Origin of the sequence: Arthrobacter sp. B6 (genome assembly GCF_001663775.1) — a bacterium.
Classification (GTDB): domain Bacteria; phylum Actinomycetota; class Actinomycetes; order Actinomycetales; family Micrococcaceae; genus Arthrobacter.
The window spans coordinates 1152095-1209765 of record NZ_KV467168.1 but is presented as its reverse complement, the minus strand read 5'-3'; the positions used below and the strand labels follow the sequence as shown (position 1 = coordinate 1209765).

The window sequence follows — 57671 nt, the reverse complement described above, 5'->3', positions numbered from 1 at the left end:
GATCTGGCACGGTACCGAGCTTGGCCGCGTCTTCACCTACGGCTACCAGGAACCGCCGCTCCTCACTGTCGTGCATGTTGTGGTGCTCGTGGCGCTCGCCGTTCTGGGTTGGTTCCTCACCAAGCGGCAGTTCGTCAAAAGGATGGGCCAATGAGCGTCCTCACCGATGGCCACAGCGTTACGGAGGAAGCCCGCAACAGGACTTTCGGGCCCCTCTACTCCCGCAATGCCAAGGCAGTGATCGCCCGGGGGCTAATGGCCACGAAGAGCAGCAACTGGCTCGTGATGCTCTCCGGATTCTTCGAGCCCGTCCTGTTCCTGGTCTCCATGGGAGTAGGCCTCGGTGCCATCGTGGGGGCGGTGCAAGGGCCGGACGGGGCGGAGATCAGCTACGCAGCCTACATCGCCCCGGCGCTGCTTGCGGTCTCCGCCATGAACGGCGCGGTCTACGACTCCACCTGGAACGTCTTCTTCAAGATGAACTTCGCCAAGCTCTACCAAGGCATGCTCTACACCTCCCTGGGGCCGCTTGATGTTGCCCTGGGCGAAATCTTCCTGGCCCTCCTGCGCGGGCTTCTGTATGCCACCGGGTTCACTGCGGTCATGGGCCTGATGGGACTGATCACCACTCCATGGGCCCTCCTGATGGTCCCGGCGTCGGTGCTGATCGCCTTCGGATTCGCCAGCCTGGGGATGGGCATCACCAGCTTCCTGAAGACCTTCCAGCAGATGGACTGGATTAACTTCATCATGCTGCCGATGTTCCTGTTCAGCGCCACGTTCTACCCGCTCAGCGTCTATCCCCAGTACATCCAGTGGCTCATCCAGGCCATGCCGCTCTGGCACGGCGTCGAGCTGCTGCGCCAGATCAGCGTCGGTGCGTTCACCCCCGCCACGGCCATCCACGTCGGGTACTACGTGCTGATGACGGCGCTGGGGATGCTGCTCACCACCGTCCGCCTGCGGAAACTCTTCCTCAAGTAGCCCCTGACCCAACTAAGTAGCAGCAGATGTCGTTATGAGGGCCCATAACGACATCTGCTGCTACTTAGTTGGGCGGTGTTCGCCGGGGGTGGAAGGTACGTAGCGTGCCGCGGCGTTTGAGACAATAGAGGAATGCAATCTCTGGGTAACCCTCACTCTGCGTCCAAGCCGGCCAAGGGCGGCTTCTCCATGCTCCGGATCAGTGGCCCGGGCATGATGATTTTTGTCATCGCCTTCGTTGTCGCGGTCATCTTTGCCGCCAACCAGAACGACGTCGTGGGCTGGGTTGTGGCCATCATCGCCGCCTTCTGGCTCGCACTGGCCGCCTTTGTGGTCTTCAGCATCCAGAAGGCCGCGAAGAAAGCCGGCGCCAAGCTGACCGAGGCCCAGAATGCGTTCAACAGCGCAGCCGGCCGAGCACCGTCGTCGTCCTCTGCAGACCATGGCGGCACCCGAGTGGTCCGCGAGCGATCCGAAGCAGACGAAGTCCGCGACCTCAAGCTGGACCACTCCTTCAAGATCGTGCAGGTGCAGGTCCGGGTGGTGGAGCAGGAGCGCGCCAAGGGTGACGCCGGCGACCAGGAAACCATCCGCCGCGCCCTCGAGACCATCGAAATCACCGCCACCAACGCCCGGGACATGATCCGCTCCTCGGGCGGAACGGAGGAGCCGGTGACCGGAACGGTCATCGACTAGAGTAGAGCGGGTGAGCTCGGCATTGAAGAAGGACCACCTTCGCATCGCATCAGTAAACGTCAACGGCCTGCGCGCTGCCTACAGGAATGGCATGGCGGAGTGGCTGGAGCCCCGCGAGGTGGACATCCTTTGCCTCCAGGAGGTCAGGGCGCCTGACGCGATCGTCCGGCAGCTGCTCGGTGACGGCTGGCACATTCTGCACGCTGAAGCCGAGGCCAAGGGCCGCGCCGGTGTCGCGATTGCCTCCCGCGAAGAACCGTTGGAGACCCGCAACGGAATCGGTGATGACTACTTCGCCACAGCCGGCCGCTGGGTGGAAGCGGATTTCAGGCTGACCGACGCGGCAGGGATCCCCGTGCAGCTGACCGTTGCCAGCGCCTATGTGCACTCCGGTGAAGCCGGCACCCCGAAGCAGCTGGACAAGTACCGTTTCCTGGACGCCATGAGCACCCGCCTGCCGGAACTGACCAAGCACAGCGACCACGCCCTTGTGGTGGGTGACCTGAACGTGGGTCACACGGAGCTGGACATCCGGAACTGGAAGGGCAACGTCAAAAAAGCCGGCTTCCTTCCCGAGGAACGCGCATACTTTGACCGTTTCTTCGGTGAAGAGATTGGCTGGAAGGACGTCCACCGCGGACTGGCGGGCCACGTGGACGGCCCCTACACCTGGTGGTCGCAGCGGGGCCAGGCCTTTGACAACGACACCGGCTGGCGGATCGACTACCACCTGGCCACCCCGGAACTGGCTGCATCCGCGTTCTCCGCAGTCGTTGACCGGGCACCGTCGTGGGACACCCGCTTCTCTGACCATGCACCGCTGGTAGTGGACTACCGGCTCTAGACTTAAGGCCCCAACGAATGACCACCTCCTCAACAGTCACCGGTCCCGCTGCGTCCCCGGCAGCTGACACCGTGACCGCCCAGGCAAAAGCGGACCAGCCCGCCACCGGTGTCCGGCACCGCATCCTGTCCGGCATGCAGCCGTCCGCTGATTCGCTGCACCTCGGCAACTACCTCGGCGCCCTGGTGAACTGGGTCCGAATGCAGGACGAGTACGACGCCGTCTTCTTCATCCCCGACCTGCACGCGATCACCGTCCCCCAGGATCCTGCCGAGCTGGCCCGGCGAACCCGGACTACCGCGGCCCAGTACATCGCCGGCGGGGTGGACGTCCACAAGTGCACCCTGTTCGTCCAGTCCCAGGTGCCGGAGCACGCCCAGCTTGCGTGGGTCCTGAATTGCATCACAGGCTTCGGTGAAGCGTCCCGGATGACCCAGTTCAAGGACAAGTCCCAGAAGCAGGGCTCTGACTTCGCCAGCGTGGGCCTCTTCACCTACCCCGTCCTGCAGGCAGCCGACATCCTCCTGTACCAGCCGCAGGGCGTCCCGGTAGGGGAGGACCAGCGCCAGCACGTCGAGTTGAGCCGCGACCTCGCTACCCGCTTCAATTCCCGCTTCGGCGAGACATTCACGGTGCCGCAGCCCTTCATCCAGAAGGAATCCGCGAAAATCTACGACCTGCAGAACCCCACGGCGAAAATGTCCAAGTCGGCGGAATCGCCGGCAGGACTGATCAACCTCCTGGACGAACCCAAAGTCACCGCCAAGCGGATCAAGTCCGCCGTTACCGATACCGAAACGGAAATCCGCTTCGACCGGGAAACCAAGCCCGGAGTCTCCAACCTGCTCACGATCTTCTCCGGCGTGACCGGGCAGAGCGTGGAGCAGCTGGTGGAGGCCTACCAGGGCAAGATGTACGGCCACCTCAAGGTGGACCTGGCAGAGGCGGTGGTGGCCCACCTGTCTCCTATCCGCGACCGCGCGAACGAGCTCTTGTCGGACCCCGCCGAGCTGGACCGGCTGCTGGCCCACGGGGCGGACAAGGCCCGGGAGATCGCGGCGGCCACGCTCAGCGATGTCTATGCCAAGGTGGGGTTCCTTCCCTACGGCGGCGCCCCGGGAGCCCGCTAACCCGATGTCTGACCCGAGCAATGTCAGTGAAGGAATGAGCGTAGGCGTCATTCTGGGGTTCCCACCTGCCATCGCGGAAGAACTGCAACGGTGGCGTGCGTCGTTTGGGGATCCCATGGCCGGTGTGATCCCAGCCCACATCACCCTGGTCACCACCACTCCCACGCTGGACTGGGAAACAACGCGTCAGCACGTCCGTGAGGTCGCACGGGCCCAGGCGCCCTTTATGGTGACCATTGCCGGGACCGGCAGCTTCCGGCCTATCTCCCCGGTGGTGTATATCAAGGTGGAGGACGGCTTCGACGCCTGTGTGGACCTGCACGAAAAGCTCCAGACCGGGCCCCTCCAGCGTGACCTGCCGTTCTCATACCACCCACACGTGACGGTCGCCCACGATGTTGCCCCCGAAAGCCTCGACGAAGCCGAAACGGTGCTGAAGGACTACAGGGCGACGTTCCCGGTGGTTAGCATGGGACTTTACGAGCACGATGCTGACGGCATCTGGCAGCTACGGGAAGAGCTGGACTTTGGGACCGAAACCGACAACGACGCCGGGGCCTGGGCCGCGGACGCAGCCGCCAACTCCGGGGGACCCGCCTCTTCCCACTGAACAGGCGCGGCTGAAGCTGGCCGTCATCCGGAAGCGGATGGAGTGGGGCAAAGCCAAAAGGTCCGACGGCGGCCCGGTGGCCAGCAAGATGGCTATGTTCCAGTGGATGCTCGCGCGGCTCAATACGCTGCGGCCGATGAGGACACTCAAGCACTACGCCCTCCAGCGCGGTCCGCTGTTGAGTGCAGGCATCGGGTTCAGGATGTTCTTCTCCATAACTGGCCTCCTGACCACTGGCTTTTCGGTCGCCGGGCTGGTGCTGCCCAGCCAGCCGGCCCTCCTCGACCGGATCGTCAGCACTGTGGACCAGAGCGCGCCGGGGCTGCTGAAGGTCGACGGCGGCGAAGGTCTGGTTGATCCGGCGGACCTCCTGAATCCGGAGGGACTTGGGTGGACGGCGCTGATCGCCGCAGTGGTAACTTTCGTCATCTCGCTCGGCTGGATCGGCGGCGTGCGCGCAGGCCTCCGGGTGATAATGCAGCTCCCGCCCCTGAGGTTTAACCCTTTACTGCTCAAGCTGCGCGATGCCGCCATCCTGCTTTTGCTCGGCGTGGCCTTAGTGATCAGCGCAGGAGCGTCACTGGTGTTCGGCACCGCCGCAGGCTGGGTTTCGGACTTCCTCCGGCTGGATCCGGCCTTCTCCGGTCCGCTGACCACCTCTGTGAAAATCGGTGTACCCCTGGTCCTGAGCTGGGTCACCGCCGTTGTTATGTTCCGGCTGGCCGCTGCCCTGAAGTTGTCCCGGCGGGCGCTTCTGGAGGGCACCATCCTCGCTGCCATCGGGACAACCATCCTCCAGGTCTTCAGCACCGAACTGCTCGCCGGGGCCGGGCGGAACCCCATCCTCGCGCCGTTCGCCATCATCATCGGGTTGCTGATCTGGTTCAACCTGGTCAGCCAGGTGTACCTGGTTTCGGCTGCTTGGGCCGCCATCCGGGAGGGAGACCTGAGGAAAGTTCCCGCTGCCCATGAAAAGGCCCGCTGGGGTCCGCGCCAGGTCCAGCCCGGCAAGGTTCCGGTTGAGCTGGCCGAGGCCTCAGCCGCTACTGCCCGGCGTCGAGATATTGGTCGGCCCAAGCAGAGATGATCCTCGCCGCCCGGGCAGCCTGGCCCTTGGCTGTCAGCAGGTGGTCGCTGCCTTCAAGGGACACGAAGTTCCGCGGGTGGCGGGCCGCCTGGAAGATGGAGCTGGCGTTCTCGATGCCCACCGTGTTGTCGGTGGGGGAGTGGAGCACCATCAGCGGCTTGTGCAGCTGCCGGATGCAGTCGGTGAGATCAGCGTTTTCCAGGTCCTCCACAAAGTGCTTGCGGATCTCCAGGCGCTTACCGCCGAGGTTCACTTCGGCGCTTCCTTCACTGAGGATCTTGTCCAGGGCAGTGTCGAAGACGTGTGCCACGTGCTTGGGCGAGAAGGGGGCACCTACCGTTGCGACGGCGTCGAGCTCGGGGATCTGGCGCGCAGCGGACAGTACTGCGGCCCCGCCGAAGGAGTGGCCCACGAGCAGGGAGATGGCCTTGCCCTGGGCGCGCATGAACTCGGCTGCCTTCACGGTGTCGGCCACTTTGTGGCTGAAGGAGCCCTCCGACCAATAGCCCGCGGAGTCGCCGAGCCCAAGGTTGTCGAAGCGGAGCATGCCGATCCCGGTGTCAGCCAGGGCCTTGCACATCCGTGAGGCCGAGGGGCTGTCCTTGCCCAGCGTGAAGCCGTGGGAGAACACTCCCCAGCCCCGCACGGGGCCCTCCGGGATGTCGATGATGCCTGACAGGAGTTCGCCGGTGGAACCTTCGAAGCTGACTTTTTCGGAGCGGGACACGTGATTCCCTTTCGTTATGGCTCTGGTGTGTTAAACAAACGACGGCGCCGCATCCCCGCCAACTGGGGGACGGCGCCGTCGTCCGCTTGATCCTGTATTAGATCTTGCGGGAGAGAATTGCCTGCTTGACCTCGGCAATTGCCTGGGTAACCTGGATGCCGCGGGGGCATGCTTCGGAGCAGTTGAAGGTGGTGCGGCAGCGCCACACGCCTTCCTTGTCGTTCAGGATCTCCAGGCGCATGTCGCCGGCGTCATCGCGGGAATCAAAGATGAAGCGGTGGGCGTTGACGATGGCCGCGGGGCCGAAGTACTGGCCATCGGTCCAGAACACGGGGCAGGAGGACGTGCACGCGGCGCAGAGGATGCACTTGGTGGTGTCGTCGAAGCGCTCACGGTCCTCGGCGGACTGCAGACGTTCCTTGGTGGGCTCGTGGCCCTTGTTGATGAGGAACGGCATGACTTCGCGGAAGGACTGGAAGAACGGTTCCATGTCCACGATCAGGTCCTTCTCAACCGGCAGGCCCTTGATGGGCTCAACGGTGATGGGCTTGGTTGTGTCCAGGTCCTTCAGGAGGGTCTTGCAGGCAAGGCGGTTGCGGCCGTTGATGCGCATGGCATCGGAACCGCAGACACCGTGGGCGCAGGAGCGGCGGAACGAGACACTGCCGTCGATCTCCCACTTGACCTTGTGCAGGGCATCCAGCACGCGGTCAGTGCCGTACATGGTCACTTTGAAGTCGTCCCATGTGGCGTCCTCGGACACCTCGGGGTTGTAGCGGCGCACACGAAGGGTGACATCGAATGTGGGGATCTCGCCGCCGCCTCCAATGTGTGCGGGCAGTTCGATCTTTGAGGCTGGCTCAGCAAGTTCGGCGGACATCTTAGTACTTCCTCACCATCGGCTCGTAGCGGGTAAAGACAACCGGTTTGGTGGCCAGGCGGATGCCGGCTGTTGTTTTGGCGGTCCCCGCCGTTCCGTCAGCCGGGGCGTGGTCGTCCTTGTACGCCATGGAGTGCTTCATGAATTTTTCGTCGTCGCGGTCCGGGAAGTCCTCGCGGAAGTGGCCGCCGCGAGATTCCTCACGGTGCAGGGCCGCCACCGTCATGACCTTGGCAAGCTCCAACAAAAAGCCTAGTTCAACGGCTTCGAGGAGGTCCAGGTTAAAGCGCTTGCCCTTGTCCTGGACGCTGATGCGCCTATACCGCTCCTCGAAGGACTCGATATCCCTGAGGACCTGGTTCAGGGTGTCAGCGGTGCGGAATACCTGCATGTTGGCGTCCATGGTGTCCTGGAGTTCCTTGCGGATCACCGCCACCTTCTCGTCGCCATTGCCGTTGCGGGCAATGTCGAGCAGTTCGATGGTGTACGCCTCAGGGTTCTCCGGAAGCTCCACGAAGTCAGCCGTCTTGGCATATTCAGCCGCAGCGATGCCGGCGCGCTTGCCGAACACGTTGATGTCCAGCAGCGAGTTGGTGCCCAGGCGGTTGGATCCGTGAACTGAAACGCATGCCACTTCACCGGCGGCGTACAGGCCCGGCACCACGGTGTCGTTGTCCTGCAGGACCTCGGTGGTGATGTTCGTGGGGATCCCGCCCATGGCGTAGTGGGCCGTCGGGAACACCGGCACAGGCTCCGTGTAAGGCTCTACACCCAGGTAGGTGCGGGCAAACTCGGTGATGTCCGGCAGCTTCGCATCGATGTGCGCAGGCTCCAGGTGGGTCAGGTCCAGGAGGACGTAGTCCTTGTTCGGGCCGCAGCCGCGGCCTTCGCGGACTTCGTTGGCCATGGAGCGGGCCACGATGTCACGGGGTGCGAGGTCCTTGATGGTGGGGGCGTAGCGCTCCATGAAGCGCTCACCCTCGGAGTTTCGCAGGATGGCGCCCTCACCGCGGGCAGCCTCGGAAAGCAGGATGCCCAGGCCGGCAAGGCCTGTGGGGTGGAACTGGAAAAACTCCATGTCCTCCAGGGGAATGCCGCGGCGGAACGCGATGCCCATGCCGTCGCCTGTCAGGGTGTGGGCGTTGGACGTGGTCTTGAAGACCTTGCCGGCTCCGCCTGAGGCGAACACCACGGACTTGGCCTGGAAGACATGCAGCTCACCGGAAGCGAGGTCGTAGGACACGACGCCGGCAACACGCTTCTGCTTGTAGGGCGTGCCGTCCGGGCGGACAGCGTCCTCTTCCACGGTCAGGAGGTCCAGGACGTAGTACTCGTTGTAGAACTCCACGTTGTGCTTGACGCAGTTTTGGTAGAGCGTCTGCAGGATCATGTGGCCGGTGCGGTCTGCGGCGTAGCAGGCACGGCGAACGGGTGCCTTGCCGTGGTCACGGGTGTGGCCGCCGAAGCGGCGCTGGTCGATGCGGCCTTCGGGCGTGCGGTTGAACGGCAGGCCCATCTTTTCAAGATCCAGCACGGCATCGATGGCTTCCTTGGCCATGACTTCGGCGGCGTCCTGGTCAACCAGGTAGTCGCCACCCTTGATGGTGTCGAAGGTGTGCCACTCCCAGTTGTCTTCCTCGACATTGGCGAGTGCCGCGCACATGCCACCCTGCGCCGCACCGGTGTGCGAGCGGGTGGGGTAGAGCTTGGTCAGTACTGCTGTGCGGGCGCGCTGACCGGATTCGATCGCGGCGCGCATGCCAGCGCCACCGGCACCGACGATGACGACGTCGTACTTATGGACCTGCATACCAGACGCTCTTTCTCTCAAAATTCTCTATAAAACAACGGGCCGGCGAAGCCTGCTCCGCAAAACACAGCCCGCGGCTAACCGCGGGCTCCAGATGTTCTTGTTAAGCAGCGGGGCAGAAGCCACCCGGCAGCGGGATGCCGTTGACGTCCAGCGGGCACGGGTTGAAGGTGAAGATCACCAGGGTGCCGAGGATGATGATGACGGCGGTGGCAGCGTAGAGGACTGCCTTAAGCCAGAAGCGGCTGGAGTCCTTCTCTGCGTAGTCGTTGATGATGGTGCGGACGCCGTTGGTGCCGTGCAGCATTGCGAGCCACAGCATGGCCAGGTCCCAGAACTGCCAGAACGGATCGGCCCATTTGCCGGCCACGAAACCGAAGTCGATGGCGTGGATGCCTTCGCCAACCAGCAGGTTCACAAAGAGGTGCCCGAAGATCAGGACAACCAGGACCACGCCGGAGAGCCGCATGAACAGCCAGGCAGCCATCTCGAAGTTTCCCCTCGATGCGCCGCTGCGGCGGTACTGCGGGGAGATCTTGCCGCTGCGCGGGCTCTGGATCTGAGTTGCAGTCATGGCTTAGTGACCTCCGAGGGCGAGGGAAAGGTGGCGGATGGAGAAGCCGACCATTACGACCACCCAGAGGGCCAGGACCGTCCACAGCATCTGGCGCTGGTACTTCGCGCCCTTCTTCCAGAAATCGACGGCGATGATCCGCAGGCCGTTAAAGGCGTGGAAGACAATCGCGGCGACCAGGCCCGTTTCACCCAGGGCCATCAGGGGATTCTTGTAGGCACCGATTACAGCCGTGTAGGCCTCGGGGGACACGCGCACCAATGAGGTGTCCAGCACATGGACCAACAAGAAGAAAAAGATCACAACACCGGTAATACGGTGTCCTACCCAAGACCACATGCCTTCACGGCCGCGGTACAAGGTGCCAGCTGGTTTTGTCGGCACTGATTAAACCTCCCTGCAACACAGCGGCGCTGGCATGGGATCCACGCGGGGGGAACGCCTGCTGCGAGAGCACTCGTAGCTCAGCCTAAATCTAGGCTTCGCTGACAGCTTATTCAATTTAGGAACTCCTGGCTCGGATTTACGCCGGTTATGAGACGAAGACCACACCACCCCCGCTGTCGATGACGTTAGAGGGGAGCTCTGCGGCAGGTCCGCTAAAGTAGGCGGTGATGAGTACAGACAAAGTGATAAGCCCGGATTCACCCCTTAGCCGCTTTATTGCGGTGATTCCGGCAGGCGGAGTGGGGACCCGCCTCTGGCCCCTGTCACGCGCAGCAGCTCCCAAGTTCCTACACGACCTCACGGGGTCGGGCAGCACTTTGCTGCGTGCCACGTATGACCGGCTTGAGCCCCTGGCGGGCAGGCGCGTGCTTGTGGTCACGGGCACGGCGCACCGTACTGCTGTGTGCCGCCAACTGCCTGAGGTCCAGGACTCCGACCTCGTGCTGGAGAGCGAGCCGAAGGATTCCGGTGCCGCCATCGGCCTGGCTGCCGCCATCCTGCACGAGCGGGATCCGGATACCATCATGGGCTCCTTCGCGGCCGACCATGTGATCAGTCCGGACCATCTTTTCCAGGAAGCCGTCCGCGAGGCCATCCACACGGCAGCGGCCGGAAAGATCGTGACAATCGGCATCAAGCCAACACACCCGTCCACCGGCTTCGGCTACATCCGTGCCGGGCAGGAACTCCACATTGAAGGTGCGCCCAGCGCCCAGGCTGTGGTGGAGTTCGTGGAGAAGCCGGACGAGGAAGTCGCCCAGCAGTACGTGGACAGTGGCGACTACGTCTGGAACGCGGGCATGTTCGTGGCACCGGTGGCCCTGATGCTCAAGCATCTTGAAGCCAACCAGCCGGATCTTTTCAAGGGGCTGCAGGAAATCGCCCAGGCCTGGGACACCCCCGAACGGGATGCCGTCACGGCCCGCGTGTGGCCTACGCTGCCCAAGATCGCCATTGACTACGCAGTGGCCGAACCTGCTGCTGCCGCCGGCGACGTCGCCGTGGTTCCCGGCACCTTCGGCTGGGACGACGTCGGCGACTTCGCTTCCGTGGGCCGCCTTAACAGTGCTCGCGAAGTGGATGACGTCACCGTTATCGGCGAGGGCGCCCGCGTCTTCACCGAAAACGCCAGTGGCGTAGTGGTGTCGGACACGAAGCGCGTGATTGCGCTGATCGGCATCAAGGACGTTGTCATCGTGGACACCGGGGACGCGCTTCTGGTGACCACCAAGCAGCACGCCCAGCGCGTTAAAGGTGCCGTTGATGCACTGAAGGCCAGCGGCGACACCGATGTCCTGTAGTCCGTGGTCCGGGTCGCACCAGTAATCCGTAACGCGCCGCCTGTGATGCCGCTATTCCGTGGACGCTCGCTAGAGTAAATCTGTGCGCAACTACACTACTGAAGCTGAGCCCACCGCGTTGGTGGGGCCATGGCTGGAGCCGCTCCTTCCCGAACTGATCGACTTCCGCCGGGACCTTCACGCGCACCCTGAGCTGTCCTTCAAGGAATTCCGCACTACTGACCGGATCGTCGAGCGGCTCGAAGCTGCGGGGCTGCAGCCGAAGCGGCTGGACGGCACCGGAGTGACAGTTGACGTGGGTGATGGCCCTATCGCCACTGCCTTGCGCGGCGATATTGATGCCCTTCCCATTATTGAAGAGACAGGCCTGCCGTTCGCGTCCAAAAACCACGGCGTGACCCATGCCTGCGGTCACGACGTCCACACCACCACCATGCTGGGCATCGCCCTGGTGCTTCACCGCATGCACCTGGAATCGCCGCTGGGCGGCACCGTCCGGATCATCTTCCAACCCGCAGAAGAGACAATGCCTGGCGGTGCGCATTCCTGCATCGAGCAGGGTGTTCTGGACGGCGTCCCCCGGATCCTGGCGCTGCACTGTGACCCGCGAATCGACGTCGGGAAGATCGGAACGCGCATCGGGGCCATCACGTCGGCGTCGGATACCATCCGGATTGAACTGTCCGGCCGGGGCGGCCACACGTCCCGTCCGCACCTGACAGAAGACCTCGTTTTTGTTCTGTCGCAGATAGCAGTGAATGTTCCCGCCGTGCTGTCCCGCCGCGTGGATGTCCGCAGCGGAGTTTCGGTGGTCTGGGGGCAGATCTCCGCAGGTTCCGCCCCGAATGCCATTCCCGGCAGCGGCTACATGGCCGGAACCATGCGCTGCCTGGACCGGGACGCCTGGCACAGTGCAGGGGAACTGCTGGACGAAGTGGTCCACCAGGTGGCCGCTCCCTACGGAGTGGACGTGCGCCTGGAGCACACCAGGGGAGTTCCGCCCGTGGTTAACTCCGAACATGAAACGGCGCTCATCGAAGCGGCCGCGCGTGCAGAAATCGGCGAGAGTGCCGTGGTGCTGACGCCGCAGTCCATGGGAGGAGAGGACTTCGCCTGGTTCCTGGCAGAATTGCCCGGTGCCATGATGAGGCTCGGCACGAAAACCCCCGGCGGCGAGGAATACGACCTCCACCGCGGCGACTACATCCTGGACGAACGGGCTCTAGGCTTCGGCATCCAGGTCCTGACGGCCGCAGCGCTCCGGACTATCCGCGACCTCCAGACCCCCTGACACCTGGCGCGAACGTACACTTGTGGCCCCTCTTGCCTGCGCGAACGTACAGTTGTGGCCCCACTTTGGGGCCACAACTGTACGTTCGCGCTTCGCTTTGGATAGGTAAGTTGTGCACAATTAAATTGTGGACTATCGTTTAGGTCATGACTGAAGCTCCGCGCCTTGACCGCCAGGTGTGCTTTGCCCTTTACTCCGCTTCCCGTGCGGCAACCGCGGTCTACCGGCCAATGCTTGAAGACCTCGGCCTGACTTACCCGCAGTACCTGGTGATGCTGGTCCTCTGGGAGTCTGAACCGAAGGGAGTCAAGGAACTGGGGGACGAGCTGGGCCTGGACTCCGGCACTCTGTCCCCGCTGCTCAAGCGACTCGAAGCGCTTGGTTTCGTGGAGCGGCGCCGGTCCGGCGAAGACGAACGCCGGGTTGCCATCCATCTGACCCCGGCCGGACGCACGCTCAGCAGCAAGGCCAGCGGGATACCCCAGCATCTTGCCGACGCTGCCGGACTCTCAGCCGAGGAACTCGAACAGCTCCGCACAACCCTGGGCAGGCTGACGGAAGCCCTCCATCGCTCGAACTGACCACCCGGATTTTGCGCCATCCACACCCAACAGGACGGACCACACATGAAGACTCTCTACACAGCCGAGGCCCTGGCTTCCGGCGAAGGCCGCGACGGCAACGCACGCACCAAGGACGGGAAGCTTGACGTCAGCCTGGCCAGCCCCGTGGAACTGGGCGGCAACGGACAGGGTACTAACCCGGAACAGCTTTTCGCTGCCGGCTACGCTGCCTGCTTCCACTCGGCGCTCCGCCTCGTCGGCCGAAAAGAGGGCGCCGATCTCACCGACTCAGCGGTGGCTGCCAAGATCCACTTCGGTCCGCTGGACGACGGCGTGGGCTACGGCCTGGCGGCGGAGCTGGAAATTGCCGTCCCGGCCCTGGACCTGGCCAGTGCAGAAAACGTTGTAGCCAAAGCGCACCAGATCTGCCCCTACTCCAACGCCACCCGCGGAAACATGGCAGTGGACATCAAGATCCTGGAGTTCGCAGCGTGAGCCCGGTTACGGCGCTGCCAACATCCACCCGCGAAATCCGCCTGGCATCGCGCCCCACAGGGCGCCCCGTCCCGGAGAACTTCCGCCTGGCCGAGTCGCCGCTGCCGGAGCTTCAGGATGGCCAGATCCTGGTCCGCAACCTCTATATTTCCGTCGACCCCTACATGCGCGGACGAATGAACGACGTCAAGTCCTACTCCGCGCCTTTCGCGCTGGATGCAGCGCTCGACGGCGGGGCCGTGGGTGAGGTCATCGCGTCCAGGGCCGAGGGGCGGAAGGTGGGGGACGCCGTCGTCCATCAACTGGGCTGGCGGGAATATGCTGTCCTGGATGCTGACGGAACGTCCGCTGCCCGCACGGACCTCGCGCCGGCGCCGGCGTTCCTCGGCGCGCTGGGCATGACCGGCCTGACCGCGTATGCGGGGCTGCTCAAGGTGGCTGAGTTCAAAGCCGGGGACGCCGTATTCGTTTCCGGCGCTGCGGGCGCCGTGGGCTCCCTCGTGGGCCAGATCGCCAAGGCGATGGGCGCTTCCCGGGTCGTTGGCAGCGCCGGAACTCCGGAGAAAGTGGCACGGCTCCTGGAACTGGGCTTTGACGCGGCATTCAACTACCACGACGGGCCGGTGCGGGAGCAGCTTGAAAAGGCCGCAGGACCGGCAGGCGTTGACGTGTACTTCGACAACGTGGGCGGCGAGCATCTGGAAGCCGCCCTGTCGGTGCTCAATGTCGGCGGCCGCGTGGCGATGTGCGGTGCCATCGCACAGTACAACTCGACCGAACCCACGCCTGCCCCGCGCAACCTGATGCTCGCCATCGGCAAGCAGCTCACCCTTCGCGGATTCCTGGTGGGTGGACAGCGTCAGCACAGTGCGGAGTTCTTCGGGAAGATGTCCGCCTGGCTGGCAGACGGTTCAGTCCGGTACGACGAAACGGTGGTGGACGGCCTGGAGCACGCCCCGCAGGCTTTTATGGACCTGCTTGACGGCGCCAACACAGGCAAGATGCTGGTCCGCCTCTAGGCGCGTCCTCCTCCCACGGAATCAACCGGCGCGAACGAACAGTTGGGGCCCTTTTCGCAGGGCCCCAACTGTTCGTTCGCGCCTAAACGAGTGGCTACGGGGGCCGAGGGCAGCCGCTCCCTACTGGTTGGTAACAACTTCTCAACGATCTTCGGCATCCGGCGCAAATGTGTTACCGCACGTGTCGCAGGCCACTAAAGTTGCCACTATCAGAGCGCTTAGGCGCAGTGCTGCGGACCGTCAGTGAAAACAGAATTTCAGGGTTGAAACAGACACTCATTGAATTCCCGTCGTAGCGCATCTCTCTTCATCCTGGAGGAATCTTGAAGACATCACTGCGTGACCACCTCAAACGCGGTTCAGTCGCAGGCCTGGCCACCATGGGTGCTACCGCACTCCTGCTGACCGGTTGCGGTGCGCCTCCCGAGGCCGGCGGCCCGACTGCGACGGCCACCGACTACACCGGCTGCATCGTTTCGGACTCCGGCGGATTCGATGACCAGTCGTTCAACCAGTCCTCGTACGAGGGGCTGAAGAAGGCAGAGGCCGAGCTGGGCATCAAGGTCAACCAGGTCGAGTCCAAGACCAACAACGACTTCGAGCCCAACCTCCGCGCCATGGTGACGGCGGGCTGCGACCTCACCGTGACGGTGGGCTTCCTGCTCGGCGATGCCACCAAGGAGCAGGCTACCGCCAACCCGGACAGCCACTTCGCGATCGTGGACTTCAACTATGAAACGCCCATCAGCAACGTCAAGCCGATCGTCTACGACACCGCGCAGGCAGCATTCCTGGCAGGGTACCTTGCGGCCGGCACCACCAAGACCGGCACTGTTGCCACCTTTGGCGGCGTCAACATCCCCACGGTGACCATCTTTATGGACGGCTATGCGGACGGTGTTAAGTACTACAACGAGCAGAAGGGGACCGACGTCAAGGTCCTCGGCTGGGACAAGGCAGCCCAGGACGGCAGCTTCACCGGCGACTTCGAAAAGCAGGACGTGGGCAAGCAGCTGACCCAGAACTTCCTGGACCAGGGTGCTGACATTGTGATGCCCGTAGCCGGCCCGGTTGGCAAGGGGGCTGGAGCAGCCCTGAATGAAGCGAAGGCGGCCGGCAAGGACGTCAAGCTCATCTGGGTGGACTCCGACGGCTTCCTGACCGCGCCGGAGTACAAGGACATTATGCTTTCCTCCGTCATGAAGCAGATGGGTGACGCTGTTGAGAACGTCGTGAAGGAAGACGTAGCCGGCAATTTCAGCAACACGCCGTATGTCGGCACCTTGGCGAACGACGGCGTGCGACTGGCACCCTTCCACGACTTCGACTCCCAGGTTCCTGCCGAACTGAAATCCGAGCTGGACCAGCTCAAGAAAGACATTGTGGACGGCAAACTGAAAGTCGAGTCAGAGGCAAGCCCCAAGGCTTAATCCTCACGCGAAGCGCCGCCACCCGGATGGTCATCGACCGGCCGGGCGGCGGCGCTTTTCGTTGATCCGCCCGAGGGCGGACGTCCGCTCAAGTCAGGACTGCAGGCACTAGGCTGGTGCTGCAGCCACATATCCCGTCCGGTCAGCCAACGGACGCTTCGAGATTGGTCAGAGTTTTGAAACTTGAACTCAGAGGGATCACCAAACGTTTCGGCTCCCTGCTCGCCAACGATCACATCGATGTGGTGGTTGAACCCGGACAGATCCACTGTCTGCTCGGCGAGAACGGGGCCGGCAAATCCACCCTGATGAATGTGCTGTACGGGCTCTATGAGCCCACCGAGGGCGAGATCCTCATTGACGACAAGCCGGTTTCCTTCCGCGGCCCGGGTGATGCCATGGCAGCCGGGATCGGAATGGTGCACCAGCACTTTATGCTTGTCCCCGTATTTACCGTTGCCGAGAATGTTGCGCTCGGCGCCGAATCAACGAAAGCCGGCGGATTCCTCAACCTGGATGACACCCGGAAGAAAATCAGGGAAATCTCGGACCGGTACGGTTTCGACGTCGATCCTGACGCACTGGTGGAGGATCTGCCTGTCGGAGTCCAGCAACGCGTGGAGATCATCAAGGCCCTGGTCCGCGATGCCAAGGTCCTTATCCTTGACGAGCCCACCGCCGTATTGACCCCACAGGACACCGACGAACTGCTGGACATCATGCGCCAGCTCAAATCTGCCGGCACTTCGATCGTGTTCATATCCCACAAGCTGCGCGAAGTGAAAGCCATTTCGGACACTATCACCGTCATCCGGCGCGGGAAGGTGGTAGGGACCGCAAGCCCAACTGCCTCAACTTCGGAACTCGCGTCCATGATGGTGGGCCGCGCTGTCAGCCTGAAGCTGGAGAAAGCCCCGGCCAAGCCCCAGGAAAAGACCTTCCAAGTCAAAGACCTAACGATAATCGCGCCAAGCGGCCAGCACGTGGTGGATGGCGTCAGCTTTGACATTGCCCGGGGCGAAATCCTGGCCATCGCAGGTGTGCAGGGGAACGGCCAGACTGAACTGTCCGAGGCCATCCTCGGACTCCAGGAGCGCGCCCACGGCTCAATTCTGCTCGACGGCGAAGAGCTCGTAGGCCGCAGTGTCAAGGGTATCCTCAACGCCGGCGTTGGCTTCGTGCCCGAGGACCGGTCAGTTGACGGCTTGATCGGTACCTTCTCGATCGCCGAGAACCTGATCCTGGACCGCTACGACCAGCCGCCGTTCGCCAAGGGCATCAGCATGAGCCCCGCGAAGGTCCTGGAGAACGCGAAAACGCGGATCGACGAATTTGATGTCCGCACGCCGTCGGGGATGTTGGCGGCCGGCACCCTCTCCGGCGGAAACCAGCAGAAGGTGGTGATGGCCCGGGAACTCTCCCGGCCACTGAGGCTGTTCATCGCTTCCCAGCCCACCCGCGGCGTCGACGTCGGTTCCATCGAGTTCCTGCACAAGCGGATTCTGGCCGAGCGTGACCGGGGAACACCGGTCATGATCGTCTCCACCGAACTCGACGAAGTGATCGAACTCGCCGACCGCATCGCCGTCCTCTACAAGGGCAGGCTGGTGGGAATCGTCCCTGCCGGTACCGGCCGCGACGTCCTGGGCCTCATGATGGCCGGGATCTCGCCGGAGGAGCACGCGCAGGCGGACAAGCCACTGACGAACACTTCGCACGCCAACCAGGCGGGGCCGACCTCCAGCTCCAGCGCCGAAGGAGGCGACCATGACTGAAAAGCATCCCCACAAACATGCAGCAGAACAACCGGACGGAAAATCCCACGAGGCCAGTCCCTCTGAGGAAGAGACTTCTGCCGCGGTGACGCTTGATACTGCCGGCGGCGCCATGGGCCCGTCCGCCGTTCCGGTCACGGCGCAAGGCGGACAGCTCCCAGGCGGCCCGGATACCCTGGTCCGGAAAATCTTCACGGGCAGCGGCATGGTCTCGGTCCTGGCCGTACTGCTGGCCCTCATCCTCGGCGGACTGCTTATTGCCAGCACCGACAGGCAGGTGGGAACAACTGCCGGCTACCTGTTTGCCCGGCCCACAGACTTCCTCTCTGCCGTCTGGAACGCGGCCACCCGTTCTTACATCGCCTTGTTCCAGGGGTCCGTCTTCAACCCCCGCGGCAGCAGCCTGGCGGGGCAGTTCGCTCCGCTGATGGAAACCCTGACGATTGCCACACCCCTCATCACGGCGGGCCTGGGTGTGGCGCTTGCCTTCCGGGCCGGGCTGTTCAACATCGGCGCCCAAGGCCAGATCATCATGGCCGGCATCCTCGCAGCCTGGGTGGGCTTCGCCCTGCACCTCCCCATGGGCCTGCACCTGCTGCTGGTCCTCGTGGCAGGCATCATCGGCGGCGCCGTCTGGGGTGGCCTGGTAGGTCTGCTCAAAGCCCGAACCGGCGCTCATGAGGTCATCCTCACGATCATGTTCAACTACATTGCGCTGTACTTCCTGCGATACTTACTGAACACTCCGGCCTTCCAGCGGCCCGGTGAGTCCAACCCCATCTCGCCCATCCTCGACCCCAGCGCTGTCTACCCGCAGATTTTCGGCTCGCAGTACCGCCTGCATCTCGGCTTCGTCCTGGCAATAGCGGCCACGGTCCTTGTCTGGTGGCTCCTCAACCGCTCTACTGTCGGCTTCGAATTCCGGGCCGTGGGTGCCAACCCGAAGGCTGCGCAGACCGCGGGTATCAACGTTTCCCGCTCCACCATCCTGGTGATGGCCATTGCCGGTGCCCTCGCCGGACTCTCGGGCGTAGCCCAGGTAGCGGGCACCGAAAAGGTGCTCACTGACGGCGTGGCCGCCACCTACGGATTTGACGCCATCACTGTTGCGCTGCTGGGCCGTTCGACGCCGTGGGGCACCTTTGCTGCCGGGCTGCTGTTCGGCGCCTTCCGCGCCGGAGCCGTCCAGATGCAGATCCAAACCGGCACTCCCATCGACATCGTCCTGGTGGTCCAGTCCCTGATCGTCCTCTTCATCGCGGCCCCGCCGCTGGTGCGGGCCGTCTTCGGGCTGAATCCGCGCCGCAGGAAGCCGGCGTCCGCCGGTCGCTCCCAGAAGGCAGCAACCACCGGAGGTGCAGCATGAGCACAACAGCGACATCGCCCTTGCCGGGACCCGGCGGACCGGGAAGCAGGCAGTCCGGTTCGGATGATGCCCTGGCAACTTCGGCCAAACCCGTGACCTGGAAAACGCCCGTGTTGCTCAGTGTCCTCGGGCTCATCGCTTTTGTTTTCTTCGGCCTGATGGGCCCGCAGCAGACGGCGAGCTTCGGAATTTCCACGAGTGGAGATTTCTTCCAGCTCCCGGCCCTTCAGGTGCAGGCTTTCCTCGCGGGCCTTGTCCTGTCCGTCATCATGCTGGGGTTGGCCGGATATGCCATTTACCTCAAGACCAAGGACCGGGCCGCCCCGTCATGGCTGCCGATCCTGTTCATCGTGCTGTTCGTTGCGGCCTTCCTCATTTGGGTAGTGGGCGGGGCGCGCACACCCAGCATTTCCTTGGCCGGCCTGATTGCCGGCTCGGTGACACTCGCGGTCCCGCTGGTGTTCGGATCACTGTCCGGGGTTTTGTGCGAGCGCGTCGGCGTGGTCAACATTGCCATCGAAGGGCAGCTCCTGGGCGGCGCCTTTACCGCTGCCATGGTGGCAACCATGACTGGCAATCCGTTCATCGGTTTGGTCGCGGCAGCAGTGGCCGGAGCCGTCGTCTCCATGGTGTTGGCGGTCTTCAGTATCAAGTACCTCGTTAACCAGATCATCGTCGGTGTTGTGCTGAACGTGCTGGTTTCGGGGGTCACCGGCTTCCTGTTCAGCACGGTGATGCAGGCCAACAAGGCCCAGTTCAACACGCCTGACCGGCTGCCCATCATCGACATCCCGGTTCTGTCGAGCATCCCCATCATCGGTCCCATCCTCTTCCGGCAGTCCCTGGTGGGCTACCTGATGTACGTCGCCGTCATCGTGGTCTGGGTGGGCCTGTTCAAGACCAGATGGGGGCTCCGGGTGCGTGCCGTGGGCGAACACCCGCAGGCGGCCGACACCATGGGCATCAAGGTCAACGCCACCCGCTTCTGGAACGTCACGCTGGGCGGAGCCATCGCCGGCATCGGCGGTTCCTTCTTCACCCTTGTGGCCATCGACAGCTTTACGAAGGAGATCTCCGGAGGACGCGGGTTCATTGCACTGGCCGCCCTGATCTTCGGCCGCTGGAACCCGATCGGCGCCTTCTTCGCGGCCCTGCTGTTCGGCTTCGCGGACAACCTGCAGAGCATCGTGACCATCATCGGAACCCCGGTGCCCAGCCAGTTCATGTCCATGCTGCCGTACCTGGTGACCGTCCTCGCCGTCGCCGGACTGGTGGGACGTTCCAGGCCGCCGGCGGCCAGCGGCATTCCCTATGTCAAGGGCTGACGTGGCTCAGGACGAACCGGCCGCCGTAGACTGGGCGGCCCTTGAAGCCGCCGCAGTGGGCGCGATGCAGAATGCCTACGTGCCGTACTCGAAGTTCCCGGTGGGGGCAGCCGCCCTCACCGACGACGGTCGGATCGTCAGCGGCTGCAACGTGGAGAACGCCAGCTATGGCCTGACGCTCTGCGCCGAGTGCGCGCTTGTCGGGAACCTGCACATGACGGGCGGCGGCCTGCTTCGCGCCTTCTACTGTGTTGATGCGGCCGGCCATGTATTGATGCCGTGCGGCCGCTGCCGCCAGTTGCTCTACGAATTCCGCGCTCCCGGCATGGAGCTGATGACCACCCAGGGCATCAAGACAATGGACCAGGTGCTGCCCGATGCATTTGGCCCCCAACATCTGGAGGACTGAACGTGACAGGAGCTGACGCGTTCGACGCCGTCGACATCATCCGCGTCAAGCGGGACAAGGGCGTACTGAGCCCCGAGCAGATCGACTGGACCATCGACGCCTACACCCGCGGTGCGATTGCCGACGAGCAGATGGCGGCGCTGAACATGGCCATCCTGCTGAACGGCATGAATCGTGCGGAGATTTCCCGTTGGACCGCTGCCATGATCGCTTCGGGGGAGCGGATGGACTTCTCCGGCCTGCGGCGTCCCGACGGCGGCGTGAAGGCCACCAGCGACAAGCACTCCACCGGCGGGGTGGGGGACAAGATCACCCTCCCGCTGGCGCCACTGGTGGCCGTGTTCGGTGTTGCGGTGCCGCAGCTGTCCGGCCGCGGCCTGGGCCACACCGGCGGCACGCTGGACAAACTGGAGTCGATCCCGGGCTGGCGGGCGGCGCTCAGCAACGAGGAGATGATGGCCCAACTGCAGGACGTCGGTGCCGTGATCTGCGCAGCGGGTGCCGGCCTCGCGCCGGCGGACAAGAAGCTTTACGCCCTCCGGGACGTCACCGGCACCGTGGAGGCCATTCCCCTGATCGCCTCCTCGATCATGAGCAAGAAGATCGCCGAAGGCACAGGATCGCTGGTGCTGGACGTCAAGGTGGGCAGCGGCGCGTTTATGAAGGACGAGGCGCGGGCCCGGGAACTGGCGGAGACCATGGTTGCCCTCGGGAAGGACGCAGGCGTGAACACCGTGGCCCTGCTGACCAACATGAACACGCCGCTGGGCCTCACCGCCGGCAACGCGATCGAGGTGGAGGAATCCGTGGAGGTGCTGGCCGGCGGCGGCCCGGAAGACGTCGTCGAGCTTACCGTCAGGCTGGCTGAAGAGATGCTGGCGTGCGCCGGCATCCAAGACGCCGACCCCCGGGCTGCTTTGAAAGATGGCCGGGCCATGGACGTCTGGAACCGCATGATCCAGGCGCAGGGCGGGGATCCCCGGGCGAAGCTGCCTGTGGCCAGGGAATCCGAGACAATCTACGCACCGGCGGACGGTGTGCTCGTTGAGCTCGATGCGCTGTCGGTGGGTGTCGCGGCGTGGCGGCTCGGCGCCGGCCGTGCCCGTAAGGAGGACCTTGTCCAGGCCGGCGCGGGTGTTCGGATGCATGCCAAGCCGGGTGCGGTGGTCCGGGCCGGTGAGCCGCTGCTGACACTGCTCACGGACACTCCGGAGAAGTTCACGCGCGCCAAGGAAGCACTGGAGGACGCGGTAGTGATCGCTCCGGAAGGCTGGCGCCCCGCACAGCAGCTCGTCATCGACCGAATAGCATGGTGACAATGCAGGCCATCAACGATTTCATCCTCGCTGCCGCCGGGCAGCCCTGGGTGCTCTTCCTCGTCCTGGCCTGCTGCCTTATTGACGGTTTCTTTCCCCCGATACCCAGTGAATCCGTGGTGGTGGGACTGGCAGCAGTGGCGGCCACCGCGGATGTTCCCAATCCCTGGCTGCTGATGCTGGTTGCGGGCCTGGGTGCCTTCTCCGGCGACAACATTGCCTACGTTATCGGGCGGAGGGTAGGAACCCGCCGCTGGTCCTGGATGCGCGGCCCCCGCATGCAAAGCGCCTTCCGGTGGGCAGGAGGGGAACTGCGGAAACGGCCTGCGTCGCTGATCCTTGTGGCCCGGTTCGTGCCCATCGGCCGGGTGGCGGTGAACCTCACCGCCGGCGTGACGCACTATTCGCGGCTGCGGTTCGTCGGCCTGACAATACTGTCGGCCACCCTGTGGGCAAGCTATTCGGTGGGCATCGGCCTGTTCTTCGGACAGTGGTTCGAGGACAACCACCTGCTGGGCGCCGTCATCGCGATCATCTGTGCCGTGGCGCTCGGCATCATTGTGGACGTCGTCATCAACCGCATCCGCGGGCGGGTTCCGGTGGTTGAACGGATGAAGGACCCCGAAGCCTCAGCCGACGGCGGGACTCCACCCAGGGACTGACGCGCCGGCCCCGCGGAAATCAGCCCGCAGGACGACGACGGAACCGCCCGCCCGCCGCTAGGTTTGGAAGCGTACTTCCACGGCCGGGGCGTAGCGAACGACGCCCTGGCCGTGGGACACTGAAGAGCGATTTGCGTCACTTTGCCCGCGTCATTTTTTCGTCTAGGAGCAGGACCCGCGTGGAGTTTATCAATGAGGCCGTGCTCCATGCAGCGGGCCAGTGGTGGATTTACCCAGTGCTGCTGGTTTTCTTTTTTGTGGACGGCTTCGCGATGGTGGTCCCCAGCGAGACCCTCATCGTCGCGCTGGCTGCGTTTTCCCGCCACGGCGGAGAGCCCAACCTGTGGATCCTTGGCGCCACAGCCCTGATCGGCGCCATCGCGGGGGACAACATGGCCTTCCTGCTGGGCCGCAGGATCGGCCTGGACCGCTGGAAGTGGATGCGCCGCCCCAAGGTGAAAAAGGCGTTCGGCTGGGCGAGGTACGAACTTGAAAAGCGCGGTGCCGTCCTCATCTTCACGGCCCGGTACATCCCCTGGGGCCGCGTGGCCGTGAACTATGTCGCCGGCAGCACCGGGTTTGCGCACCGCCGGTTCTTCCTGCTGGATGCCTTCGCCTGCATCACGTGGGTGGGCTACTCGATCGGCATCGGCCTCCTGGCCAGTTCGTTCCCATGGCTCCATCACAACCCACTGCTGAGCGCAGGCATTGCCGTGGTGTTCGCGATCGTCCTGGGCATTGTGATCGACCACGCCCTGCGCTGGTGGCACAAGCACCTGGCCCGCAACGACGCCGAGGTGGTGGATGAATGGCTCGACGGCGGTCCGGAAGGCTCACAGCCTCCGCGCTCCGGGTCTGCCCCGCTCCTCGCCTCGGCGGCCGGGGACGCTGAGCCCGGCACCCAGTAGCGGCTGGCGCTGAGAGTCCGCCGACCCTAAGGTTGGTACGTGACTGAGCCCATTGTTGACGCTGCCCCTGCCATCGATTTTGACCTGAAGAACCTGCCCAAGGTTTCACTCCACGATCACCTGGACGGTGGTCTCCGTCCGGCCACCATCATCGAGCTTGCGGAGGGGGTTGGCCATACCCTTCCCTCTACCGATCCAGTGGCACTGGGCGAATGGTTCCGCGAGTCCGCTGACTCCGGTTCGCTGGTCCGCTACCTGGAGACTTTCGACCACACGGTGGCCGTGATGCAGACCAAGGAAGGCCTGTTCCGCGTCGCCAAGGAATTCGTGGAAGACCTCGCGGACGACGGCGTGGTGTACGGCGAGGTCCGCTGGGCACCCGAGCAGCACCTGCAGAACGGCCTGACCCTGGACGAGGCGGTGGAGGCCGTGCAGGAGGGCCTCGAAGCCGGTGTCGACGCCGTGGCTGAAACCGGGCGCGAGATCCAGGTCGGCCAGCTCATCACAGCAATGCGGCACGCCGACCGCGGCCAGGAGATAGCCGAACTTGCCGTGCGCCACCGCAACAAGGGAGCGGTGGGATTCGATATCGCCGGTGCCGAGGACGGTTTCCTTCCAGCCCGGTTCAAAGACGCCTTCACGTACCTGGCCGAACACAACTTCCCAGCGACGGTGCATGCCGGCGAGGCCGCCGGACTTGAGAGCATCCAGTCCGCGCTGGTTGACGGCCGGGCACTGCGCCTGGGCCACGGCGTCCGGATCGCGGAGGACATCATGGTGGAGTTCGACGACGAGGACGCAGAAAGTGACGAGGACAGCATCGGCCTGGTCACCCTTGGCGACCTTTCCAGCTGGATCCGGGACCGCGGCATCGCCCTGGAGATCTGCCCCTCCTCCAACCTCCAGACCGGAGCGATCGCCGGTTTCGGAGAGGGTATCGAGAGCCACCCGCTGGACATGCTCTACCAGCTCGGCTTCAACGTGACCATCAACACCGACAACCGGCTGATGAGCGGCGTCACCCTGACCGACGAGTTCGAGCTCCTTGTGGAAACATTCGACTACGACCTCGATGACCTCCTCGAACTCACCCTCAATGCCGCCGAGGCATCCTTCCTCCCGCTGGAGGAAAAGGAAGCGCTGGTGGAATACATCAACGACGCCTACGCCAACCTTGGCTGACCAGACTCCCGTTGAGCGGCTGGTCGTCGTGATTGGCCAGCTGCGTGAACACTGCCCGTGGATGGGCGCCCTCACCCACCGGTCCCTGGTGGAGTACCTCCTGGAGGAGTGCTTCGAGGTGGCCGAGACCATCGAGACCGGTGCGGACGACGCCGAACTCCAGGGCGAGCTTGGCGATGTACTGCTCCAGGTGGTGCTGCACGCCCGGCTTGCCCAGGAGCGGGGAAGCTTCACGTTCGACGATGTTGCCCGTGGGCTGTCGGCCAAAATGGTCCGGCGCAACCCCCACGTCTTTCGGCCCGACGGCTCCCTTCAGGACAGCTTCCCGGCCACGGTCGAGGAGATCGTGCAGAAATGGGACGCCATCAAAAGGGTTGAACGGCCTGAACGCAAGAACCCGTTCGAGGGGATCCCCCATGCGCTGCCGGCCCTCGCAAAGGCACAGAAGGCCCTGGACCGGGCAGCGCGCGCCGGGTCGGCGGGCCCGAACCGCTCCCTAACCCCGCAAGACCGGCCAGGGAGCCCTGCGGTCGTGGCCCCGGAAACCGAGGAGGAGCTCGGCGAGCTGCTGCTCGCCGTCGTCGGTTCTGCCCGCAGGAAAGGATTCGACGCCGAACGTGCGCTCCGGGGCGCTGTCCGGCGCTACCAGGCCGCCCATGAAGGCAGTAATGCGCCATCATGACGTCCGGGGGATGGATAGGTTTCCGTAACCTCTGCCACTCTCGACTACGCTTGTCCCTGACGAGGACGTCGAGTTTTCCGCTAGTTTTCCGCTGTCAGACTCCCAGTTATCGCCCATAAGGAGCATATTCATGGCGCTTATCGATGCCATCCACGCCCGCGAGATCCTCGATTCCCGTGGCAACCCGACCGTAGAAGTTGAAGTCCTGCTTTCCGATGGCCAGATCGGCCGCGCGGCAGTTCCCTCCGGCGCCTCCACCGGCGAGCACGAGGCCGTAGAGCTCCGTGACGGAGACAAGGGCCGTTACCTCGGCAAGGGTGTCCAGAAGGCCGTTGACGCTGTCATCGACCAGATCGCTCCGGCCCTGACCGGCTTCGACGCCACCGACCAGCGCAGTATCGACCAGGCCATGATCGACCTGGACGGCACCGCCAACAAGTCCAAGCTGGGCGCCAACGCCATCCTCGGCGTCTCCCTCGCCGTGGCCAACGCGGCCGCAGCCTCCGCTGACCTGCCCCTGTACAAGTACCTGGGCGGCCCGAATGCCCACGTGCTGCCCGTGCCGCTGATGAACATCCTCAACGGCGGCTCGCACGCTGACTCCGACGTCGACATCCAGGAATTCATGGTTGTCCCGCTGGGCGCCGAAACCTTCTCCGAGGGCCTCCGCTGGGGCGTCGAGGTCTACCACGCCCTCAAGGCCGTGCTCCAGGAAAAGGGCCTCTCCACCGGCCTTGGCGACGAAGGCGGCTTCGCGCCGAACCTGCCGTCCAACCGTGCGGCCCTGGACCTGATCCAGGAAGCCATCAAGAACGCCGGCTACATCCCGGGCAAGGACATCGCGCTCGCGCTGGACGTTGCTTCCTCCGAGTTCTTCACGGACGGCGCCTACCAGTTCGAAGGCAAGGCACTCTCCGCCACCGAGATGAGCGCCTACTACGCCGAACTCGTCGCCGACTACCCGCTGGTTTCCATTGAGGACCCGCTGGACGAGAATGACTGGGAAGGCTGGAAGACCCTCACCGACACCATTGGTGACAAGGTCCAGCTCGTTGGCGATGACCTCTTCGTCACCAACCCGTCCATTCTGCAGCGCGGCATCGACAACAAGACCGCCAACTCGCTGCTGGTGAAGGTCAACCAGATCGGTTCCCTGACCGAAACCCTGGACGCCGTGAGCCTGGCCCAGCGTGCCGGTTACACCACCATCACCTCGCACCGCTCCGGCGAAACCGAGGACACCACCATCGCTGACATCTCGGTTGCCACCAACGCAGGCCAGATCAAGACCGGCGCCCCGGCCCGCTCCGAGCGTGTTGCCAAGTACAACCAGCTGCTGCGCATCGAAGAGGAACTCGACGACGCCGCACGCTACGCCGGCCGCAGCGCGTTCCCGCGTTTCAAGGGCTAGTAGCCGCATAAACAACTGACCGGTGGCTATGGTTGAAAGACCATAGCCGCCGGTTTTTGTTTCGCGAACTGTCCAGCCGGCACGGTTTTGTTCAGCCCAGACAGCTGCTGCCCCAGGCAGGCCGCACGTTTCAGGAGTGTCATGGCTACCCGCCGTCCCAAAGTTCCCAGGGCCACCTCAGGGCGGCCCGCCACAACGGAGCAAGCCACAACGGCGCCGGCCAAGGAAGCCGCCGACGTCATCCAAGCCGATTTCGGCAGTGCCAAGGCCAAAGCGGCCCCGGCGAAAAGCACCGGCGCACCCAGGAAGGACACCCCGACGCCGTCCACAAAAACACGGGGGAGTAACGCCGCCGTTCCCAGCAAGGCCGGGACTCCCAAGGGCGGCCCCGCCCGGAAGACCGTCCAGGACGACGTCCATGACGACAGCCAGCCGGTTCCGGCCAAGGCCTTCTCCGGCCGGATGCTCGCGCTGGCGGTGGTCATGATTGCGATCACCATCATGCTGGCCCCCACGGTGAAGATCTTCTTCGACAAGAGGGCGGAAATCGCGGCCCTCAACGCCGACATCGCGGCCAGCCAGGCGCAACAGGACAGCCTCAGGCAACAGGTGTCCCGGTGGCAGGACCCCAACTACGTGAAACAACAGGCCCGCGACCGCATTAACATGGTTATGCCGGGTGAGACCGGCTACTGGGTATTCGGCAGCGACCTGCCGGCCGGTAGCAGCAGCCAGTCCGGTGCTGCAGCACACGACCCCGCCGATCTGCCGTGGGTGGATTCCCTGTGGGAGTCCATCAGGCGTGCGGCCACAGACTGAACCGATAGAGGAAGGATGGCCGCGCCAGTGGAAGAAAACACGGCAACTGCGCCGGAGGAGTCCCGCCAGCCATCAGCACACGATCTCGAAGTACTCAGCCGCCAGCTGGGCCGGCCGGTCCGCGACGTGGTGGAGATCCCGGCGCGCTGCGTCTGCGGCAACCCCCTCGTCGCGGCCACCGCCCCACGGCTTGCCAACGGGACACCGTTCCCCACCACGTTCTACCTGACGCATCCGGTGATCACCTCGGCGGTCTCCCGGCTGGAGGCGGCCGGGCTCATGAACGAGATGAATGAACGGCTGGCCGCTGATGGGCCCCTGGCAGCTGCCTACCGGTCTGCGCACGACGAGTACCTTGCGGCACGGACAGCCATCGGGGAACGCTCAGGAGTGGGTCCAGTCCCGGAGATTGACGGCATCTCCGCCGGAGGCATGCCCACCCGGGTCAAATGCCTGCATGTCCTGGTCGGGCACTCGCTGGCGGCTGGCCCGGGTGTTAACCCGTTGGGCGATGAGGCCATCGCGGACATCAGCGAATGGTGGACTGCGGACCGTTGTTATTGTGACGGCGCCTGGGACACGGCGGGGGAGGCCCCGTCAAGGGACCTCAGCAGGCACGGACCCCAGGGGCTGCCCGACATTGTTGGCCGTCCTGCACCTGTCCGGAAGTCCGCAGGCACTGCCGAGGCAGCATTATGAGCCGCGTCGCCGCCATCGACTGCGGCACGAATTCCATCCGCCTGCTGATCGCTGACGTCGACCGCAGCAACGGCTCGGCGAAGCTCACCGACGTTGTCCGCGAAATGCGCGTTGTCCGCCTGGGTGAGGGCGTGGATGCCACCGGTGAACTCGCTCCGGCAGCGCTGGAACGCACCTTCGCCGCCACGGCTGACTACGCCCGGCTGATCCGCGAACACGGCGCAGCCAAGGTCCGGTTCGTCGCCACCTCCGCCAGCCGTGACGCCCGCAACCGGCAGGTCTTTGTGGATGGCATCCGCGACCTTCTCGGCGTCGAACCAGAGGTCATCACCGGTGACGAGGAAGCGGCGCTGTCCTTCGCCGGCGCCGGCAGCGTCCTGCCCATCCTTGACGGGGCCCACGTGCTGGTGGTTGACCTCGGGGGCGGAAGCACCGAATTCGTGCTGGGCACCGCTGACGGCGTGACCGCCGCCAAATCGGTCGACGTCGGCTGCGTCAGGCTGACTGAGCGCCACCTGCGGGAGGATCCGCCCACCGCCGCACAAATCGCCGCCGCGGAAGCCGACGTCGACGCCGCCATCACCAGGGCGGTACTGGACGTGCCGCTGGAACGCGCCACCGCCGTCGTCGGCGTCGCCGGATCCATCACCACCATCACGGCCCACGCAATGCGCCTGCCCGAATATTCTCCGGACGCGATCCACGGCTCGGAACTGCCCATCGACGACATCAGCAGGGCTGCCACCGACCTGCTGAAGATGCCCCGGGCGCAGCGCGCAGCACTGCCGTACATGCACCCGGGACGCGTGGACGTCATCGGCGCCGGAGGCCTGGTGTGGCGGCGCATCCTGGAGCAGCTTGGCGGGCTCAGCGGCGGCCGCATTGTCACGGCCACCGCCAGCGAACACGATATTCTTGACGGTATTGCCCTGAGCATCAGCTGAGAGGCAATGGCCCCGGCAGCGTCAGCCAGACGCAGCGAGCAGCCGAGTTCATGTCACCGACCATGGGACCCCAAATGACCAGAGCAACAGCCCGGCTCCGCCGGACCGCCTCCGCTCTCCTGGCGGTGACCCTGGCAGGAGCCAGCCTGGCTGCAGGCCTCGTCGCAGCACCCGCGGCACGCGCCGACGCTGAGCGCGACAAGCAGTACTGGCTGGCCGAATCCGGAATCACGAAGGCCTGGGAGGTCTCCAAAGGCGCCGGCGTAAAAGTCGCCGTGATCGACAGCGGCGTGGACGGCCAGCACCCCGATCTGAAGGGAGCCGTCACCGGCGGGTTCGACGCGTCCGGATCCGGAAATCCGAACGGGCAGAAGAGCATCGGCGGCAAGCCGGAACACGGCACGCTGGTAGCCACCATGCTGGCTGGCCGCGGACACCAGCCTGCGAACTCGACGGCCAGCCCCAGTCCGGCTCCGTCCGGCGCGGGCCCTGACGGAATCGTGGGGGTGGCGCCTGAAGCGGAGATCCTGTCCGTCTCCACGTGGCTGGGTTCGCCGAACCCCGCCGGGAAGAGCGACCAGGACCAGATTCCCGAGGCGGTCCGCTGGGCCGTGGACAACGGTGCCAAAGTCATCAACATTTCCCTCGGCAGCACCACGCCCCAGTGGCCACAGAGTTGGGATGCGGCGTTCCTCTACGCCGAGCAGAAGGACGTCGTGATCGTGGCCGCCGCCGGAAACCGGGTGGGTGGCAACATCCAGGTGGGCGCACCTGCCACCATTCCCGGCGTGCTGACCGTAGCCGGACTGGACCGCAAAGGTGTGGCGAGCATTGATTCGTCCTCACAGGGAATCAGCATCGGAGTGGCGGCCCCTGCTGAAAACCTGCTCGGAGGGGTGCCCGGCGGCGGGTACGCCGAGTGGGCAGGAACGTCCGGGGCCACGCCCATCGTGGCCGGCGTCGCGGCACTGATCCGGTCCAAGTGGCCGGAGATGAGCGCAAAACAGGTCATTAACCGCATCGTCAGCACCGCCAAGGATGCTGGCGCGCCGGGCAAGGACCCGCTCTACGGCTTCGGCGTGCTCAATGCCGAGGCCGCGCTGAAGGATTCCGTTCCCGAGGCCGCCATCAACCCGCTGGGTTCCATCTCCGACTGGATCCGCGTGCACCGCCGCGGAAACCTGGCCACGCCCGTCCCGGTACCCACCACCGACGTTCCCAGCGCCGTGCCCACGCTGCCCGAGCCCACCGTTCCGGCTGCTGAGGCTCCGTCCCAGCGTGACACTGCCCTCGGCGCCGTCGTCGTTATTGGCTTCGCCATACTTTTTGTGGTGATCATCGCAGCGGCTGTTATCCAGCTGCGCCGGGCGGCCCGCAACCCCCGCCTGACTCAGGAAGAGCCCGATACCGGGGTGCTGGATGCCGTTGATTCCGGCGGTAAAACGTAGCCAGGGGGTAGTTAGTGAAGATTTTCACAAAGTACTGTATTCTTGAATCATGGCAACCACCCCAGAGCTCCAGGACCGTCCCAGGGTACTCGTCGTCGGCGGCGGGTACGTCGGCCTGTACGTAGCACTCAAACTGCAGAAGAAGATCGCGAATGCCGGTGGCATCGTCACCCTCGTTGATCCCCTGCCCTACATGACCTACCAGCCGTTCCTCCCCGAGGTTGCGGGCGGCAACATCGAGGCCCGCCACGCAGTGGTCTCCCACCGCCAGCACCTCAAGCAGACTGAACTGATCCAGGGCCGCGTCACCTCGATCGACCACGCCAACCGCACTGCCGTTGTGGCTCCCGCGGACGGCGGCGAGAACTTCGAGGTTCCTTACTTCGACGTCGTGATGGCAGCCGGCGCCATCACCCGCACCTTCCCGATCAAGGGCCTCGCGGACAAGGGCATCGGCCTGAAGACCATCGAAGAGGCTGTGGCCCTTCGCAACAAGGTGCTGGAGCGCATTGAAGCTGCCTCCACCATTACCGATCCCGCAGCACGCGCCAAGGCGCTGACCTTCGTGGTGGTGGGCGGCGGGTTTGCAGGCATCGAGTGCATCACCGAGATGGAAGACCTCGCCCGCGCTGCAGTCAAGAACAACCCGCGCATCAAGCAGGAGGAAGTCCGCTTTGTCCTGGTTGAGGCCATGGGGCGCATCATGCCCGAGGTAACGGCCAAGCAGGCCGAATGGGTGGTGGAGCACCTCCGCAGCCGCGGCATCGAGGTCCTCTTGAACACCTCCCTGGACAACGCCGAAGGCTCCATCAAGCTCATCAACCTCCCGGACAAAACCCCGGCGCAGGACTTCGAAGCAGATACCCTCGTGTGGACCGCCGGTGTGCAGGCCAACCCGATGGTCCGCTCCACTGACTTCCCGCTTGAACCGCGCGGCCGCATCCGCACCCTTCCCGACATGCGCATCGGAGGGGACGAGGGAATCGTCGAGAACGCCTGGGCTGCAGGCGACATCGCCGCGGTTCCGGACCTCACGGGCAGTGGCCTGCCGGACGGTACCTGCGTGCCGAACGCCCAGCACGCCCTTCGCCAGGCCAAGCGCCTCGCGAAGAACCTGTGGGCTTCCCGCTGGGACAAGCCGCTGAAGGACTACAAGCACAAGAACCTGGGTGCCGTGGCCGGCTTCGGCGAATGGAAGGGTGTTGCCAACATCAACCTGATCGGGAGCATCGGCCTCAAGGGCCCCCTCGCCTGGCTGGCCCACCGCGGCTACCACGGCATGGCGATGCCCACGTTCGAGCGCAAGTTCCGCGTGATCTTCAACTGGATCATCAGCTTCTTCGCAGGCCGCGACACCACCCAGCTGATCGACCTCGACAACCCGCGTGGTGCCTTCGTGGCGGCAGCCTCCCCGGCTCCCAAGCCCGCCGCGGCTCCCGTTGCGCCGGCCGGTACGCCGGGGGACGTGCCGGTGCCCGGGACACCCGGAAGTGCAGAGAAGACCAAGGTTGACCCGAAGCAGTCAGTCACGGCTGACGCCAAATAAGCCCGGCGCTCCGAGCAGCCCGCTGCCCTAACGCCCGACGGCGGCTGTCCCCCTTGGGGGATGGCCGCCGTTTGCGTCGGCGGGCATCCCCGGAGCGCCCCCGTTGCCGGGGCGGTCCGTCCTCCTAGACTGGCAGCATGACTGGCGAAGTGAACCTCCCGACCCTGCTGGCCTCCATCCACCCCGTAGTGCGCGAAGGGGAGTACGTCTACGTCCTGTGGCCCCACGGCCGGCCGCTCGCCGCCGGAATCGAAGCCGCTGTCCGCGAGGCCGAAGGCCTCACCGTGGTCCTTCCCCGGGAAGAAGCGGACCGCCTGGGCCTCGCCTACGATTTCGTGGCGGCGTGGATAACGTTGGAGGTGCATTCAGAGCTTGAGGCAGTCGGCCTGACTGCCGCCGTCGGAAAGGCACTGACCGACGCCCGGATCAGCTGTAACGTGCTCGCCGGATTCCATCATGACCACCTGCTGGTTCCGGTTGCCGACGCGGCCCGTGCTGTCGAGGTCCTGGCCGAACTGTCCGCGGAGAGCCGCCATCAGCCCCGGCCGGAGCTTGTGCTGCGCAACGAAACGAAGGCTGACCGCGCCGCAATCCTGGCACTGACTGCTGAGGCCTTCGCCATCTCGCCGGCCACCGGACTGCCGGCGGAGGGAGAGCCCGTGGAGGTGGAACTGCTCCGCCAGTTGTTCGACTGCGAGGAGTACCTGCCGGAGTTCAGCATTGTGGCAGTCCTGGACGGCGAGGTGGTCGGCCACGTCATCAGTACCCGCGGCCGGGTTGCCGGGCATGAGCTGCTGGGACTTGGCCCGATCGGAGTGACTCCCAGGCTGCAGCGCCACGGCATCGGCAGCGCACTGATGTATGAAACCATCTCCCGGGCCAACGCTGCCGGGGAGAGCGGCATCGCCCTGCTGGGAAGTACGGAGTACTACCCACGCTTCGGCTTTGTGCCTGCCACGTCCCTCGGTGTCCTGCCTCCCGAAGAGGTTTGGGGCGATAACTTCCAGCTCCTGCCGCTGGCGGTATGGCCCGGGGGAGTACATGGCACGTTCCGGTATGCTGAGCCCTTCGACCGCCTGTGACGGGATACCATTGAGCGGGCGCCCCAGTAGCCCAATTGGCAGAGGCAGCGGACTTAAAATCCGCGTGTTGCGAGTTCGAGTCTCGCCTGGGGCACAATTTCCTCCAGCGGGGCTTCTATTCGTCGTTGCACTGCGTGTCTCCTTGACCCCAACAAACTATCCTGTCCGGAGATTTCGCATATGCAACGACTGTTATAAGGATGTGACCTCAGTCACTTATATCCGCCTTGGATATGGACTAGCTTGAAAGTTAAATCAGGAACACCTGATCATCCGCATCAAAGGCCGTTCGCACCTTTCGATCCAGGAGATTGTCAATGATTTCACTTTCCCCGGCGGCACCCCGTATCGCAAAGCTCACAGCGCTTAGCGTCGGCGTCGCTTTTCTGGCTACAGCTTGTGGTGGTACCTCCACGCCGAGCTCGACGGAAACCACCACCGCTCCCCCAGGCGCAATCTCCTGCCCCGCGGGTTCCGGTGCCGGTGCCAGCACCTCGGCACCGGCAGCTCCCAGCGGTACCGTTCCACCGTCCACCACCACAACGGACACGCCGCTGAAGCTCGGATCGCTCCTGCCCACGACCGGCAACCTGGCATACCTGGGCCCACCCGAGATCGCTGGCGTTAACCTCGGCGTCCAGGAGGTTAACGAAGCCGGCGGTGTTCTGGGCAAGCCTGTGGAAGTCATCCATCGCGACTCGGGCGACACGAAGACGGACATCGCCACGCAGTCCACTACGGCCCTGCTTGGCCAGGGAGTCAGCGCGATTATTGGCGCAGCTTCCTCCTCTGTATCCAAGACCGTGATCAACCAGATCACCGGTGCAGGCGTCCTCCATTTCTCCCCGGCGAACACCTCGCCGGACTTCACTACGTGGGATGACAAGGGCCTCTACTGGCGCACCGCCCCCTCAGACGTGCTTCAGGGCAAGGTCCTGGGCAACTACATGGTTTCGTGTGGAGCACAGACCCTCGGCATGATGGTCCTGAATGACGCTTATGGAACTGGCCTGCAGAAGAACGTCAAGGAAGCCTTCGAAGCAGCTGGCGGCAAGGTCGTCGCGGAGCAGCTGTACAACACCGGCGATTCACAGTTCAGCAGCCAGGTTGACGCGATTGTCGCTGCCAAGCCGGATGCCATCGCCCTGATTACCTTTGACGAGGCCAAGAGCATCATTCCGCTCTTCACCGGCAAGGGCATCAAGGCAACCCAGCTGTTCATGGTTGACGGCAACCTCTTTGACTACAGCAAGGATCTTGCGCCGGGGACTCTGAAGGGAGCGCAGGGCACGCAGCCCGGAACGTTCGCCAAGGAAGACTTCAAGAAGGAGCTCCTTGCACTGGATCCGGCGCTGGTGAGCTATAACTACGCGGGTGAGTCCTACGACGCCGTGAACCTGATTTCCCTGGCCGCCGAAGCGGCGGAGAGCACCAACGGAGCCGACATCGCGGCCAAGCTGAAGGAAGTTTCCGAAGGCGGCGAGAAATGCAACAATTACGCTTCGTGTGTGACGTTGCTTCGAGATGGCAAGGATATCGACTACGACGGCCAGTCGGGTCCGATCACCTTCTCCGATGCTGGGGACCCGACGGAAGCCTATATTGGCATCTACGAATATGACGACACGAACAAGCCACAGCCGGTGAAGGAAGAATTCGGCCAGCTGTAGACCGCACATCCTTAGCAGGCACCTAGTGAAGGCTCCCGTCCCTGGACGGGAGCCTTCCTTGTGTTCCGGCTGTGGACGCGCGTCAGATGACATGTGGTGCCGCGGCGGCAGCGCCTCAAGGGGGCGCGCATCGAAGGAAAGCTGAAGGGCCGCCACCCGCAGGTGACGGCCCTTCAGCGGGCTCCGCTCCGGACTCTAGGCCGTATCGTCGGCCAAAGTTCCGAGGTAGAGCTGGATGACCTTGGGGTCCTTCATCAGCTCACGGCCGGTGCCCGTGTATGCGTCCTTGCCTTGGTCCAGGACGTACCCACGGTCACAGATCTGCAGGCAGCGGCGGGCGTTCTGTTCGACCATAATGACGGAGACGCCGGCCCTGTTGATCTCGTGCACGCGCAGGAAGGTTTCGTCCTGCTTGACCGGGGAGAGGCCTGCGGATGGCTCATCGAGCAACAGGACGGCAGGCTCCATCATAAGAGCCCGTCCCATCGCCACCATCTGGCGTTCACCGCCGGACAGTGAGCCTGCGCGCTGGGCCCGCCGCTTGCCAAGCTCCGGGAACAAGCTGGTGACGAAGTCGAACCTTTCGGCAAAGTCCTTGGGCCGCTGGAACATCCCCATCTGCATATTTTCTTCGATGGTTAGGGTCGCAAACACGTTGTTGTTCTGCGGCACAAAACCAACACCCTGGGTGACCAGCTTGTTGGCCTTAAGTCCGGTGATGTCTTTTCCGCGCACAACAACCGAGCCGGAATGTACTTTTACCAGGCCGAACATGGCTTTCAGCAAGGTGGACTTGCCGGCGCCGTTGGGCCCGATGATGCCGATCAGCTCGCCCTTCCGGGCCTCGATGCTGCAACCATTGAGGATATTTACACCTGGGAGGTAACCGGCCACCAGATTGCTGACCTTAACGACGACGCCATCAGCCGATGCTTCCTGGGCTGCGGCGGCTGCGCTGGTGGCACTCATTCTTTGTCCTTGTCTGTGGGGCCAGGCTCTGCCAAGCCGGACTCGGGGGAGTTGGGCTCATCGGCATCCGGGACCTGGAGGGCTTCCGGGCCGAGGTCAGGCTGCTTAATGTCCGCGCCCCTGAGATCCGGGGCCACTGCGTCCACAGCGATGATGCCCGCGTTCGCCGTACCCACGATTGATTCCTCATCGGCTTCCAGTACCGCTTCCAGTTCCTTGATCCCTTGGGTGTCACCAAGGTCGACGTCGTGGTGAGCTCCCAGGTAGGCGTCAATAACGGCCGGGTTCTTCATGACGTCGACGGGCGGACCTTCGGCCACGATCTTTCCTTCGGCCATCACAACAACCCAGTCGGCTATGTGCCTGACCATGTTCATGTCGTGCTCCACGAACAGTACGGTCATGCCTTCTGCCTTGAGGTTCTTAATATGGTCCAGCAAGGACTGGGTCAGGGCCGGGTTGACGCCGGCCATTGGCTCGTCCAACATCACCAGCTTGGGCCGAACCATCAGCGAGCGCGCCATCTCCAGGAGCTTGCGCTGGCCGCCGGACAGGGAAGCTGCATAATCGTCCTTCTTGGTGTCGAGCTTGAATTTCTCAAGCAGGACGTCGGCCTGGGCGGTAATCTCCTTCTCGCGGCCGCCCCAGATCCCTTTGAAAAGAGCCTTTGAGAGGCGTTCACCGGGCTGGCTGGAGCCGCCGAGGCGCATGTTTTCCATAACAGTGAGCTTGCCCATGACCTTGGTGAGCTGGAAAGTGCGCACCATGCCCATGCGGGCAAGCTTGTAAGAGGAGACGCCCTGGATATTCTTTCCCTCAAACTGCCACTTGCCGGAGTTAGGCGTATCGAAACCGGTAAGGAGGTTGAAGAGGGTTGTCTTCCCGGCTCCATTGGGGCCGATGAGTGCGGTGATCTTATGGCGCGGGATTTCAAGATATTCGACGTCGACGGCGTTGATGCCACCGAAGCTCCGAGTGATGTTCTCGGCCACCACGATGGGGTCCCGCTTCTTGCAGCCGGGGGCTATCTCCCCGGCCGCAATCGGGCTGGTGTCCGTCATGTAGTCGACGCTGCCTTGTTTACCGGTGTTATCTACTGAATGTGCGCTGTGGCTCATGCGAACGCCAGCTCCTTCTTGTTGCCGAAGACGCCTTGCGGCCTGAAGATCATGAGCAGCATCAGCGCTACCCCTACCAGGATGTAGCGCAGCTGGCCGGCCTGGACTGTGGTCAGCCAGGTCACTGCGCCGGATTCAATCAGGCCGTAGAGGATGCCTTGGGTCAGCGAAAGCACCACCCAGAAAATCATCGCACCAACGACGGGGCCCAGCACAGTGGCCATGCCACCGAGGAGGAGGCACGTCCAAAGGAAAAATGTCAGTTCCGTGCCGTAGTTGGCTGGCTGGACTGCGCCGCGGGGAAGAGTGAACACCATGCCAGCGAGGGCCCCGAGCACACCGCCGATGAGCAGTGCCTGCATTTTGTAGGCGTAGACGTTTTTCCCCAGGGAACGGACGGCGTTCTCGTCCTCGCGGATGCCCTTAAGCACGCGCCCCCAGGGGCTGCGCATCAACAGCCATATGACAATGCAGCACACGATGACCAACGTCCAGGCTACGACCCGGATGAAGAAGTCGCGGTTGTTCATGCCCATGTATGAGCCTTCAGGGAAGGGGTTCATGGAATAGAAGCCGCCTTCGAAGGCGCCCAGGCCGTCGGCTGATCCTGTGACTGCATCCAGCTGGTTGGTGGTGACGACGTACCGGACAATTTCGGCTGCGGCGATGGTAACAATGGCCAAGTAGTCGGCCCTCAGCCGCAGGGTAGGGATACCCAGCAGCAGGGCGAACAGGCAGGAACAGATGATGGCGATGAGCAGTCCCACAAAGAACGGCACATCGAAGGTCAGGGTCGAGATGGCAAAGCCGTAGGCTCCCACTGCCATAAAGCCGGCCTGACCGAAGTTCAGCAAGCCGGAGTAGCCGAAGTGGACGGCAAGGCCCAAGGCGGCCAAACCGTATGCTGCCGTCGTCGGGGTGAAAATCTCACCGAGGGCACTGAGAAAAATAAAACCGAAGTCCATGGCTGTCTCCTAACCCACACGCTCGCGCCGGCCGAGGATTCCCTGCGGGCGGAACAAGAGGACAATGATCATGATGAAGAGGGCGCCCACGTACTTCAGGTCGGCAGCCAGTCCGAAGACGGTGGTCAGTTCAACAAATATTCCGACGATGATGGATCCCACCAGGGCACCAAAGACGGTTCCCAGACCGCCCAGGGTGACGCCGGCAAAAATGAGAAGCAGGATTTGCGAGCCCATGTCGAAGGTGACGCCCGGACGGTAGTACGCCCATAGGATGCCGCCCAGCGCTGCCAGCATTCCGCCGGCGACCCATACGATCCGGATCACGGAGTCGACGTCAATGCCCGAAGCGGCGGCCAAAGCGGGGTTGTCCGCCACCGCCCGCGTGGCCTTTCCCAGACGGGTTTTGAGCAGGACGATACCGATCAGGACTATAACAACGGTGCTGATGATGAGGGACCACAGGTTATTGGGCGAGATGGATACCGGGCCCAACTGAATCTCCGGGGACTGGGCGAACGGCAGTTGCTGGGTGGCGCCACCGAAGTTGAACTGGATGACATAGCGGACGGCAAGGGCGAGGCCGATGCTGACGATCATCATGGGGACAAGCCCTGATCCGCGGGCACGGAGTGGCCTCCACAGGCCTGCGTCCTGGACATACCCGGCCAGGCCTCCGATCAAGAGCGCCAGAAGTCCGGCGAGCCAGAAGGGCAGGTTCATGGCGCTGAGGCCAAACATTGCAACGGCTCCCAGCGTGACCATTTCACCATGGGCAAAGTTGGTGAGGCCGGTGGTCCCGAAGATCAAGGACAGCCCCACCGACGCCAGCGCCAGCAGGAGGCCGAAGCTGAGTCCAGCCACAAGCCTGTTGAGCAGGTTTTGGCCGAAGTCCTGCTCCTGGACCACGATGCCCTCGCCGAAGGCGAAAATCACCGAAAGGTTGGAGGTCTGGCTGAACGTAACGCTGCGGGGATTCTCCTGGCCGTCGGCGAGCCTGATGCCTTCGGGCAGGGTCGATTCGTCCAGTTCGATCTCATAGGTGCCCTGCTCCGGGACGCCGATGCTCCAGGACCCGTTCGCGGCGGATGTCGCGGTCCCTTCGAAGTCTCCGCTGCGGGCGGTGATGGTGACATCGGCGATCGGCGCACGGGCGTCGTCCCGAAGGAAGCCGCTGATGTTGTTCTGGAAAGTCGTGACCGACGGGGATGGTGTCGGCGACGGGGAAGTGGCCTGTGATGCCGGAGCGGCGACGAGCAGGATTGCCATTATGGAGGCCGCAAGGGCACCCATCAGGTAGAGCAATCCGCCGCGCCGTCTGTGCAGCAGGCCTTTGGATGTACTTCTCAAATTGAAAACCTCCACTTGGGGGTGGTCTCGGCTGCGCCATTGCAGCCGCTGCGAACGTAGCCGGGGCGGACGGTAATGCAGTGCTGACATCGGAGAATGCTGCAACTCTGTGATTTCCATCACCCGGCCTGGCCTTATGTTACAGCGCGTTGCGGGCGAAAAATGCCCTGCAAAGCGGCCTTCGGGTCGCGATCGGATAACGACTGTGTAGCGGAACCTGCCCCGATCCGTAGGGCTACTAAAGAAACTTTTGTTGATCCGGGGTATTTCTTAACGGTTGCACTCCGCTGAAAGGCGGAGCCGGGCGCCCCGAAGGCAACGTCCCAAGTCACAGTTGGGTTGCGCCCCGCATCCGCAGGGAACTTTCGGCAGCAGCGACGCGTGGGAATTGATAACGTGGATCGTAAGGTTCAACACCTATCCCTAACTTGGAGGACACCAGCAATGGCACTTGGCGGAAACCCGATCTTCAACGGAAAGAATTTCCGTGAAGCAACGCAGGCGCCGCCTGTCCCGCAGGGGCCCTATGGACAGGCACCCTTCGGCCAGCAGCCCTATGGCCAGCCTTACGGACAGCAGTCGTTCGGCCGCGCGCCCGGCCAGGTGATGGACGGCCAGGGCGGTTACGCCCAGCCGAACATGACCAACGAGCAGCTCCAGCAGATGTACAACCAGCCGGCAGCGGGTCCCGCAGACACCGGCCGGATGACGTACGACGACGTCATCGTCAAGACAGCCGCCTGCCTCGGAGTGCTGCTCGTGGGTGCCGCTGTGACAATGTTCGTCAGCATGGGCCTCGCAACCCTGCTGATGATCGTCGGCGCCTTGGGCGGCTTCGTGCTCGCCCTCGTCAACACCTTCAAGAAGCAGCCGTCGCCGGCGCTCATCCTCGCCTACGCCGGTCTTGAAGGGCTCTTCCTCGGCGGCCTCACCCGCGTCCTGGACACCATGTACCCGGGCGTGGGGCTCCAGGCTGTCATCGGCACGCTGTCCGTCTTCACCGTGACGCTCCTCCTGTTCAAGAGCGGCAAGGTACGCGCCACCCCCAAGGCCATGAAGTTCTTCATGATCGCCTTGGTCGGCTACGCCCTGTTCTCCGTCGTGAACCTCGTCATGATGCTGACGGGCCTGACCACGGAACCCTTCGGGCTGCGCAGCGGCATTATCGGCGTCGTCATCGGCATCCTGGCCATTGGACTCGCGGCCTTCTCGTTGGTCATGGACTTCACCAGCATCGAGGCGGGTGTCCAGAGCGGCGCTCCGCAGCGCTTCTCGTGGACGGCAGCGTTCGGCCTGACAGTCACGCTGGTTTGGCTGTACGTGGAAATCATCAGGCTGCTAGCCATCCTGCGGGGCGACGACTAGCGCCCCAGGCGGCGTCCGCCGTCGAACATAAACACAAAGGAGAGGGTCCCCGCCGTGTGCATCTGGCACCGGCGGGGACCCTCTCGCTTTGGTCGGTAAGGCCCTACGAAAGGCGCATCGCTCCGGCGGCAGGGGTGACGGTGAAAATATCAGGAGCCTTGTACCCGGCCTCCGCAAAGGCGCGTTCGACGGCGGCACGCACCTGCTGCTCCAGCTCCACCGGGGTGAGGGCAATGGCCGCCCCGCCGAATCCGCCGCCGGTCATCCGGGCGCCGATTGCCCCGTTGGCGCGGGAAGAGGCCACTGCCGTGTCGAGTTCCGGGCAGGAGATCTCGAAATCATCGCGCATGGAGGCGTGGCTGGCGTCCAGCAGGGCGCCGATGGAACCCGGGCCCTCGCTGGCCAGCAGCTCCACGGTCTGCAGCACGCGGGCGTTCTCGGTCACCACGTGGCGCACCCGCCGGTAGGTGACCTCGTCCAGGAGTCCGGCGGCTTCCTCCAGATCCTCCACCCTGACGTCCCGGAGTGCCTTGACGCCCAGGACCTCTGCGCCCAGTTCGCAGGACGCGCGGCGCGAGGCGTAACCGCCGTCGGCATGAGAGTGGGAGACCTTGGTGTCGATTACCAGCATCACCAGCCCGGATTGGTCGGCGTCGAAAGGAACCAACTGGACGCTCTGGTCGCGGCAGTCCAGGAAGACGGCATGGCCCTTGGAACCGCGCAGGGAGGCTGACTGGTCCATGATGCCCGTGGGGGCGCCGACGAAGTCGTTCTCAGCGCGCTGTGTGGCGAGGACCATCTCTTCCGGCTCCAGTCCGGCACCCGTCAGGTCGTTGAGTGCGGAGATGACAGCGCACTCGATCGCGTGTGACGAGGAGAGGCCCGCGCCGAGGGGAACGTTGGAATCGAGCAGCAGATCCAGGCCCGGAACGGTGACGCCCCTTTGCTGCAGGGCCCACATGACGCCCAGCGGATACTTAGTCCAGCCCTTGGCGGAAGCGGCGTCGAGCGTGCCAAGATCCGCTCTGACCAGGCCCTGGTCCCCATAGGTGGAAAGAAGCCGGAGGGCCGAGTCTGTCCGGACTCCAATGGCCACCCGGGCGGTCTTGTCGATCGCGAACGGAAGCACAAAGCCCTCGTTGTAGTCGGTGTGCTCGCCGATCAGGTTGACGCGGCCCGGCGCCTGCCAGACGCCGTCGGGACGCCTGCCGAACTCCCGCTCAAAGCGGGCGGCCAGGTCCGCGGCGCTGCGCGGGGCCTGTGTGGTCAGCGGGTCAGGTGCGGCGCTCACGCGTGGGCTCCTTCGGGTAGGGCCCCCAGAGGGGCGGCAGAGGGGAGTGGGGTTGTGGCGGCGGGGGAGGGCGTAGACGCCGGGACGGTAACGGCACGGAGCCGTTCCGCAACGCTTTCGGGAGTGGTGTCGTTGATGAAGGCGCCCATCGCGGCTTCCGATCCGGCCAGGTATTTGAGCTTGTCCGCAGCCCTGCGCGGGGACGTCAGCTGCAGATGCAGGTAGCCGGCAGGGCGCAAAAGATCATCCAGGGGGGCCTGGTGCCACGCGGAGATGTAGGGCGTGGGCGTGGGGTAGAGGGCATCGAGCCGTTTGAGGAGGTCCAGATAAACATGGGCCAGCTCGTCCTTTTCCTCACCGCTCAACGCGGCGAGGTCAGGTACCTGCCGGTGCGGCACCAGGTGGATCTCGAGTGGCCAGCGGGCGGCGAAGGGCACATAGGCGCTGAAGTTTTCGCCCTCCATCACCATCCGGCTCCCGTCCTCCCTTTCGGCCCGCAGCAGCGACCCCGTGAGGGTCTGCCGCCCGCCGGAGCCATCGTAGAACTTCCGTGCCGCGGCGCCCAGGACCGCGGCCCTGGGCGTGACGTACGGGTAGGCATAGATCTGCCCGTGCGGGTGGTGGAGGGTGACGCCGATGTCGGCACCCCGGTTCTCGAACGGGAAAACCTGTTTGATTCCCGCCAGCTTACTGAGAGCTTCCGTGCGGTGCGCCCATGCCTCCACCACCGTGCGCGCCCGGGCTTCGCTCAGTCCGCTGAACGATCCCGTGTGATCCGGGGTGAAGGACACCACTTCGCAGCGCCCGTACGCGGGGCCGGTGGTTCCCCATGCCGGGGCGGCCGGTACCGGTCCCAGGGCCGGGCCCAGTGATGGGAAGCGGTTTTCGAACACCACAACGTCGTAGTCCGGCGCGGGTATCTCGGAGGGGTTGTTCCGTGTGGTGGGGCAGATGGGGCACTGGTCTGCAGGGGGCAGGTGCGTGCGTGACTGCCGGTGGGCTGCGACGGCCACCCATTCATCCGTGAGGGCGTCGAACCGTACTTCGCCGGGCTCGCCGCGCTCCGGCAGGGGCCGACGGTCCGTGGTGGTTTCTGCGGTGCGCGGCTTCGGCGTTGCGGTGTCGTCGAAATAGATCAGCTCCCGGCCGTCGGCGAGGTTCGTGCTGGTGGTACCTGTCATGGCGTTATTCCTTTGGCTGCTGATGGCTGGGGTGGCCGGGTGTCAAGGGGGAGGCGCTGGCTGATTCCGCAGGCCCGCGGGGGCTGTCTGGAATCCTTGCCGTACGAATGTCGGGGACAGCTTGTTGGAGGGCGGTCAGGGCGCCGGCTGGGGCTTTGCGGATCCCGCTGTCCGTGACCAGTGTGTGGATCGCAGACAGGGGGCATATTCGGGCCAGGCCGACGAGCCCGTGCTTGCTGGAGTCCGCGAGGATCGCCAGCTGCGCAGATGCTCTGACCATGGCGGTGTTCACCTCGGCTTCGAGGAGGTTGGGCGAGGTAACCCCGGCCCGGACGTCCAGTCCGTGGGCGCCCATAAAGCAAAGATCGGCGGCAATGGTGCTGATGGCCTGGACAGTCAAGGGGCCGACGAGGGCCTCGGACGGTGTCCGCTCCCCGCCCAGCACGAGCGTCCGAATGCCGCCGGTGTCCCCGGCCGTATCCGTGGCCGCAAGCGAGTTGGCTACCATGACCGAGTTGGTGGCCACGGTGAGACCGTAGTTCCGGGGCAGGATCCTGGCCAGTTCAAATGTTGTGGTTCCCCCGGAAACGAGCAGCGTCATCCCGGGCTGGACCAGTTTCAGCGCTGCTGCCGCGATGGCCGCCTTGGCGGGCTGTTCGCGCGTGGACTTGCTCGCGAACGCAGGTTCGAGCGCGCTGAAGCTGTCCGTCCGTGCTGCTCCGCCGTGGACCCGCAAAACCAGTCCGCCGGCGTCCAGGGCCTCGATGTCGCGGCGGATGGTCATTTCCGAAACGTCCAAAAGTGCGGCGAGGGCGGTTACCCGTACGGTTCCCCCGCTGTGGACCTCCTGAAGGATCACGTGCTGCCGTTGTGCCGCGAGCATGCTTTCCTTCCCGCCTCGCTGGTCCTGGTGCCAGCACAATTGTTACACGTTTAGATCAAAAAAGAATAGTTTCAAACAAAAGACAACAAGCGTGGGCAGTGGGACTGTTGGCGCCGCGCCATGTACGGTGGTGCCCATGACTTCACCTTCCCTTCCGGGGACCAGCGTCCCCTCCGGCTTTCGGAGCTACGCCAGCGGACGGCAGTACGAGCTCCGGCGCGGGGATGCGTTCGCCGTCGTGACCGAGCTGGCGGCGGGCCTGCGCCTCTACTCCCGGGACGGCGTGCAGCTCACCGAGACCTATGGCGATTCCGAGATTTCTCCCGGGGCCGCAGGCATCACCCTCGCACCCTGGGCAAACCGGGTGGAAGACGGCGTCTGGTACCTCGATGGCAAGAAACAGCAGCTGGACATCACCGAAGTGTCCCGCAACAACGCCAGCCACGGACTGCTCCGGAACGCGTCCTACAGCCTGGTGGACGAATCACAGTTTTCCGTGACGCTGGAAGCGACCGTTTTCCCCCAGCATGGCTACCCTTTCCTGCTGCGGCATCGGGTGCAGTACCTGCTGGGCGAGGACCTGGGTCTCGTGGTCCGGCAAACACTGGCCAACGACTCCAAGGCGCCGGCCCCCTTTGTCCTGGGCGCCCATCCTTACCTGAGGCTTGGGGACACCAACCTCGACGAACTGCTGCTGACGGTGTCCGCTGGCACCCGGCTTGTCGCCGATGAGCGGAAGATTCCGCGGAGCTCCGAACCCGTCAGTGGAGACACGGACCTCCGCGGGGGCCGGCGCGTGGGAAGCCTGGACCTCGACGTCGCCCTGACAGACATAACGTTCGACGGCGGCACGAGCCGCCATACGCTGACCGCCGCGGACGGCCGCAGCGTCAGCCTGTGGCAGGACGAAGCGTGCACGTACGTCCATATATTTGTCACAACGACCTTTCCAGGCAGGGAGCGGGCGGTTGCAATCGAGCCAATGACTGGACCTGCCAATGCCTTCAACTCCGGGGACGGGCTCCGCTGGCTTCCGCCAGGGGAGAGCTTCACGATGTCGTGGGGAATCGATGCCACGCTGGGAAAAGCCGGGTAGCGGTTTCCCATAAACCCGCAGCTGGGGAAGTATTAGGCTATGACGCCAGCTGAGGACGCCAAACCGGTCGACCGTCCCGCCACCCCGAAGCCAGCAGGCAGGTTCTCGGCCGACCCGGCCGGGCGTTCTGACGGTGCCCCTCCGCTGCGGGTCCAGGCCGACCGTGATCTGGACCGCGACATCCCTTACGGCGTCCGCATCGCGGCATCATGGGCTTGGCGGCTGGGACTAATCCTCTTGGTGGGAAGTGCGCTGATCTGGCTCCTCAGCCGGATCAGCTTCCTCCTGATCCCCGTCATGGTCGCCGCCCTGCTGGCCGGCCTGCTTAGCCCCATTACACGCTGGCTCAGGGCGCAGCGAGTGCCCAATGGGGGTGCCGTGGCGATTACTGTCCTGGGCTTCCTCGGGCTCATCGGCGGTGCCCTGGCGCTCGTGGGGCGGCAGCTTGTGGCGGGATTCAGCGAGCTGTGGAGCGAGGCGCTGGCCGGAATCCAGCAGATCCAGGGCTGGCTGGCGGAAGGACCGCTCCACCTGACAGCGGCCCAGATCGACCAGTATCTGGAGGAGGCAGCAGCCGCGCTGCAGAATAACAGCAGCAGCATCCTGAGCGGCGCCCTCTCCTTCGGCAGCACTGCGGGGCATTTTGCAGCGGGACTTATCCTGGCGTTGTTCATCCTGATCTTTTTCCTCCTGGAAGGTGACCGGATCTGGGCTTTCCTGGTCCGGCTGCTGCCGAGGAATGCCCGCGCTGCCACCTTCGGCGCCGGCCGCAAGGGCTGGGCATCCATGGTCAACTACGCCCGCATCCAGATGTTCGTGGCTTTTGTGGACGCCGTGGGAATCGGCGTGGGTGCCGCCATCATCGGGGTTCCGCTGGCGCTTCCGCTGGGTGTGCTGGTGTTCATCGGCTCCTTCATCCCCATTGTCGGCGCCCTGGTCACCGGAGCTGTGGCTGTGCTCCTCGCCCTCGTGGCCAACGGCTGGGTCAACGCGCTGATCATGCTGGGGATCGTGCTGCTGGTCCAGCAGCTGGAAAGCCATATCCTGCAGCCGCTCGTCATGGGCAAGGCTGTGGCCCTGCATCCGGTGGCCGTGATCCTGGCAGTGGCAGCGGGTTCCTACCTCGCCGGCATCCCCGGCGCACTCTTCTCCGTGCCCATCCTGGCCGTAGCAAACTCGGCGATTCGATATATTGCTGCCAGAACATGGGAACATGAAGGAGTGCTGGCGGCGGCGAGCCCGGGTGTACCCGGGGGCTCCGGATCCAGCCAAGACACTACCTTCAAGGATGTCTACCTTCCCGGTGCGAACCGGGGCCGCGGCAAGGGCGCCGCACAGTCAACGGGAACTCCCGCCGGTCATTCCGGCCCGGATGCCCCAGCCGAATTTCCTAAAGGAGACTAGTTCGTGAAAACCCTCAATAGCCTGCCCATCACGCTGGACAATGTCCTGGAGGCGCAGAAGCTGCTTGAAGGGATTATTACGCGGACCCCGGTGGAATCTTCCCGGGCGTTGGGCGGCATGGTGGGCGGCGACGTCTTCTTTAAGTGCGAAAACCTCCAGCGTGCGGGCTCCTTCAAAGTCCGCGGTGCCTATGTCCGCATGGCCAAGCTTTCCAACGAAGAGAAGAAGCGGGGCGTGGTTGCTGCGTCGGCCGGAAACCACGCGCAGGGGGTTGCCGTTGCGGCCAAGAGCCTGGGCATCAAGGCGCGCATCTACATGCCGCTTGGTGTCGCGCTGCCCAAGCTGGCCGCCACCCGCAGCCACGGCGCAGAAGTAATCCTGCACGGGCACAATGTGGACGAAGCCCTCGCCGAAGCCCAGCGCTACGCAAATGAGACCGGCGCAGTCTTTGTCCACCCGTTCGACAACGTGGACGTTGTAGCCGGACAGGGCACAGTGGGGCTGGAAATCCTCGAACAGATCCCCGACGTGGACACTATCCTGATGGGAGTCGGCGGGGGCGGCCTGCTGGCCGGCGTGGCCGTCGCCGTAAAGGCGCGGGCAAGGGAACTTGGCCGCGACATCCGTATCATCGGCGTCCAGGCGGAGAACGCGGCCGCGTACCCGCCGTCGCTGGCCGCGGATGCCCTTGTTCCGCTGAAAAGGGTTTCCACCATGGCCGACGGCATCGCTGTGGGCCGCCCAGGCCAGCTGCCGTTCAGCATCATCCGCGAGCTTGTGGATGACGTTGTCACGGTCAGCGAGGATTCCCTGGCCCGTGCGCTGATCTTCCTGCTGGAACGGGCCAAGCTGGTGGTGGAGCCCGCCGGGGCCGTGGGCGTTGCCGCACTGATGGACGGCAAGATCGAGAATCCGGGCACCACAGCAGTGATCCTGTCCGGCGGCAACATCGATCCGATGCTGATGCTTAAGGTGATCCAGCGCGGCCTGTCCGCCGCCGGGCGATACATGACCGTGCGGATGATGCTGGATGACCGGCCTGGCTCATTGGCCACCATCGCCCGGATCATTGCCGAGAACGACGCCAACGTGACCGGGCTGGACCACACTCGGGTGGGCGGTTCCATTAGCATGGGCGACGTGTCCATCACCGTCAATCTTGAAACCAAGGGACATGAGCACTGCGAGCAGGTGCTCGGAGCACTCCGGGCCGAGGGCTTCCAGCCCATCGTGGTGCACTAGGCAGCCATGCTGGATGCACTGGGAGACGGAAAGCCACGGAGCCGTGAAACAACCGCCTCCCGCGCCAAGGGCGGGCTTCTGGTGGTGGGCAGTTTTGTGCTCGTCCTTTTTGTCATCGAGATCGTCAACATGCTGACCCTCCATTCGCTGAACCGGACTTTCGGCCTACGGCCACGGAGCCTGGACGGGCTCCTGGACATCTTCACCTTCCCGCTGCTCCACGCGAGCCTGAACCACCTGCTTTCGAACACCCTGCCGTTGATAATCTTCGGGTTCCTGGTATTTCTTTCCGGGCTGCGTGTCTTCCTCACGGCCCTGGCTTTCAGTTGGCTGGGCTCCGGGGTGGCAGTGTGGCTGATCGGCGACGGCGGTGTGACCGTGGGCGCATCCGGACTGGTCTTTGGCCTCTTCGCTTTCCTGCTGGTGCGGGGTTTCTTCAATCAAAGCTGGGGCCAAATCCTGCTGGCCGTCGTGCTGTTTATGGCCTACGGCAGTATCCTGCTCGGCGTGCTGCCCTTCGTTGCGGCGTACATTTCCTGGCAGGCGCACCTGGGCGGGGCCCTGGGTGGAGTGGCTGCCGCCCTCCTGATGCGGCCGCGGGACAGAATCTAAGAAAAAAGAGCCGGCCACCTGCTGGTGGCCGGCTCTTCCTGAGGATAAAACTTCTTACGCGGCGTAGGGCTTGGCCGAGAGGATCTCCACGGTGATGTCTTTGCCGTTCGGTGCCGTGTAGCTCAGCGTGTCGCCCTCTTTGTGGCCCACGATCGCCGCACCGAGCGGTGACTTTTCGCTGAAGACGTCAATGTCGGAGTCTCCTGCGATTTCGCGGGAGCCCAGCAGAAACGTCTCTTCGTCACCGGCGATCTTGGCAACGACAATCATGCCGGGTTCGACGATTCCGTCGTCGGCGGGAGCTTCCCCCACATGGGCATCACGCAACAGCGCAGTGAGCTGGCGGATGCGTGCCTCGATCTTGCCCTGTTCTTCCTTCGCAGCATGGTAGCCGCCGTTCTCCTTGAGGTCACCCTCCTGGCGGGCTGCTTCAATCTTCTGGACAATTTCCGCCCGGCCAGCGCCGGAAAGGTGGTCCAGCTCTGCCTTCAGGCGGTCAAAAGCTTCCTGTGTGAGCCAGGCTGCAGGCGCGCTGTTGGTGGTCGACACGGACTTCTCCTTTTCGGTCATACATGCAAAAGACCCCGCCACGGTGGCCACTTGTGGAACTCAGTAACCAGCTCAGCGGGGTAAAGGTATTGCTCCATTGTAGTCAATCCTCTGGATATAACCCAACAAGCAAGCGGCGCAGATCACATTCTGCTATTTGCTGCCGTCCGGAATCCAGCAGCTGTCAACCACTCCGGACACCGACAGCGACTCGGTCTTCAGCACGGCGCGCTGGGAAATGGTCCGGCCGCCGTCGGCTGTCCCGTCGGCCTCGCCGGCCGGGATGTCCACAACCTTCCAACCCACCACCGCAAACTTCGAATCCAGCGCCTTGACGGCACATTTGACAGCCGTCCCAGGCTCCCGTGTGACCTGGAAATCCACTTCCGTCTGCGTGGCGTCAGTGGTGCTGTAACCAATGTCCTTGAACGTCACGCCGGAGACGGCTGAGGACGTGGACACCCAGGCCATAAAGCCGATTCCGCCCGCCAGCGCCGCGGCGCCAATGACGCGCTTCGCCGGGCGGGACAGCCTGCGCTTTTGAGGGCCATAACGATTGGCTAGGCTAGTGTCTGCTGGCGCGGAAACGGCGGGCTGATCCTGGGAAGTCACCAGTCCAGTTTAGTGCGGATTCCGGGCCCCGGATTTCCGGGCCTGCCAGTCCCACCAGTACAAGCGGCCAGCACAAGGGCTGCATGACATAAGGAACCGTCCACCAATGACAGCGTCCAGTTCCACCGCGGCCACGCTCCGGCTGCTTGCCGTCCATGCCCACCCGGACGACGAGTCCAGCAAAGGCGCGGCGACCATGGCCATGTACGCGGCCTCCGGCGTGGACGTCATGGTGGCCACGTGCACGGACGGGTCCAGGGGCGATATCCAGAACCCCGCCGTCGAAGGGGAACCCCACCCGAAACGGGACATGGCAGGCGCACGGCGCCTCGAGATGGAACGGGCGGCCCAGGTTCTGGGCATCCGGCAGCGCTGGCTGGGCTTCGTGGACTCCGGACTCCCCGAGGGTGATCCGCTCCCGCCACTGCCAGCCGGCTCCTTTGCCACACAGCCGCTGGAGCGCGCGGCCGCGCCGCTGGTGCGGCTGGTCAGGGAATTCAGGCCGCAGGTGATCATCAGCTACGACGAAAACGGCGGCTACCCCCACCCCGACCACATCATGGCCCACAGGGTGGCTGTGGAAGCCTTCAAGTCTGCCGGAGACCCGGACCGCTACCCGGATGCCGGGGAGCCATGGGAGCCCAGCAAGCTTTACTACGACCGTGCCTTCAGCCCGGAACGGTTCCGTGCACTGCATTTCGCCCTGGAGGAGGCAGGACTCCAGTCGCCGTACGCAGAACGGCTCGCCGCCTGGCTGGAAACGGACGCCGAAGGACACACTCCGCCGCCCGCTGGCCATCCCACCACAACCCAGATCGACTGCGGTGACTACTTTGAAGCCCGCGACGACGCCCTCCGTGCCCATAGGACACAGGTGGATCCGCTGGGCTTCTTCTTCGCTGTCGCCCCCGAGATGCAGCGCCGCGCCTGGCCGTGGGAAGACTACTCGCTGATCCAGTCGCGGATCCCGGCGGAACTGCCGGAGAAGGACCTTTTCGCGGGGCTAAGATAGAGACAGCAGGCATTTCTATGCCGCGTAGAAGTGTGGCCCGCTGTGACTGGATCTTCAGTCCGCAGCCGGATGCCTATCAGTTTCCATAGAAGGTTTATACCGTGCATCACTTGCTCCTCGCCCTGGCCACCACACCGTCTCCACTGCCCACGCCTTCGCTGCGTGAGGGCGTGTCCGAGGACCAGATCACACCGGGCCTGTGGGGCTTCATCATGACTGCCTTCTTTGTGCTGGCAACCACACTGCTGATCGTGGACATGGTGCGCCGTATCCGCCGGGTCCGGTACCGTGCGCAGGTGGAGGAAGAACGCCTGGCGGCCGCAGCGGCCGCGGATGTCGAAGCCGCCGACGCTCATGACGGCATGGCTGCTCCGGAGAGCAGTGCAGGACTCGAGGGAAACGGTCAGGGCACGGCCGCTGACCGTTCCCAACCGCGTGACTAGAGCGGGCCGAACTCCCGCACTTCCTGCGGGGTACGGTCAGCCCAAAGACCCCACTTTAGGTTTGGAAAAGCTTTCACCCCTGTTGAACCTTTCGAACGCACGCCACGGGGGCCGCCGCCAGGCACGCACACTCAGCTGAGGACGGCAATGGCGATGGCCGCAAAGTGCGCGGCAAAGGCCAGCACGGTGAGCGCGTGGAACAGTTCATGGAAGCCGAAGTGCTCGTAGCTGAAGTTGGGTTTCTTGAGGGCATAGAAGACGGCCCCGGTGATGTAGAGAACGCCGCCGACGCAGATCAGGAGGGCGGCGGGAGCGCTGGCCGCGAAGAAGTCGGGCAGGTAGAACAGCGCACCGCAGCCCAGCGCGATGTAGATCGGCACGTACAGCCAGCGTGGGGCATGCGTCCACAGCAGCCGGAAAAGCACGCCCAGGATGGCCCCGGACCAGATGACCCACAGCAGGAGCACGGCTTTGGGGCGCTCCAGCAGTGACCAAGCCAGCGGTGTGTAGCTGCCCGCGATGACCAACATGATGTTGGTGTGGTCCAGCCGTTTAAGGACAATTCTTACGCCGGGCGACCAGTTGCCGCGGTGGTAAACGGCGCTGATGCCGAAGAGCAGGACGCCGGTGGCAGCGTAGATGGCCGAAGTGATCTTGCGGTCGGCCGTAGGGGCCAGGAGGATCAGGATGGCGCCCGCGATCAGGGCCAGGGGTGCCGTGACAGTGTGGATCCAGCCGCGCCATTTGGGTTTGATCGTGAGCAGTTCGGCCAGGCGGACGGCAGCGTCATCAAGGGGGCCTGAACCGGCTTCCGGCGCTTGGCCCGGCGGGCCGTCGGGAGTCTTGCTGTTCATGGCTCCAGAATAACCTACGCCCCAGTAAGTTACTCCCGGGTAATATTGGGTCGCTGGTCACACGGCCGCCCGGCTCCGCCCTTCCGCTTCCGGACGGTAGCCTAGGATGTGCAAGGCGTCGTACAGCAAGGGAAGTCAGGTGAGTCTCCGCGTGGAATTGCCCGGGTTCCTCTATGGCTTCTACGAGCGCAGGCTGCTCAGGGACCTTGCCGGCGACCGCATCCCCAGGCATATCGGCGTGATGGTGGATGGCAACCGGCGGTGGGCAAAGCAGTTCAATGCGCCAACCAGCCAGGGCCACCAGGCAGGAGCGGACAAGATCCACGAATTCCTCGGCTGGTGCCAGGAACTCGGCATAAAAGTGGTTACCCTTTACATGCTCTCAACGGACAACATGAGCCGGTCCAGCGAAGAGCTGGACCTCCTGATGGGGATCATCGCCAACACCCTGGATCGCCTGGATGAGGACGCCAACATCTCGGTGCACGCGATGGGCGCGCCGGAATTGCTTCCCGGCTACCTTGCTGAACGCCTCAACAAACTGACAGCCCGGACGCCCGTGCGGGAAAAGATCCACGTCAACGTGGCCGTGGGTTATGGCGGTCGCCGGGAGATCGTTGATGCGGTGCGGGAGCTGCTCCACGACGCGGTTGCGAACGGTGCGGATATTTCGAAGCTGGCAGACAGCCTGAGTGTTGATGATATTTCGCGTTTCCTGTACACGCGTGGCCAGCCCGATCCCGACCTGGTGATCAGGACCTCAGGTGAACAGCGGCTGTCCGGATTCCTGATGTGGCAGAGCGCGTACAGCGAGTTCTACTTCTGTGAAGCGCTGTGGCCGGCCTTCCGCAAAGTGGACTTCCTTCGGGCACTCCGGGACTACGCGGGCAGGCAGCGGCGCTTCGGCACCTGAACCGCCGCAGTTCACCCGGAGTTCACGTGGCCGCAACAGGAATCGCCGACGGATAAAGCCGGAAATTAGTTGCAGTGGATTTACGTTGTAACCATCAGCAGGCAAAACCGCCGGCTGATCGGGGAGGCCAGTACATGGAGCGATGTTTCGCACCGGTTGTATGGGAGGCCGAGTCCGGCCTCCAGGCCGAGCCGCCTCACCAATAACAATTCCGGGCACGCCCGGGGCTGGAGTCGATGTGGCTATTTCTGAACAACTGCCCGAGGTCGTTTTTGATCAGGGACAGAAAGCTACCTCTCGCGCCACGCGAGCAACCTCAACAACCGGTGCAGCAGACGAAAAGCCTGCGGCCGGTTTTGCTGTCTCCGGAAGGGATGCCACCATCAGCAGCTTCGTCATTGACACGTCCGTCCTGCTCTCTGACCCGCGGGCGCTGCTGCGCTTCGCCGAGCACGAGGTCATCGTTCCGATCGTGGTTATCAGCGAGCTGGAAGGCAAGCGGCACGATCCCGAACTCGGCTATTTTGCCCGCAAGGCCCTGCGTCTCCTCGATGACCTCCGCGTTAAACATGGCGGCCTCAACCAGCCCATCCCGATTGGTGACGACGGCGGTAGCCTCATGGTGGAGATGAACCACATTTCGGCTGAGGTGCTTCCGATGGGCTTCCGCAGCGGGGACAACGACAGCAGGATCCTGGCTGTGGCCAAGAACCTTGCCAATGAAGGCCGGAACGTCACCGTGGTTTCGAAGGACCTGCCTATGCGCGTCAAGGCCTCCGCCATGGGGCTGACCGCAGACGAGTACCGCAATGAATTGGTGAAGGACTCAGGCTGGACCGGCGTCGGGGAAGTGGAAGCCAGCGAGGAGGAAATCTCGACGCTGTACGGCCACGAGCCCGTTTTCATCCCTGCGGCCGCGGAAATGCCAGTCAACACGGGACTGGTGCTTCTCTCGAACAGGGGCTCGGCCCTGGGGAGGGTGGGCGCCGACAAGCAGGTCAGGCTCGTCAAGGGGGACCGCGACGTCTTCGGCCTGCACGGGCGCTCGGCCGAGCAGCGGCTGGCCATCGACATGCTGATGGATCCCGGCGTCGGAATTGTGTCTATCGGGGGACGGGCAGGAACCGGCAAGTCGGCGCTTGCCCTGTGCGCGGGCCTGGAAGCGGTACTGGAACGCCGCGAGCACCGGAAGGTCATTGTTTTCCGGCCCCTCTATGCCGTGGGCGGCCAGGAGCTCGGCTACCTGCCCGGCTCCGAATCGGAAAAGATGAACCCCTGGGCGCAGGCGGTCTTTGACACCCTGGGCGCCCTGGTCAGCCAGGAGGTCGTGGAAGAAGTCATGGACAGGGGGATGCTGGAAGTCATGCCCCTGACCCACATCCGCGGACGCTCACTGCATGACGCCTTCGTGATTGTGGACGAGGCCCAGTCACTGGAGAAGAATGTGCTCCTCACGGTGATGAGCCGCATCGGCCAGAACTCCAAGATCGTCCTCACCCACGACGTCGCCCAGCGTGACAACCTGCGCGTCGGACGGCATGACGGCATCGCCGCCGTCGTCGAAACCTTGAAGGGCCACCCGCTCTTCGGCCACATCACCCTCACCCGCTCCGAACGCTCACCGATAGCAGCGCTGGTGACAGAACTCCTGGAAGGCGCCGAAATCTAGCCACTTACGGTATGTGCGGGGCCGTGGTCCAGTTCGTCGGGCCACGGCCCGGAACCTAACCGATGCCGAGATACTTGGCCGCCGCTTCGTGGCCCTCTACTTGGAGGGTCCAGTCGGGGCGCTTGAACGTCGCCGGGGTGAGGCGGACTTTTTGGACTTCCTCTGCTTTGTCGCCCCAAGCGGTCCTGGTGACGCCGTTGAGTTCGTAACCGAGCGCGCGGGAAACGCCCAGGGATGCGGCATTCCAGGCTGCGGCCTCGGACTCTGCCACTTCGGCTTTGAGCCAGTCGAACGCGTAAAGTGCGACGGCGGCGCGCATCTCCTTGCCGAGCCCCCGGCCGTGAACGGACTGCTTGAGCCACGAGCCCGTGCTGACGGTTTTGAGGGCGGCGAAGTCCTTGGCGCCGATGTCCTGGCACCCGATGAATTCATTTTCGTGCCAGATGCCGAGGAGCAGGGTCCAGGATTTCGGCGTTACTTCGCTCCGGCAGCGCCAATAAAACTGCGCCATTTTTGGACCGAGCTCCCCGGCAGGGAGCTCCGCCCAAGGCGTGCTGAAGGGGTTCCGGCCGGGCTCGTGGACTCCGCTCCGCGCCGCCGCCAGGGCAGCCGGAATGTCGTCGTCGGTGATGGGCCGCAGCACCAGCCGGGGTGTGGTCAGCGTCAGGCCGAAAAGCGGCCACAGGGAAGTCAGCTCGGTCATCAGGGAAGCCTAGCCCACGGCCGGCCGTTCAGCCCGTCAAGCAGCAACCCCAGGCGCGATGCCAGCGCCTGGCTCAGGCGGAGATATCCCAGCTGATGTGGCGCCGGACGTCCGTAAGGTTCATCGACTCCGCCAGGAAGAGGTCATCCAGCATGTACTCATCAACCGCGATGACCCGAAGCCAGTGTCCGTAGTCACGCGTCGCTGCCTCCAGCGACTGGCTGGACACGCAGACGCCCGTCTCAAGGTCGATACGTATCCGATTGCTGCCCGGCATGCACAGCGGTGCGGCAGGGTCTGCGGCGTGATAGGCGGCTGTTGGAGTCACGATGGCCTCAAGGGCCTGCCGCCCGTCGTGGTCGACCCGGCGCACGTCAGTGATGTCCACGGAGTTGCTGCCCGGAAATTCCATGGGGACGGGGGCGTTCCCCGCCAGCTCGACAGGATCGAGGGCGGCTGAAAAGCGGCCGTTGCCGAAACCTGGTTCACCGTAGGCCGCTTCGGGGCGGCGCCTCACCAGGCCGCCGTCATCGTAAACGGGCGCCACCAGGTGCGGCGGCAGCAGCCACGACTTCCGGGTTGCGCTGACGTAGAACCCATCCTTGGAGTCATTGATCCCTGTTGTGCTGTGGAGGACAAGTCCGTCGGCCGTTTCCAGGCGGAGGGCACCTGGCCGGCGCAGCCATGCGCGCACCAACGGTGCAGAAGGATCGGGGGCCTCGGCAAAGGGCTCGTCCCAGTACTCAAAGCGGAGGCTCTGCCATTTCCAGGGCGAAGACCTGCAGAGGTTCCGGAACACCGTGGTCAGGTCCGCGGGAGAATCGCCGCGGTCCGGATCCGGCCGGCGCCTGGTGTCCCATGTCGACATATCCACAGTTTACGCGTGGGCCCTCCGGCCGGAAGCGAAAATCCAGTAGCATCCGAGGGGTGATCCGACGACTGGACGAACTTTGGGAAGCCGCCCCGCTGGCCTTCTGGCTGGTCTTGGCGGCGTGTGCCTATTTTGCGGTGATGGCGGTACGGCTGACCATCATCGACGTCCGCCATCATCTCCTGCCCAACCGGATCGTTTTTCCGTCCTACGCTGTGGCGGGCGTCCTGCTGGCGGCGGCTGCGGTGGTCCCCGCGATTTCCGGGGCCTGGGCGCTGCCCGCCGGCCCGGACGGCGCGGCAGCCCTGTTCGGCCTTCCGGCCCTGCGGATCCTGGCCGGGGGTGCGGTTCTTTGGGGCTTCTATTTTGTGCTGCGGCTGGTCTATCCGCCCGGGATGGGATTCGGGGATGTCAAGCTCGCGGGAGTCCTGGGCATGTACCTGGGGTACCTGGGATGGACGCACCTTTTTGCCGGCACTTTTGCGGCGTTCCTGCTCGGCGGCCTCTGGAGCCTGGCCTTGCTTGCGGCCCGCCGGGGTACGTTGAAATCCTCCATCCCGTTCGGTCCGTTTATGTTGGCCGGTGCGGCCGCCGCCATGCTGCTGCCGGCCTGACGCAATCCGGGTTTCCCCGCCCAGCGTGCCCCAGTCCGGCGTGCCCCGTCCGGCACGCCCTCGCGCCGTCGCCCGCGCCGGCCCGTTAGGCTGTCAGCATGCCTGCTCCTGACTACATCCTCAAGCTCCGCGAGAAGGTGGGACACGACCCGCTGTGGGTACCCGGTGTCCGCGGCGTGGTCTTTGACCACTCGGGCCGGGTTCTTTTGGCCCGGCGTGCCGACAACGGCCACTGGGCACTCATCACCGGCATGTTGGATCCGGGCGAACCGCCGGCGCGTGGTCTCGTGCGCGAGATCTTCGAGGAAACCGCAGTTGTGGCGGAGGCAGAACGGGTTGTCTCGGTGGGCACCGTCGGCCCGTTCACCTATCCCAACGGTGACGTCTGCGAATTCCTGGATGTGGTGTTCCGCTGCCGCTACGTTTCAGGCACTGCGCGGGTAAATGATGACGAGTCCCTCGACGTCGGCTGGTTCAGCCTGGACGACCTGCCTGAACTGATGCCGGGCCACCTCACGAGCATCCGCCGTGCCCTGGCTCCGGCGGAGGCAGCCCACTTCGAACCCTGACCGGGGTAGCAGTGCGCGAGCGTACACTTGTGGCCCGCGCTTCCGCGCGAGCGTACACTTGTGGCCCGCGCTTCTGCGCGAGCGTACACTTGTGGCCCGCGCTTCTGCGCGAACGTACACCTGCGGCCCGACTATGCGCGGGGTCTTAAGCGCACAGTACGACGGCGGCCGCCCGCCTTCGTTGTGAAGGTGGGCGGCCGCCGTCGTACGGGGGGCCTCCGGTCGTCTGGGGACCTATGCCTTGTGCGGCGGGC

The 57671-nt window shown here is 64.2% G+C and carries 58 protein-coding genes and 1 tRNA gene (1 of these 59 cut by a window edge); 42 read left to right on the top strand and 17 right to left on the bottom strand.

The window, feature by feature from the left end; all coding sequences use genetic code 11:
• From AU175_RS05190 to AU175_RS05160, 7 genes are all read left to right on the top strand, one after another.
• Positions 1–154, top strand: partial view of an ABC transporter permease gene (locus AU175_RS05190; RefSeq protein ID WP_066286407.1) — the final stretch only. 716 nt of this gene lie to the left of the window's left edge; the window shows 154 of its 870 coding nt (coding positions 717–870); its start codon lies beyond the left edge, outside the window; the stop codon is at positions 152–154.
• Complete coding sequence (locus AU175_RS05185; RefSeq protein WP_066286405.1) at positions 151–984, top strand: ABC transporter permease; 834 nt, start codon at positions 151–153, stop codon at positions 982–984. The genes AU175_RS05190 and AU175_RS05185 overlap by 4 nt, the downstream gene beginning before the upstream one ends.
• Before the next feature lie 132 nt (positions 985–1116).
• Positions 1117–1680, top strand: a complete 564-nt coding sequence (locus AU175_RS05180) for a hypothetical protein (RefSeq protein WP_066286400.1) — start codon at positions 1117–1119, stop codon at positions 1678–1680.
• 10 nt (positions 1681–1690) lie between these two features.
• Positions 1691–2524, top strand: a complete 834-nt coding sequence (locus AU175_RS05175; protein ID WP_066286399.1) for an exodeoxyribonuclease III — start codon at positions 1691–1693, stop codon at positions 2522–2524.
• Between the two features lie 17 nt (positions 2525–2541).
• Positions 2542–3654, top strand: a complete 1113-nt coding sequence (gene trpS / locus AU175_RS05170; RefSeq protein WP_066286398.1) for a tryptophan--tRNA ligase — start codon at positions 2542–2544, stop codon at positions 3652–3654.
• 4 nt (positions 3655–3658) lie between these two features.
• Entirely contained in the window at positions 3659–4264 is a 606-nt protein-coding gene (locus AU175_RS05165; protein WP_231938461.1) for a 2'-5' RNA ligase family protein, read from the top strand.
• A gap of 37 nt (positions 4265–4301) precedes the next feature.
• Complete coding sequence (locus AU175_RS05160) at positions 4302–5351, top strand: YihY/virulence factor BrkB family protein (RefSeq protein WP_082979013.1); 1050 nt, start codon at positions 4302–4304, stop codon at positions 5349–5351.
• Here AU175_RS05160 and AU175_RS05155 read toward each other — a convergent pair.
• The 5 genes from AU175_RS05155 to sdhC form a co-directional block, all read right to left on the bottom strand.
• Positions 5308–6078, bottom strand: coding sequence for an alpha/beta hydrolase family protein (locus tag AU175_RS05155; protein WP_066286392.1), 771 nt, complete (start codon positions 6076–6078; stop codon positions 5308–5310). The genes AU175_RS05160 and AU175_RS05155 overlap by 44 nt on opposite strands.
• A 97-nt stretch (positions 6079–6175) precedes the next feature.
• Positions 6176–6958: a succinate dehydrogenase iron-sulfur subunit gene (locus AU175_RS05150; protein ID WP_066286390.1), complete on the bottom strand. Its 783-nt coding sequence runs from the start codon at positions 6956–6958 to the stop codon at positions 6176–6178.
• 1 nt (position 6959) lies between these two features.
• Positions 6960–8768: a succinate dehydrogenase flavoprotein subunit gene (gene sdhA, locus AU175_RS05145; protein WP_066286389.1), complete on the bottom strand. Its 1809-nt coding sequence runs from the start codon at positions 8766–8768 to the stop codon at positions 6960–6962.
• A gap of 103 nt (positions 8769–8871) precedes the next feature.
• Entirely contained in the window at positions 8872–9342 is a 471-nt protein-coding gene (locus AU175_RS05140) for a succinate dehydrogenase hydrophobic membrane anchor subunit (RefSeq protein WP_066286388.1), read from the bottom strand.
• Between the two features lie 3 nt (positions 9343–9345).
• Positions 9346–9726 carry a succinate dehydrogenase, cytochrome b556 subunit gene (gene sdhC, locus AU175_RS05135; RefSeq protein WP_082576094.1) on the bottom strand — a complete coding sequence of 127 codons (381 nt, stop codon included), beginning with the start codon at positions 9724–9726 and terminating at the stop codon, positions 9346–9348.
• 230 nt (positions 9727–9956) lie between these two features.
• Between sdhC and AU175_RS05130 the strand changes: the two genes are divergently transcribed.
• From AU175_RS05130 to AU175_RS05015, 24 genes are all read left to right on the top strand, one after another.
• Positions 9957–11090 carry a mannose-1-phosphate guanylyltransferase gene (locus AU175_RS05130; RefSeq protein ID WP_066286386.1) on the top strand — a complete coding sequence of 378 codons (1134 nt, stop codon included), beginning with the start codon at positions 9957–9959 and terminating at the stop codon, positions 11088–11090.
• A gap of 82 nt (positions 11091–11172) precedes the next feature.
• On the top strand, positions 11173–12381 hold the full coding sequence (locus tag AU175_RS05125; RefSeq protein ID WP_066286384.1) for an amidohydrolase: 1209 nt from the start codon (positions 11173–11175) through the stop codon (positions 12379–12381).
• A gap of 146 nt (positions 12382–12527) precedes the next feature.
• A complete protein-coding gene (locus AU175_RS05120; protein ID WP_066286382.1) occupies positions 12528–12962 on the top strand; it encodes a MarR family winged helix-turn-helix transcriptional regulator in 435 nt (144 codons plus the stop codon).
• Positions 12963–13007: 45 nt separating this feature from the next.
• Positions 13008–13439, top strand: a complete 432-nt coding sequence (locus AU175_RS05115) for an organic hydroperoxide resistance protein (protein WP_066286380.1) — start codon at positions 13008–13010, stop codon at positions 13437–13439.
• Positions 13436–14458, top strand: a complete 1023-nt coding sequence (locus tag AU175_RS05110; protein ID WP_066286378.1) for an NADP-dependent oxidoreductase — start codon at positions 13436–13438, stop codon at positions 14456–14458. The genes AU175_RS05115 and AU175_RS05110 overlap by 4 nt, the downstream gene beginning before the upstream one ends.
• Before the next feature lie 323 nt (positions 14459–14781).
• A complete protein-coding gene (locus AU175_RS05105; protein ID WP_066286376.1) occupies positions 14782–15888 on the top strand; it encodes a BMP family lipoprotein in 1107 nt (368 codons plus the stop codon).
• 176 nt (positions 15889–16064) lie between these two features.
• Positions 16065–17663: an ABC transporter ATP-binding protein gene (locus AU175_RS05100; RefSeq protein WP_066286374.1), complete on the top strand. Its 1599-nt coding sequence runs from the start codon at positions 16065–16067 to the stop codon at positions 17661–17663.
• Positions 17656–19029, top strand: coding sequence for an ABC transporter permease (locus tag AU175_RS05095; RefSeq protein ID WP_066286372.1), 1374 nt, complete (start codon positions 17656–17658; stop codon positions 19027–19029). The genes AU175_RS05100 and AU175_RS05095 overlap by 8 nt, the downstream gene beginning before the upstream one ends.
• On the top strand, positions 19026–20354 hold the full coding sequence (locus tag AU175_RS05090; RefSeq protein WP_066286371.1) for an ABC transporter permease: 1329 nt from the start codon (positions 19026–19028) through the stop codon (positions 20352–20354). The genes AU175_RS05095 and AU175_RS05090 overlap by 4 nt, the downstream gene beginning before the upstream one ends.
• Position 20355: 1 nt before the next feature.
• A complete protein-coding gene (locus AU175_RS05085) occupies positions 20356–20763 on the top strand; it encodes a cytidine deaminase (protein WP_442855275.1) in 408 nt (135 codons plus the stop codon).
• A gap of 2 nt (positions 20764–20765) precedes the next feature.
• Positions 20766–22079, top strand: a complete 1314-nt coding sequence (locus tag AU175_RS05080; protein ID WP_066286367.1) for a thymidine phosphorylase — start codon at positions 20766–20768, stop codon at positions 22077–22079.
• A 2-nt stretch (positions 22080–22081) separates the two neighbouring features.
• Positions 22082–22741, top strand: a complete 660-nt coding sequence (locus AU175_RS05075) for a DedA family protein (protein ID WP_066286366.1) — start codon at positions 22082–22084, stop codon at positions 22739–22741.
• A gap of 179 nt (positions 22742–22920) precedes the next feature.
• Entirely contained in the window at positions 22921–23649 is a 729-nt protein-coding gene (locus AU175_RS05070) for a DedA family protein (RefSeq protein ID WP_066286364.1), read from the top strand.
• Positions 23650–23688: 39 nt separating this feature from the next.
• The gene (locus tag AU175_RS05065) at positions 23689–24831 is read left to right on the top strand and encodes an adenosine deaminase (RefSeq protein ID WP_066286363.1); all 1143 of its coding nucleotides are present in this window, start codon (positions 23689–23691) and stop codon (positions 24829–24831) included.
• Positions 24832–24892: 61 nt separating this feature from the next.
• Entirely contained in the window at positions 24893–25513 is a 621-nt protein-coding gene (locus AU175_RS05060; protein ID WP_066290575.1) for a MazG nucleotide pyrophosphohydrolase domain-containing protein, read from the top strand.
• A gap of 130 nt (positions 25514–25643) precedes the next feature.
• Positions 25644–26924, top strand: coding sequence for a phosphopyruvate hydratase (gene eno / locus AU175_RS05055; RefSeq protein WP_066286362.1), 1281 nt, complete (start codon positions 25644–25646; stop codon positions 26922–26924).
• Between the two features lie 141 nt (positions 26925–27065).
• A complete protein-coding gene (locus AU175_RS05050) occupies positions 27066–27743 on the top strand; it encodes an FtsB family cell division protein (RefSeq protein WP_066286361.1) in 678 nt (225 codons plus the stop codon).
• A gap of 27 nt (positions 27744–27770) precedes the next feature.
• On the top strand, positions 27771–28442 hold the full coding sequence (locus AU175_RS05045) for a DUF501 domain-containing protein (RefSeq protein WP_197497036.1): 672 nt from the start codon (positions 27771–27773) through the stop codon (positions 28440–28442).
• Entirely contained in the window at positions 28439–29386 is a 948-nt protein-coding gene (locus AU175_RS05040) for a Ppx/GppA phosphatase family protein (RefSeq protein ID WP_066286358.1), read from the top strand. The genes AU175_RS05045 and AU175_RS05040 overlap by 4 nt, the downstream gene beginning before the upstream one ends.
• 74 nt (positions 29387–29460) lie before the next feature.
• Complete coding sequence (locus tag AU175_RS05035) at positions 29461–30834, top strand: S8 family serine peptidase (RefSeq protein ID WP_066286356.1); 1374 nt, start codon at positions 29461–29463, stop codon at positions 30832–30834.
• A gap of 49 nt (positions 30835–30883) precedes the next feature.
• Positions 30884–32380: an NAD(P)/FAD-dependent oxidoreductase gene (locus tag AU175_RS05030; RefSeq protein WP_066286354.1), complete on the top strand. Its 1497-nt coding sequence runs from the start codon at positions 30884–30886 to the stop codon at positions 32378–32380.
• A 137-nt stretch (positions 32381–32517) separates the two neighbouring features.
• Positions 32518–33462, top strand: a complete 945-nt coding sequence (locus AU175_RS05025) for an N-acetyltransferase (RefSeq protein ID WP_066286352.1) — start codon at positions 32518–32520, stop codon at positions 33460–33462.
• Between the two features lie 20 nt (positions 33463–33482).
• A tRNA-Leu gene (locus AU175_RS05020) sits at positions 33483–33556 on the top strand.
• Positions 33557–33779: 223 nt separating this feature from the next.
• Entirely contained in the window at positions 33780–35132 is a 1353-nt protein-coding gene (locus tag AU175_RS05015; protein WP_066286350.1) for an ABC transporter substrate-binding protein, read from the top strand.
• 195 nt (positions 35133–35327) lie between these two features.
• On the opposite strand, the gene AU175_RS05010 is transcribed toward AU175_RS05015, so the two are convergent.
• From AU175_RS05010 to AU175_RS04995, 4 genes are read right to left on the bottom strand one after another with little or no spacing between them, the layout of a single operon-like run.
• The gene (locus AU175_RS05010) at positions 35328–36101 is read right to left on the bottom strand and encodes an ABC transporter ATP-binding protein (protein ID WP_066286348.1); all 774 of its coding nucleotides are present in this window, start codon (positions 36099–36101) and stop codon (positions 35328–35330) included.
• A complete protein-coding gene (locus AU175_RS05005) occupies positions 36098–37219 on the bottom strand; it encodes an ABC transporter ATP-binding protein (protein WP_066286347.1) in 1122 nt (373 codons plus the stop codon). The genes AU175_RS05010 and AU175_RS05005 overlap by 4 nt, the downstream gene beginning before the upstream one ends.
• Complete coding sequence (locus AU175_RS05000; RefSeq protein ID WP_066286345.1) at positions 37216–38184, bottom strand: branched-chain amino acid ABC transporter permease; 969 nt, start codon at positions 38182–38184, stop codon at positions 37216–37218. Before AU175_RS05000 ends, AU175_RS05005 begins: the two co-directional genes overlap by 4 nt.
• A gap of 9 nt (positions 38185–38193) precedes the next feature.
• Positions 38194–39477 (bottom strand): branched-chain amino acid ABC transporter permease, encoded by a 1284-nt coding sequence (locus AU175_RS04995; protein WP_066286344.1) that lies wholly within the window; start codon positions 39475–39477, stop codon positions 38194–38196.
• A gap of 501 nt (positions 39478–39978) precedes the next feature.
• Here AU175_RS04995 and AU175_RS04990 point away from each other — a divergent pair.
• Complete coding sequence (locus tag AU175_RS04990) at positions 39979–40899, top strand: Bax inhibitor-1/YccA family protein (protein ID WP_066286343.1); 921 nt, start codon at positions 39979–39981, stop codon at positions 40897–40899.
• Positions 40900–41002: 103 nt separating this feature from the next.
• Here the strand turns inward: AU175_RS04990 and galK are convergent, their stop codons facing one another.
• Genes galK through AU175_RS04975 form a run of 3 tightly spaced genes read right to left on the bottom strand, consistent with a single transcriptional unit; the run spans position 41003 to position 44254 of the window.
• Entirely contained in the window at positions 41003–42190 is a 1188-nt protein-coding gene (gene galK, locus AU175_RS04985; RefSeq protein WP_066286342.1) for a galactokinase, read from the bottom strand.
• A complete protein-coding gene (gene galT / locus AU175_RS04980; RefSeq protein ID WP_066286340.1) occupies positions 42187–43371 on the bottom strand; it encodes a galactose-1-phosphate uridylyltransferase in 1185 nt (394 codons plus the stop codon). Before galT ends, galK begins: the two co-directional genes overlap by 4 nt.
• A gap of 4 nt (positions 43372–43375) precedes the next feature.
• Positions 43376–44254, bottom strand: a complete 879-nt coding sequence (locus AU175_RS04975) for a DeoR/GlpR family DNA-binding transcription regulator (protein WP_066286338.1) — start codon at positions 44252–44254, stop codon at positions 43376–43378.
• A 136-nt stretch (positions 44255–44390) separates the two neighbouring features.
• Here AU175_RS04975 and AU175_RS04970 point away from each other — a divergent pair, with 136 nt between their 5' ends.
• From AU175_RS04970 to AU175_RS04955, 4 genes are read left to right on the top strand one after another with little or no spacing between them, the layout of a single operon-like run.
• A complete protein-coding gene (locus AU175_RS04970; RefSeq protein ID WP_066286332.1) occupies positions 44391–45350 on the top strand; it encodes an aldose 1-epimerase family protein in 960 nt (319 codons plus the stop codon).
• A 39-nt stretch (positions 45351–45389) separates the two neighbouring features.
• Entirely contained in the window at positions 45390–46754 is a 1365-nt protein-coding gene (locus tag AU175_RS04965) for an AI-2E family transporter (protein ID WP_082979011.1), read from the top strand.
• A gap of 3 nt (positions 46755–46757) precedes the next feature.
• On the top strand, positions 46758–47996 hold the full coding sequence (gene ilvA / locus AU175_RS04960) for a threonine ammonia-lyase (RefSeq protein WP_066286331.1): 1239 nt from the start codon (positions 46758–46760) through the stop codon (positions 47994–47996).
• 6 nt (positions 47997–48002) lie between these two features.
• On the top strand, positions 48003–48608 hold the full coding sequence (locus AU175_RS04955) for a rhomboid family intramembrane serine protease (RefSeq protein ID WP_066286330.1): 606 nt from the start codon (positions 48003–48005) through the stop codon (positions 48606–48608).
• Between the two features lie 54 nt (positions 48609–48662).
• Here the strand turns inward: AU175_RS04955 and greA are convergent, their stop codons facing one another.
• Together greA and AU175_RS04945 are read right to left on the bottom strand one after the other, a co-directional pair.
• Complete coding sequence (gene greA, locus AU175_RS04950) at positions 48663–49157, bottom strand: transcription elongation factor GreA (RefSeq protein WP_066290572.1); 495 nt, start codon at positions 49155–49157, stop codon at positions 48663–48665.
• Positions 49158–49310: 153 nt separating this feature from the next.
• A complete protein-coding gene (locus AU175_RS04945; protein ID WP_066286328.1) occupies positions 49311–49769 on the bottom strand; it encodes a DUF4307 domain-containing protein in 459 nt (152 codons plus the stop codon).
• Between the two features lie 106 nt (positions 49770–49875).
• Here AU175_RS04945 and mca point away from each other — a divergent pair, with 106 nt between their 5' ends.
• Complete coding sequence (gene mca, locus AU175_RS04940; protein WP_066286325.1) at positions 49876–50781, top strand: mycothiol conjugate amidase Mca; 906 nt, start codon at positions 49876–49878, stop codon at positions 50779–50781.
• A gap of 101 nt (positions 50782–50882) precedes the next feature.
• Positions 50883–51224: a hypothetical protein gene (locus AU175_RS04935; protein WP_066286323.1), complete on the top strand. Its 342-nt coding sequence runs from the start codon at positions 50883–50885 to the stop codon at positions 51222–51224.
• Positions 51225–51355: 131 nt separating this feature from the next.
• Here the strand turns inward: AU175_RS04935 and trhA are convergent, their stop codons facing one another.
• Complete coding sequence (gene trhA, locus AU175_RS04930; RefSeq protein ID WP_197497035.1) at positions 51356–52078, bottom strand: PAQR family membrane homeostasis protein TrhA; 723 nt, start codon at positions 52076–52078, stop codon at positions 51356–51358.
• Between the two features lie 151 nt (positions 52079–52229).
• Between trhA and AU175_RS04925 the strand changes: the two genes are divergently transcribed.
• Both AU175_RS04925 and AU175_RS04920 read left to right on the top strand, forming a co-directional pair.
• The gene (locus tag AU175_RS04925) at positions 52230–52991 is read left to right on the top strand and encodes an isoprenyl transferase (RefSeq protein ID WP_066290568.1); all 762 of its coding nucleotides are present in this window, start codon (positions 52230–52232) and stop codon (positions 52989–52991) included.
• A gap of 238 nt (positions 52992–53229) precedes the next feature.
• On the top strand, positions 53230–54660 hold the full coding sequence (locus tag AU175_RS04920) for a PhoH family protein (RefSeq protein ID WP_066286321.1): 1431 nt from the start codon (positions 53230–53232) through the stop codon (positions 54658–54660).
• Between the two features lie 55 nt (positions 54661–54715).
• On the opposite strand, the gene AU175_RS04915 is transcribed toward AU175_RS04920, so the two are convergent.
• Both AU175_RS04915 and AU175_RS04910 read right to left on the bottom strand, forming a co-directional pair.
• Positions 54716–55363 (bottom strand): GNAT family N-acetyltransferase, encoded by a 648-nt coding sequence (locus AU175_RS04915; RefSeq protein WP_066286320.1) that lies wholly within the window; start codon positions 55361–55363, stop codon positions 54716–54718.
• Between the two features lie 73 nt (positions 55364–55436).
• The gene (locus AU175_RS04910) at positions 55437–56231 is read right to left on the bottom strand and encodes a hypothetical protein (protein WP_066286319.1); all 795 of its coding nucleotides are present in this window, start codon (positions 56229–56231) and stop codon (positions 55437–55439) included.
• A gap of 59 nt (positions 56232–56290) precedes the next feature.
• Here AU175_RS04910 and AU175_RS04905 point away from each other — a divergent pair, with 59 nt between their 5' ends.
• Both AU175_RS04905 and AU175_RS04900 read left to right on the top strand, forming a co-directional pair.
• Entirely contained in the window at positions 56291–56848 is a 558-nt protein-coding gene (locus tag AU175_RS04905) for a prepilin peptidase (protein ID WP_066286317.1), read from the top strand.
• Between the two features lie 98 nt (positions 56849–56946).
• Positions 56947–57417 carry an NUDIX hydrolase gene (locus AU175_RS04900; RefSeq protein ID WP_066286315.1) on the top strand — a complete coding sequence of 157 codons (471 nt, stop codon included), beginning with the start codon at positions 56947–56949 and terminating at the stop codon, positions 57415–57417.
• The last annotated feature ends 254 nt before the right edge of the window (positions 57418–57671 follow it).

Excerpts from the sequence above, each read along its gene's own strand:
- AU175_RS05185 (WP_066286405.1), top strand. The coding sequence starts at position 151 with ATGAGCGTCCTCACCGATGGCCACAGCGTTACGGAGGAAGCCCGCAAC.
- AU175_RS05180 (WP_066286400.1), top strand. The coding sequence starts at position 1,117 with ATGCAATCTCTGGGTAACCCTCACTCTGCGTCCAAGCCGGCCAAGGGC.
- trpS (WP_066286398.1), top strand. The coding sequence starts at position 2,542 with ATGACCACCTCCTCAACAGTCACCGGTCCCGCTGCGTCCCCGGCAGCT.
- AU175_RS05165 (WP_231938461.1), top strand. The coding sequence starts at position 3,659 with ATGTCTGACCCGAGCAATGTCAGTGAAGGAATGAGCGTAGGCGTCATT.
- AU175_RS05160 (WP_082979013.1), top strand. The coding sequence starts at position 4,302 with ATGGAGTGGGGCAAAGCCAAAAGGTCCGACGGCGGCCCGGTGGCCAGC.
- AU175_RS05150 (WP_066286390.1), bottom strand. The coding sequence starts at position 6,958 with ATGTCCGCCGAACTTGCTGAGCCAGCCTCAAAGATCGAACTGCCCGCA.
- sdhA (WP_066286389.1), bottom strand. The coding sequence starts at position 8,768 with ATGCAGGTCCATAAGTACGACGTCGTCATCGTCGGTGCCGGTGGCGCT.
- AU175_RS05140 (WP_066286388.1), bottom strand. The coding sequence starts at position 9,342 with ATGACTGCAACTCAGATCCAGAGCCCGCGCAGCGGCAAGATCTCCCCG.
- AU175_RS05130 (WP_066286386.1), top strand. The coding sequence starts at position 9,957 with ATGAGTACAGACAAAGTGATAAGCCCGGATTCACCCCTTAGCCGCTTT.
- AU175_RS05120 (WP_066286382.1), top strand. The coding sequence starts at position 12,528 with ATGACTGAAGCTCCGCGCCTTGACCGCCAGGTGTGCTTTGCCCTTTAC.
- AU175_RS05115 (WP_066286380.1), top strand. The coding sequence starts at position 13,008 with ATGAAGACTCTCTACACAGCCGAGGCCCTGGCTTCCGGCGAAGGCCGC.
- AU175_RS05095 (WP_066286372.1), top strand. The coding sequence starts at position 17,656 with ATGACTGAAAAGCATCCCCACAAACATGCAGCAGAACAACCGGACGGA.
- AU175_RS05090 (WP_066286371.1), top strand. The coding sequence starts at position 19,026 with ATGAGCACAACAGCGACATCGCCCTTGCCGGGACCCGGCGGACCGGGA.
- AU175_RS05075 (WP_066286366.1), top strand. The coding sequence starts at position 22,082 with ATGCAGGCCATCAACGATTTCATCCTCGCTGCCGCCGGGCAGCCCTGG.
- AU175_RS05060 (WP_066290575.1), top strand. The coding sequence starts at position 24,893 with ATGGGCGCCCTCACCCACCGGTCCCTGGTGGAGTACCTCCTGGAGGAG.
- eno (WP_066286362.1), top strand. The coding sequence starts at position 25,644 with ATGGCGCTTATCGATGCCATCCACGCCCGCGAGATCCTCGATTCCCGT.
- AU175_RS05050 (WP_066286361.1), top strand. The coding sequence starts at position 27,066 with ATGGCTACCCGCCGTCCCAAAGTTCCCAGGGCCACCTCAGGGCGGCCC.
- AU175_RS05040 (WP_066286358.1), top strand. The coding sequence starts at position 28,439 with ATGAGCCGCGTCGCCGCCATCGACTGCGGCACGAATTCCATCCGCCTG.
- AU175_RS05035 (WP_066286356.1), top strand. The coding sequence starts at position 29,461 with ATGACCAGAGCAACAGCCCGGCTCCGCCGGACCGCCTCCGCTCTCCTG.
- AU175_RS05030 (WP_066286354.1), top strand. The coding sequence starts at position 30,884 with ATGGCAACCACCCCAGAGCTCCAGGACCGTCCCAGGGTACTCGTCGTC.
- AU175_RS05025 (WP_066286352.1), top strand. The coding sequence starts at position 32,518 with ATGACTGGCGAAGTGAACCTCCCGACCCTGCTGGCCTCCATCCACCCC.
- AU175_RS05015 (WP_066286350.1), top strand. The coding sequence starts at position 33,780 with ATGATTTCACTTTCCCCGGCGGCACCCCGTATCGCAAAGCTCACAGCG.
- AU175_RS05010 (WP_066286348.1), bottom strand. The coding sequence starts at position 36,101 with ATGAGTGCCACCAGCGCAGCCGCCGCAGCCCAGGAAGCATCGGCTGAT.
- AU175_RS05005 (WP_066286347.1), bottom strand. The coding sequence starts at position 37,219 with ATGAGCCACAGCGCACATTCAGTAGATAACACCGGTAAACAAGGCAGC.
- AU175_RS05000 (WP_066286345.1), bottom strand. The coding sequence starts at position 38,184 with ATGGACTTCGGTTTTATTTTTCTCAGTGCCCTCGGTGAGATTTTCACC.
- AU175_RS04995 (WP_066286344.1), bottom strand. The coding sequence starts at position 39,477 with ATGGGTGCCCTTGCGGCCTCCATAATGGCAATCCTGCTCGTCGCCGCT.
- AU175_RS04990 (WP_066286343.1), top strand. The coding sequence starts at position 39,979 with ATGGCACTTGGCGGAAACCCGATCTTCAACGGAAAGAATTTCCGTGAA.
- galT (WP_066286340.1), bottom strand. The coding sequence starts at position 43,371 with ATGACAGGTACCACCAGCACGAACCTCGCCGACGGCCGGGAGCTGATC.
- AU175_RS04975 (WP_066286338.1), bottom strand. The coding sequence starts at position 44,254 with ATGCTCGCGGCACAACGGCAGCACGTGATCCTTCAGGAGGTCCACAGC.
- AU175_RS04970 (WP_066286332.1), top strand. The coding sequence starts at position 44,391 with ATGACTTCACCTTCCCTTCCGGGGACCAGCGTCCCCTCCGGCTTTCGG.
- AU175_RS04965 (WP_082979011.1), top strand. The coding sequence starts at position 45,390 with ATGACGCCAGCTGAGGACGCCAAACCGGTCGACCGTCCCGCCACCCCG.
- AU175_RS04955 (WP_066286330.1), top strand. The coding sequence starts at position 48,003 with ATGCTGGATGCACTGGGAGACGGAAAGCCACGGAGCCGTGAAACAACC.
- mca (WP_066286325.1), top strand. The coding sequence starts at position 49,876 with ATGACAGCGTCCAGTTCCACCGCGGCCACGCTCCGGCTGCTTGCCGTC.
- trhA (WP_197497035.1), bottom strand. The coding sequence starts at position 52,078 with ATGAACAGCAAGACTCCCGACGGCCCGCCGGGCCAAGCGCCGGAAGCC.
- AU175_RS04915 (WP_066286320.1), bottom strand. The coding sequence starts at position 55,363 with ATGACCGAGCTGACTTCCCTGTGGCCGCTTTTCGGCCTGACGCTGACC.
- AU175_RS04910 (WP_066286319.1), bottom strand. The coding sequence starts at position 56,231 with ATGTCGACATGGGACACCAGGCGCCGGCCGGATCCGGACCGCGGCGAT.
- AU175_RS04900 (WP_066286315.1), top strand. The coding sequence starts at position 56,947 with ATGCCTGCTCCTGACTACATCCTCAAGCTCCGCGAGAAGGTGGGACAC.